Here is a 57,671-nt window from a genome sequence, read left to right on the forward strand (position 1 = left end):
TACATATCGATGAGATCATCTGTGAAAGGGACTGTGCGATCATCTGGCGGAGCGTATCAGTATCGTTGGTATAGCAGCTCATGATATCTCCGTGTGTATGCGTATCAAAATAACGGATTGGCAGGCTCTGCATCTTCTCGAACATCTCATCTCGTATGGTTTTCAGAGTTCCCTGTGCGATCCCTACCATCAGGTAGTTATAAAACCATGTAGAAAATACACCGATCAGGTAAATAACGCCGACCATACAAAGTGCCTTGATCAGCCCGGTATAGACCGGATGATCCATTGCAAGGATCGGGGTGATATAATCATCGATCAGTATCTCGATAAACATTGCCGACGCTACACTTGCAAGTGCACTTAAGATAATACAGATAAATACAACAACCAGCGTCTTCTTATATGCTCCGATATAGGACAGCAGCCGTTTGGCTGTATTTTTATTGACCCTGCTGCCCTGCTCTCTGTCGGGTGCGTCCATCTGTTTCTTCTGTTTACTCATCCTGACCGCCTCCCTTCTGCTGTGATTCATATACTTCTCTGTAGATCGGACTCTTTACGATCAATTCTTCATGCGTACCTACATCCATGATCTTACCATCATCCAATACCACGATCTTATCTGCGTGCTGAACAGAGGAAATTCTCTGCGCAATGATGATCTTGGTCGTGTCCGGCAGGTATTCGGCAAATGCTTTCTGGATCATCGCATCGGTCTTTGTATCAACCGCACTGGTCGAATCATCGAGGATCAATATCTTCGGTTTCTTAAGAAGTGCCCGCGCAATACAAAGACGCTGCTTCTGTCCACCGGAGACATTTGTTCCACCCTGTTCAATGTAGGTATCATATCCATCCGGCATCGCCTCAACGAATTCATCCGCGCAGGCAAGACGGCAGGCTTCTTTTACTTCTTCATCCGTCGCCTGTTCATTTCCCCAGCGGAGGTTCTCTTTTATTGTCCCTGAAAACAGTTCATTCTTCTGAAGAACCATTGCAACTGCATCACGAAGCACCTGCAGGTCATATTTGCGGACATCCACGCCACCGACCATAAGTGTTCCGCCTGTCACATCATACAGACGAGGGATCAACTGGACAAAGGAAGACTTCGATGAACCGGTTCCACCGATAATACCAACGGTCTCACCGGATCGGATCTTAAGATCTGCTCCGTCAATAACTTTCTTATCTGCCCGTTTGCTGTAAGAGAAATCCACATGATCATACACGATCGAACCATCTGCAACAGTCTGAACCGGGTTCTCCGGATTCTGTATCGTAGTTGTCTCCTCAAGCACCTCAACGATACGTTCCGTTGAAGATCTGGATATCATGATCATGACAAATACCATTGATAACATCATAAGTGCCATCAATATCTGCATCGCATATGTGATAAGTGCAGTCAACTTACCGGTCGTAAGTCCAAGTGCTTCATTATTTCCGCTTGCCACAATGGCTTTTGCACCGATCCATGAAATTGCGATCATACATCCATACATGAAGAACTGCATCAAAGGAGAGTTAAATGCCAGGATTCTTTCTGCCTTTACAAAATCCTTATAGATATCACCTGATGCATGTTTGAATTTGCCGATCTCGGCTTCCTGCGAATTAAAGGATTTGACAACCCGCATTCCCTTTACATTTTCCTGAACGATATTATTTAAACCGTCATATTTGTGGAATACCCGTTCGAAGATCGGGTGCACCTTGGTTGCTATAAATATCAGACCGAATCCCATAAACGGAATAACGATCAGGAATATCCATGCCAGCTTTGCATTGATCGTAAAGGAAACGATCACGGAAAAGATCAGCATGATCGGTCCTCTGACTGCAATACGAATGATCATCTGATATGCGTTCTGAATATTCGTTACGTCTGTGGTCAGTCTTGTTACGATAGATGAAGTGGAAAACTTATCTATGTTAGAAAATGAAAATGTCTGGACATTATCATAGATATCCTGTCGCAGATTTGCGGAAAATCCTGCTGACGCTTTCGCACCGAGAACTGCTGCAAGCACACCTGTTAAAAGCTGTAAGGCTGCAAGCACAATCAGCCATGTTCCATCCTTTACGACAATACTCATCTTTCCACCTTCGATACCAAAATCCAACAGATCAGACATACAAAGTGGAATTAAAATCTCAAATACTACTTCAATTACTGCACAGAATATCGTAAGCAGTGTCGGCTTCTTATATTCCCGCAAACTTTTTAATAATTTTCTGATCATACGTCCTCCTTCTTTCTTTATCTGATATTTTCATATAATTTTTCAAGCAGCTTTTTCGCCTGCGCCACCTCATTCTCTGAAAAAGAATGAAGCAGTCTCTGTTCCGCAGCTCTCCTGCCTTCATACATTTTATTGAGCAGTTTTTCAGCTTCACAGGTGCTGCATACCATCTTATTTCGTTTGTTATTCTCATCCAGATGACAGTTCAGATAACCTTTCTTTTCCAGACGGTTCACGATGCCGACAACTGTCGGATGCGCTACATCCAGAAATACCTCGATCTCCTTCTGTGTCACCATTCCACCATTCCAGTACACATATTCAATCACTCTTGCCTGTGAACTGGTCAGATCCACGTCACATAAATATGCGTCAAATCCGGCCTTCAGCTTATCATTGATCCGCTTAATATAATAACCGATGTCCTTCTCCGGACCACACGGCAGCTTTCGATCTGCATCCATATCCTTTTCCTGTTCCATTACGGTTCCTTTCTTTTATTTACAGCTATGTATAATTCCCGGAAAATGCTCTTACATTTAATGTTATATAGCTTGCATATCTTATACATACTATACATCTTTTTTCATGTGTAGCACGCTACATTTTAGTTCAAAAAAAAGAATGTGTCAACACCACTTCCTGTATTTTATATTAAAAAACATAAAATCTTTCTCTTATAGTCAATTATCTAATTATACAAAAAACTCTACAGCACTCGGTCACGGGGATGGTGCTTGTTATAAAATAACATTGCGAGATTTCGTTGTGAACTGCACATTGCCAGTAAATACGAGTGCTTGTCTGAGCCAAAGGCGAGTTAGCACAGGAGTATTTACGAATAGGGCAATGTCCAGAGAACAGAAATCGCAGCACGTTATTTATAACAAGCGCCATCCCCGTGACCGAATGCTGTAGAGTTTCAGAATTCTTTTCTATGAATCACACATCCGGTATCCGACCCCTAATTCATTCGTTATGTAATTCTCCTTACCGGGAACTGCACCGAACTTCTTTCGGATATTCGCCATATTTACCTGCAGCTTCTTCCGGCTTCCCGAATCATTATATCCCCAGATCTCGTTGATGATAAAACTGTAGGTCAGCATCTTACCTGCATGCTCGGATAACAACGCTACAATATTATATTCTGTCTGTGTCAGCTTCACTTCATTTCCGGCGATCGTAACCAGTCTTGCATCATAATTGATAACCAGCTCTCCAACCTCGAATCTTCCACCCGGCCGCAATCCATCCTCTGCCCGATGCGTAGCGATACGGAGTGCTGAACGTACTCTTGCTACCAGTTCATTTGAACTGAATGGCTTGGTTACATAGTCATTTGCGCCCTCATTGAGTGCCTCTACTTTATCCCTCTCATCAGAACGTGCCGATAAAACAATGATCGGTGTAAATGATGATTGCCGCACTTCCCTTAAAAATGTCATTCCATCCCGATCCGGCAATCCCAGATCCAGAATGACCAGATCAGGACGATGGGATGCAAACATCATCTGTCCCCCACGACAGGAATATGCGGAAACAGCCTGATATCCATTTGCTTCCATCAGCGCACTGATCAGATTATTAATATGTTCTTCGTCTTCAATTATCAATATCTTATATCTGTTATTAATCATTCTCAGTTTCCTCCATATCCAGTGTAAATCGCACAACAGCACCGCCATCCTGCAGATTCTCCGCAGAGATCTCACCACCATGTGCTTTTACGATCGTGGTACATACCGCCAACCCGATCCCTGCATTTTTCTTACTGCTGTCAAGTCCTGATTCACCATAAACCAGTTTCCCTGCAAATATATCCTTTACCTTATCAACCGGAATACCACATCCGTTGTCCCGGATCTCAAATACTGCAAAATGCCCACTCGTATATACACGAAGCCCAAGCTTATTCATCCCCTCTGCATGCTGAACTGCATTTTCTAACAGATTCAGGATCAACTGCTCGACTAAGATCGCATCCATCGGAATCATGATCAGTTCATCCGGAATGTCAATCTCAACATTCTGACCTTCATACCGTTTATTGAACTTAACCAGAACAGAATCTAACAGCTCATCCAACGCAATCGGGATCTTAATGATCTTAACATTTTTTCCATCCAGTCTGGTAATCGATAACATATTCTCAACCATTCGCGACAGCCATTGTGCATCCTGTTTGATTCCACGAAGCATGCTTTTTTTCTGCTCCTCCGTAAATTCATTCTTATCATCTAACATTGCAGAGCTTGCACCATAAATCGTTGTAAGCGGTGTCCGAAAATCATGGGATACGGATCGGAGCAGATTGGCCCGCATCTTCTCCTGTTCACTCTCTGCCTTTAACTGTTCCTGACTCTTCAACTTATTTGTAAATCCGCAGGTAATAACTGCAATAGCTATCATGATAACGGCAGAGATCATATTTTCCGGGATCGTAAAATTAATCTTAAAATACGGAAATGTAAATGCATAATTTACCGCCAGAATGCTGATGACAGATGCGACCGCACCATATAAGAAACCATCTGTGATAACGGATACCAGAAATACATCCAACAGAAAAATAGAGGGTATCAAAGTCTGATTTCCCCACTCCTTCTGCATAAACAGGGACAACAAAAATCCACATACCAATATCGCTGCTGTAATTAAAAAATTCTTTGTAAAATTCAGGAATCTGTTCATCATTTTCTCCGCTGTATCTTTTTGTAATCTGTTATAACAATCGTATCCATTTCAACCAATTCTGACAATCATTATTATATATTCATATTCTAAACTGTAACAACATATATTGTAGCACGTTTTATGGTTAAGACATGGTAAAAGGCTAAAAAAAGAAGACCTGATACCTGCGTTTCTCGGTACAACTATCAGATCTTCCTTCATCCGTTCCAATGTATGCTTTTCATATTTTGCAACCATAATCTACTGCACTCATTCTGAGTTTCCACAATCTTGCAGCAAGGAGAGCTGATTGGGCTGAAAAATATATGTCCTCTCTGACATAAATGCATATATTATGAACTTTCCCACTCAATAATATATCGGTTTTCAATATATCTATGAAGTTATTATATCAAAACATTTATCAGATACAATAAACCTGTCGTAATCTGCAATGTTTCCGTCGTAATCGACATATTTCTACAAATTCCGGATACGGTTCTCTGCTTATGCAGTCAGATACAGATGAGATTCTTTCCTGTTATTCCACTGGAATCCCTCATGCCGCTCCATAATAAACTGGATGATCTGCTTATTATTCCGTATCTCCTTTCTGTTGTCTGAATTCATCTCAATGCCCTTCATACGAAGTCCGATACCCTTAAGCACAACCTGAATATTTCCATCTGAGGATTCCGATGGTGCGATCTGAATCCGGAGTGTCCGGGACAATGACTCTGATACGGAATCCTGCTTATTCTCTCCCTGATCTTCATTCAACAAAATAACATTATGTACCATCCGCTCGATCAGATATCCCATGTCCAGTTCTACATTTGTATCAATCTGAATTTCTTCTGCTGCAACTTCCGGATGAATACCTGCACCCTCACAGGCAGATGTAACATTATTTAATACCAGATTCAGGATTGAAAGATTTGTGTATTTTATATACTCCTTCTGTTTTCCCGGTTTCAGATCTTCCTGTAACTGTCTGATCTGCTCCTGTTCCTTCCGGACATCTCCTGCCAGATCAAGTATATGCACATAATTATACAGATCATGCTTGATATCCCGCAGCCTGTTGTAATCCGCCAGAAGCTTCTCATAATCCTCTTTCTGCTGCTTCATCTTTGCTTCCAGAAAACGTATCATTTTTCTTTGATAGCTATTATATACGATCGTATACAGATGATAAGTAGCTATAAAAGCAGATGCCCAGATTCCCAGTGCTATAAACTGTGACATCAGATTAACCTCTTTTACCATAGTCACAAAATACACAACCAACATCATATATCCGGTTCCAACAGCCAGAATCCACACCATGCTTCTGACAAATGATTGTCTCCGGAACTTCCTGTATGGCATATATTTCCGCATAAACCAGACTTCAATGATCGTTCCTATGCCCTCACGCAAGGCTTCTACTCCAAGCCAGACAAGCAATGCTTTTGCACTGTATAATACCGGTGTATCATTATATGCATATCCAAACAGTTCCTCGATCACTGCTGACATCGTCACCGTAACAAGATCAAATGTCATAATACCCACCATAAATGATACCAAATTTATAACCATGCACTCTTTACGGTATAATACAACGCCTACAAGCATCATCACAAATCCAAAAATATAAATGATGGCACGAAGCCATGCAGGTGCATCTAGCTGTATACTTGTATTTATTAAAACGCGGAGGAAAAACATATTTAAAATATTCAAGCCCAGATAGATCCGGTCTCTTCTTCCACGATCCATTCCCATATAAGCACCCAGATAAATATTAAATTGTAATGCCGTGATCAGGGCTGCTCCGAGCACCTGCAGGAATGTCCATATGTTCATTTCTATCTTCTCTCTTTCTTTATACCGTCATCAATATGCGTATATATATTTTGACATTTTTCTTGTTTTATGGCAACCTTTTTATTATAATATTACCAGTTAAGCAAAATGTTTTCTACATTGAAATTACCAATTACAGGGGGGATACCATATATGAAACTCAAACTTCTAATATGTGATGATTCAGATCTACAATTAAAAGAAACAACCAGTTTTGCACATTCCTGTTTGGATGCTTCTGAATCCTTCACTTTCAGAATCGACTCCTACGAGCCAGAGAAATTAAAAAAATTGCTTGAGACCGATACGATTAATTATGATATTGCAATCTTAGATATCGAAATGGGGGACTTCAACGGTATCGATTTTGCTTCCGAGCTTAATCAATGCTGCCCACAGTGTGCAGTTATCTTCCTCACCAGCCATACCGACTATATATCTGAATCTTACGAAGTCCGTCACATATATTATGTTACAAAGGATTCCATACAACAATATCTGCCTAAGGCACTGGATAAAGCGATTCAGCTTGTAATTGAACGAAAAGCACGCTTTCTGGACGTTATCTCCAACCGAAAACGGTACACCCTTTCATGCGGAACGATCACTCATATTGAACGGCTCAGCCGCGAGATTATTATTTATACTGACGATGGGGAAGCCTATAAAGTGTACGAATCCCTTCAGGCTGTAAGCGAACGACTGCCGTCCTATTTCTCGCAATGCCATAGTTCTTTCATGGTCAATCTTGGATATGTAAAAAATTTATCCTCACAGGAAACCGAGCTGACCGGCAGCATCAAACTGCCTGTTGGCAGACGCTATGCCAAACCATTCAAAGCCGACTACCTCAAATATATCTCCGAACATGCTATGTTGTAAATTACAAACACACAAACCATGGCTGTTCTGTATGCCTTTTACAACATGATCGCTACTTCAAAGGCATCACCCTTGTCCGTGAACTCGACCGTTCCATCGTACCTGGCAACAATCTGCCTGATAATACGAACACCTCTGCCGTGGTTTTCTGCATCCGGCTTCGTTGTATGGAACTGATTCTCCATAACGGCAATCTCCGTTCTTTTGGAATTTTTAACAGTGATAAAGAAGTTACTCCCACGATTCAATATCGATACATGTATGAATCTTTTATTTTCCCCATTTGCATCCTGCACCGGCACACACTCGGCTGCTTCGATCGCATTGTCTAACAGATTGGCAAACAGACGAATCTTATCGACATCCTCCATACGAATCTCCGGTAACCCGGTTGGAATATTATAAGTAAATGCAATCTGCTTCTTCCTTGCAAGATCCCGCTTATCTGAGATTGCACAGTCAAGGATTGTGTCATTTGTCACAATCATCTGCCTGATCTCCTCAATCTCCTTCTTCTTTTTTTCTATGTACTCTTCGGTGTCTTTCTGCTCCCGGATCATTTCATTGATCTCGTTTGAAATCTCATATATCTTTTTGCTGGTGTCTTCTATACTCTTCATATGCGTATATGAAGATTGGATACTTTCTACAAACTGTTGTCTTTTTTTCTTCAGATTTCTTGCTGAAATGATATTGTAGATCAGTGATCCTATAAGCACAATAACTACTGCTACTATGATCATCCAGTTTTTCTCGTTCATCTGTGGCATATTTATCCTCTGGTCAAACATATTTTTTCATATATTCTATTATCTGAATTCTCCAAAAAACACTATAAATTTTAGTATATCTATTATTTCTTTCCTGTCAATAATATTTTTATCTCTAGTTTTCTGTTTCAGATAACACCCAGACTGTGTTTTTCTCTTTCTATAAAAATTGTATAAACAGCTTGACTCTTTTTATTTTAAAGCTATAATAGTTCTAAAAAGAACTTAATTAAGAAATGAGGAATATATATGATCCTACAATCACCATCCAATATTTTTGATATGACAAAAAGCCTGATGAAGCTTCAGGAAAAATATCTTGAGAGCATCCGGATAGACTATAAGCTTTCACGGATTGAAGTTATCATCATTACTTTTTTACACAATAATCCGGTACATGATACTGCCAGAGATATCGTAGAGTTTCGTATGCTACAGCGTGGAAATGTATCCACAGCCATTGATTCTCTCGCCGACAAAGGCTATCTGACCAGACATCCGGATACAAATGATAAACGGATCATTCATCTGAAGCTCTCCGATAGATCAATTCCTGTTGTACATGCAATCGAGAAAAAGCAGGACGAACTGATCTCCTGCATCTTTGAAGGTTTTTCAGATGACGAAAAGAAGAATTTTGCATCCTATAACAAGCGTTTGTATGACAATGTGTTATCGCATTTAAAATAATATGATCACAACACTGCTGCCTGAATACCGGGCAGTTCGGACAATACTATATTCAGGCAAGCTCATATCGCAATTAACTTTTATACAATATAAAATATCAATCAAAGGAACGAGGAATATACATGAAGAAACAAACACAAGCCTACAGCATGACCGATTCTTCAAACAACACATCAAAAGCTTCACCACCAACCGGCGGAGAATCCATATCGAAAAACATCAAGAATAATCAACCGAACCAGGTTGCCCACAACACAGGCTCATCCAACCGGGAATTTCTGGCAAAAGAACCGATCGGTAAATTACTGGCAAAGCTCGCACTTCCTACAGTCGCCGCACAGATGATCAATATGCTGTATAACATCGTTGATCGTATTTACATCGGTCATATTCCACAAAACGGTTCACTGGCACTTACCGGTGTCGGTGTCTGTATGCCCCTTATCATGATCATCTCCGCTTTCGCGGCTCTGGTCGGAAATGGCGGTGCTCCACGGGCTACCATCTATATGGGCAAAAATAAAAAAGACGATGCCGAGAAAATCCTCGGTAACTGTTTTACCATGCAGATCATCTTATCCGTTATACTGACTGCTGTTCTTCTGATCTGGAATCGCGACCTGCTTCTGGCATTCGGTGCAAGTAAGAATACCATTAACTATGCAACCTCATATATGAATATATACGCAATCGGCACAATCTTTGTACAGCTCACTCTGGGTATGAATGCATTTATCACTGCACAGGGCTTCGCCAAAGAAGGTATGTTGTCCGTACTGATCGGTGCGATCGCGAATATTATCTTAGACCCGATCTTTATCTTTGCGCTTCATATGGGGGTAAAAGGCGCGGCCCTTGCAACAATCATTTCTCAGGGTTGTTCCTGCATCTGGGTCTTAAGCTTCCTCTTCGGCAAGCGGACAACTCTCCGCATCCGTGTGAAAAACCTCGGTTTGCAGGCCTCCTATACCCTGCCATGTCTGGCACTCGGTTCTGCCGTCTTTATCATGCAGGGAAGTGAAAGTATCATATCCGTGTGCTTCAACTCCTCCCTTCTGAAATATGGCGGAGATATGGCCGTCGGTGCTATGACGATCCTTACCAGCGTCATGCAGTTCGCCATGCTCCCACTTCAGGGACTTGGCCAGGGTGCTCAGCCGATCATCAGTTATAACTATGGTGCAAAAAATGCATCCAGAGTAAAGGATGCATTCAAACTTCTGCTGAAGGTCAGCCTGACATATTCTGTTTTATTATGGCTTTGCATTATGTGTTTCCCTCAGGTTTTTGCATCCATCTTTACCCCGGATACTGCTCTGATCGAGTTTACTAAAGTTGCACTTAGATACTACCTCGCGGTTATGTTCTTATTTGGAGTCCAGATCTCCTGTCAGATGACATTCAATGCCCTCGGTAACGCTCCGGCATCCATCATCGTTGCGATCATGCGTAAATTCGTCCTGCTAATCCCACTGATCTTCATTATGCCACATATCTACACCTCAGATAAGACAATGGCTGTCTACATGGCAGAACCGATCGCAGACCTGATCGCCGTAACCTTCACCGCCATCCTGTTCTTCTTCCAGTTCAGAAAGGCGCTGCGGGAAATCGAGTAAATAATTCTATCAGATAAAATGACCGGATAATCATATCCTGTTCTTACAGGCATTTGACTATCCGGTCGTTTATATTTTTTATCAAGCTTTTTCATGCTTTAATTCAGGCAACACCGTGGCACACATTGTAAAGAAGCTGGCACATCCGCCGATCAGATTCGAGATTGGCTCTGCCCAGAATACACCATCCACTCCAAGATTTCCGATTTTCGGAAGCAGAATGGTAAGTGGCACTACGATAAATGCCTTCCGAAGCAGAGAAAAGAAGGTAGCCTTTTTCGCCTTTCCAAGCGCAAGGAACACACTCTGTCCGGTAAACTGCAATGCCATAAAACAAAATCCGAAGAAATATATATGTAATGCCGGAACCCCTTTTGCGATCAGTTCCGGTGAATGATTAAATATACGGATAAACGGCTCCGGGAACAATCTGAGAGTGCCCCATGCCGCAAAAGTATAGGTTACGCATAATATAGTCAGGAAACGGATGGCTTTCCGTACCTTCTCATATGCCCCTTCTCCATAATTAAAGCTCATGACCGGAGATGCACCATTTGTAATACCCATAACCGGAAGTGTACAGATATCCCGCACGGAATTCAACACTGTCATAACGCCCACATAGATATCCCCGCCATAGACCTGAAGTGTCGCATTACATACAACCTGTACCAGACTGTTTGTAAATGCCATGATAAAGCTGGATACTCCCAGACTGATGATCCGCAAAACCCGCTTCCACTGCAGCCACATACAGCTCCATTTCAAATGAAGCACTGCCCGTTTTCCGGTCAGGAAGACAAGTACCCATACTGCCGAGCAAAACTGGGAAATGATCGTCGCAATAGCCGCGCCTCTTACTCCCAGATTTAAAACAAAGATAAACATAGGATCCAGTATTATATTTAAAACTGCTCCGATCAGAACCGATATCATTCCGGTATTTCCAAAGCCCTGACTGTTGATAAACGGATTCATTCCTACCGATACCATGACAAATACCGTTCCCAGCAGATAGATCCGAATATAGGAGCCTGCATATGGGAATGTATCATCACTTGCGCCAAACAGATAAAGAATCGGCTTATAAAAGATCAGCCCGATAATCGTCAATACAATTCCTGTTCCGATCAATAAAGTAAAAGCATTTCCCATCAGATGCTCCGCTTCCTTATCATTACCCTTGCCGCGTTCCATGGAACAAAGCGGTGCACCTCCATTTCCATACAGATAGGTAAAGGCGGTGATCAGTGAAATGATCGGAAAGCACAGACCTACCCCTGTCAGTGCAGTTGTACCGACTTCCGGGATCCGTCCGATGTAGATCCTGTCAACCACGTTATATAAAAGATTAAGTAGCTGTGCCAGAATCATTGGTACAGCTACTTCTATAATATTTCTATATACATTTCCACTTGAGAAATCTGTCTGATGTGCCTGCAATACCGTCTTCCTCTTTCAAAATAACATACAATATGATCCGTTCTGTTCCGTCAATACTTTCAAAAGCATTCTCTGTCAGAAAATACTTTTCAGAACTGTCTTTTATATTATATTCTTTTTTGAAGTGAAGTCAAATAACACTTATCATCTATGCGTGATAAAGGTTGACCGCCTTTTCGATCAGTGCCAGTTCCTCTGCTTCCATCTCGGTTGTTCTCTGCTTCTCAGCAGCCTTCAGATTACTGAGTATCTGTTCCGGCTTCGATGCACCGATCAAAACGGTTGTAACCTCCGGTTTATTCAGCAGCCATGCAATCGCAAGCTCTGACAAGCTCATATTATAGCCTGCTGCAATATCATTTAACTCTGTCAGAAGCGGACGCATCGATACGACCTGATCCTCATGAAGGAACCGTCCGTCTCTTGCCACCCGGCTGTCCTTTGGAATATTCTGCAGATATTTATCGGTTAACATACCCTGTGCCAGTGGAGAAAAGCAGATCAGTCCTCTTCCGGATGCATATGTCTGCTTCAGTAGTCCGTTCTTCTCAACTGTCCGATCCAGAATACTGTAACAATTCTGATTGATGATAAACGGACAATGCAGTTCATCCAGAATCCGCTCTGCTTTCGCCATCGTCGGGCCGTCATAATTCGACAGACCTACGTATAAAGCCTTACCACTTCTTACAATCTGTGCAAGTGCTTCCATCGTCTCTTCTAACGGTGTGTTCGGATCCATGCGATGATGATAGAAGATATCTACATATGGAAGTCCCATTCTCTTTAAGCTCTGATCCAGACTCGCGATCAGGTATTTGCGGCTGCCCCAGTTGCCATAAGGACCTTCCCACATATCATATCCTGCTTTTGTACTGATCACCATCTCGTCTCTGTAAGCACTCATTTCTTCCCGAAGGATTCTGCCGAAGTTTTCCTCTGCACTTCCATATACCGGTCCGTAATTATTTGCCAGATCAAAATGTGTGATTCCGTGATCGAATGCGGTAAAACACATCTGTTTCATATTTTCATAATTATCTACACTACCAAAATTATGCCAGAGTCCCAGTGCGATTGGAGGAAGCATCAGACCACTTTTACCGCAATGACGGTAAAAATCCGTTCCTTCTGTCTCTGTATATCTGGTCTTTGAAGCTGTATATTCAGCCATATAAACTAACCCCTTTCTATCTTAAACAAACAGGCAATTGTATCTTCTCTATGCCCTGTATTCCGGCACGTTTACAATTGCCTGTCTGTTACTTATTTACTGAATATTTTCATTATGCACCATAGCCATCCGGATTCATGCTCTGCCATCTCCATGAATCTGCGCACATCTCATCAATTCCGTATTCTGCTTCCCAGCCAAGTTCTTTCTTAGCAAGAGTTGCATCAGAATAACAGGTTGCGATATCACCTGCACGACGAGGCTTGATCTCATAAGGAATCTTCTTGCCGCATGCCTTCTCAAATGCCTTAACAACATCTAAAACGCTGTATCCTTTTCCTGTACCCAGATTGTAAATCTTTACACCCGGATTCTCTTTGATCTTATTGATCGCTTTTACATGACCCTTGGCAAGATCTACAACATGGATATAATCTCTGACACCTGTTCCGTCCGGTGTATCATAGTCATCACCGAATACACCAAGACAAGGAAGCTTTCCTACCGCTACCTGTGCTACATAAGGAAGCAGGTTGTTTGGAATACCCTTTGGATCTTCTCCGATTAGTCCGCTCTTATGTGCTCCGATTGGATTGAAGTAACGAAGCAGGATTACATTCCATTCCGGATCTGCTGTGTGGATATCTGTCAGGATCTGCTCAAGCATATGCTTGGTCCAGCCGTAAGGATTTGTGCAGACACCCTTTGGACATTCCTCTGTGATCGGAATAAATGCAGGATTGCCATATACGGTTGCAGATGATGAAAAGATAATGTTCTTGCATCCATTCTCGCGCATTGCCTTGCAAAGTGTTAATGTACCCGCAATGTTATTCTCATAATATTCGAGTGGCTTACGAACAGATTCACCAACTGCCTTTAAGCCTGCAAAATGAATTACTGTATCCGGCTTTTCTTTTGCAAAGATTTCATTCATTGCATCCAGATCACGGATATCCTTCTCATAAAATGTTACGTCTTTTCCTGTTATCTCTTTTATTCTACCAATTACTTTCGGACTCGCATTATACAGATTGTCAACAACTACTACATCATATCCTGCTTCTAATAATTCAACGCAGGTATGACTTCCAATATAACCAGCACCACCTGTTACTAAAATCTTCATATCATAATCCTCCTGTAAAATAAATTCTTAACCTTCGGTTATCACAACATTTATCGGTACCGGATTCTCTGTTACGATAACCACTATCATCATTATACACGAGAATAAAAACTAATCAATAGTTTTTGCTAAATTTTTACTAAAAGTTAGTAAATTTTATTCTTTTTTGTTTACTGCATGAATTCTACCGCATGCTTCCGCTTCCATATCGGCATCAGATTCCGCTGGCAGGTCGGATTCTTCCGCTGTTCAATCCCGATCGTATGAAAGAAGGTCTTCCAGAGTTCGGTATATTCATCCTTCAATAATTCCGTCTGTCGGAGCGTCTTCATTTCCTCATCGGACAACTCCCGCAAATACATCTTCTGAGCCTTTTCCTTCATATATTGGTTCTGTTCTGAAATCTCTCTTTCTCTATCTGCCTGCTGCCCTGAGTAATGTTTTCCCGGATGGATCACCGCATACTTCCGGTTATCATCAAGGATCATAAAATATTCATCCGGCATCCGGTCTGCAAAATGCTCTGCCACCTGATAGATCACATCATGCTTCGGTTCCAGATGACAGACATACACCTTATTATCGATCGAATTGAATCTGGCAAATTCCCGAAAATGATGAATTTCATTTCCAACTGCCCGCCGAATCTCCAGCATCCGGCTGACCGGAGACTCGGCAAGCATCCCGATCACCCTTGGTCCTGCCTGAAATCCGATCCGCAAAAACCGGTAGATATCGTCCAGTACATCTTCTTCCATCAGACAGGCATAATACACATCGATATATGCCTGCATCCCAATCTTATTTCGAACGGAACGCAGAACCTTTTCCGTCTTTTCTGCATCGGCATCCACATGGACATACTCGTCAAATAAAGTTGCCTGCACGATCGGCTCCGTCCGTAACTGCACCTTATCATGTCCGACCCGGAGTGCATAGACCCATGCATCATAGATGCAGGTCATCATATCTTCTAATTGATGTTTACAGGTAAATATCCTCATATTTACATTCTCCCATCTATATCCTCATCTATCTATAAAATCTATCCTGACAATATTTCTTCATACAATCGTCTATTCTTAAATAGGATTTTACATTTATCCACAAATCAATTCGGAACTCCAAATACTCCCTGAGCATCAAAAAAGGATAACTGCTTATATTCTTCTTCCTTATGCTCTACCTGCCAGTTTTCTTTTGCATGCTCGCCTATCAGTTGTCTGGTAATATACTGCTCTTCGATCGGTATCTTATACATCATCCGTCCTCCACAGGTAATAAAATAATGCGCCCGTTTCAACACCACGCCCATCTTCTTCAGATGGTCAAATTCCAGATGTCCGTACCGTCTCGCCTTTACGATCCTGCCTGCTGATTTCGGTCCTATCCCCGGCACCCGAAGCAGCGTATCATAAGAAGCTGTCTGCACTTCGATCGGGAACTGTTCCAGATGCCGAATCGCCCAGTCGCATTTCGGATCCATGCGGACATTAAAATTCGGTCGCTCCTCCGACAACAATTCATCTGCCTGAAATCCATAAAACCGCAGCAGCCAGTCTGCCTGATACAGTCGATGTTCTCTCAGAAGCGGAACCGGAGTCTCAAGCGCCGGAAGTGCCGAATCCTCATTTACCGGAATATATGCGGAATAAAAGACACGTTTCAGATCATAGTTCTGGTATAACTTCTGTGTCGTCTGAACCAGCATATAGTCGCTCTCATCGGATGCTCCAATGATCATCTGTGTACTCTGACCTGCCGGTGCAAATGCCCGCGGCTTCCATGTATCCTGAGTTGCCGGAGCAAAGGAAGCTGCTTTCTTCCAAAGAGAGCCGTCTCCATTACTCTGTGCTCCGGTCAGCCGTAACTGTTCTTTCCCGAATATACTTCCCGGCAGATAACGATTCCCCAGACTGCGTTCCATTCTTGCATCTTTCCCTATCAGGGTTCTTGTCTCTGCGATCGTATCACGCACTTTCCCCATCGGAGTCATGATCGTCTGGAAACTCTTATTCGGAGCAAGCTTCTTTAGGCTCTCCGCAGTCGGCAGCTCCAGATTCACACTGATGCGGTCTGCCAGAAATCCGGCTGCCGCAAGCAGTTCATCCGGCGCACCCGGAATCGTCTTTACATGAATATATCCGTTGAACTTGTATTTTGTACGAAGGAGCTGTAAGGTTATACAGATCTGCTCCATCGTGTATGCCGGATCACGGATCACACCGGAGCTTAAGAACAGCCCTTCTATATAATTCCTTTTATAAAATTCGATCGTCAGTTCACAGATCTCCTCCGGCGTAAAAGTGGCACGCTTGACATCATTCGATACTCGGTTCACGCAATACTTGCAGTCATAAATACAATGATTCGTCATCAGAATCTTGAGCAGAGAGATACAGCGTCCGTCTGATGCAAAGCTGTGACAGATTCCGCAGGATCGTGCATTTCCGAGCATTCCTTCCTTTCCTTTTCGATCCACACCGCTGGATGTACATGCCACATCATACTTCGCCGCATCCGCCAGTATATGTAATTTTTCCTGTATGGTTTTATTTGCTTGTATTTCGAACATATGTTTATTATAAGAACTTACGTTCGATTTTTCAAGTGGAAATTTTTGTTTTTTACATACGAAAAAGGCTTCCTGCCAGTGCCGGTATATATCCTTTATTCCACAGAACACTTGTGTTCTGTTTTTCACGTAGCGGTACTAGGCTCACTGCCTATCGCAGTTCACCAAGGACCGACGTGAAAAAAGGTCTGTTCCATAAAGATATATAGCGAGCACTGGCAGGAAGCCTTTTTCTGTCTTTGTAATAAACTATATACATATTTCCACATTTAAAAATCAAACTGGTAATTGTTTCATATTGTGAAAATGTTACAGAATTGTTACAATCCCATTGTACTCGATCGATACATTTATAAATTACAACAGGAGGATTTTATTATGTGTATTAATTATAACTGTTCAGATCTTTGGAATATGATCTGCAAATATCTAGGTTTAGGCTGTTAATTTGTAAATAAAAACAGCATATCAGAAATGAACAGTTTTTTAATCTGTTCACTTCTGATATGCTATCTTTTTATATCATTTTATTTGCTCCAAGAAATACCTTTGGATTCTGATGTCTTACTCTCAATAACTTTTTTGCCTACAGACTTATATGTTTTTATTCTATATGTATATTTTGTTCTATCTTTTTTTATACTACGGTCTGTATATGAACATACTGAAGGTCTGGTTATTATTTTTACAAGCTTGTATGAACTGTTTCCTGTTTTTCTGTATATTTTATAGCCAGAACATGGTTTTTTATTCCAAGTTAATTTAATACCATTCAAAGTTCTGCTGACTTTTCTAATATTTGTTTTTGGCGGAAGTATTTTAAATTCAGTCTTCATTTTTCCAGAATAATTTCCAATAAACAAAATAGTTACTTTATAAGTTCCAACTTTTTTGCAACCAGAACTATATTTAACTATATAATTAGATTTGTTAATAATTTGTCCATTTGCCCCCCAAATAGTTACCTTTGGTTTCTGTACAGAACCATTATATGTAAATGTCTCTTTTGAAAGAGTTATCATTTCCGGATGATAGATAACACTTTTTATCTTATTTTTTCCACAATAAACACATTCTTCAACTATCTTTCCATTCTTTTCTTTCGTCGCCTTACTTACTGTTTTTTTGTACATATGTCCGATTTTATTTACTATTTCGGAATTTTTTTTGGCTCCACACCTTTTACAGTGAATCGATTTTATTCCAGTCTCTGTACAGGTTGCTTTTTTATCAATGCTATACTCCGTATTCCATAAGTGTCCAAGCATTGTGCCATTTAGATATGTTTCTGTACCTTTTGCAGAACAGGTTTCACATTTATAATAATAAACAGCCGGTTTTGTGCATGTTGCAGATTGCTTTAAATATTCCGATTGCGTTGATTTTTCTGTAAATTTATGTGAAACTTTTGAAATTACCTCTTTATATGTATCTCCACAGGAACATGTATATAACGCTATTCCTGTCTCTTTGCATGTTGGCTGCTTTATAATTTTCTTTGTATACTCATGTCTGTGCTGCTCTATGCTTACCACAAATCGATCCGATATATCTCCGTCTGTATAATAGTTTCCCAATGACGTCTCATTCTCTGAACATAACTTTGCAACATATGTTCCATTGTCTAACGGAATTGTAATTTCGTTTTTCCTGATAGCCCAATGTGACTGAACCGGCTTCTCCAAATCATTTATATTATATATAAACAAATTATAACAGGTACAATTTCTAAAACTGTTCCAGTTAAATGTAGTATTTCCATTTGATTTATTTGTCTTAATACTTGTAATAGATGGTTTTTGTGGGTCATTATTTACAGTAAACTGCGTAGATAAATCTCCATCTGTGTAATAATTTCCATTTGAAGTTTCATTTTCTGAACATAATTTTACTACATATGTTCCATTCGGAATAACGATTCTAAGTGTATTCTTTCGAATTGCCCAGTGTGATTGAACCGGTTCTGACAAATTATTCGTTGCATATAAAAACAAATTATAACATGTAGCATTTTTTACATTGTCCCATGTAAAATTAACATATCCATTTTTTCCTTCGATATTTATTTTTTTAATACTCGGCTTTGCGGGTGTATAGGAATCCGTAACTGTAACGTATACACCTGTACTACAATTAAATCCAACATTATTACGTCCCTCTATTATACAACAATAGGTACCCGCCTCATTAAATTTATAACTGACCGTACCTCTGCTATTATTTACTTCAACGCTTGCATATCTACTTCCATCACGATCGATGCCTACATCCCTGATAGCTGCATCATCTATATTATATGTAAATGTAACCGTATCTCCCACATTTATAGAAGTCTTATCAACAGATATCGTGCAATTTTTAGGTATATTGGAATAACTCACACTGCTTGTATGCAAAATTGCTGCCCATGTAATATTGCCATATTTCCAGGAACATGTTCCGCTCTTATCCGTATAATTCCCATCTAATACATTTGTTGTATGTCCTGTAATCTTTGGAACACCATTTACCTTGCTTGTTATTATCGTTGTATGATTTGCTTCTCCAGTGTATGTAGTATCATAAAACATTACATCTCCCGGTTCTACCTGATCAGCTGATGGATTTTGAATAATTGTAAATCCCATATTCGCCAGTGTATCTTTCAAAGTAGGAACCCACGCAGTATATATATCCAATCCTCCTGCTTTTAAACATTGCGAAACAAAATTTGCACAATCCGAATCATATGTTTTATATGCCGGATTTCTCTTTGATCCTCCCCATGTCATCGCATAATTCACAGCTGCAATTGTATTATATGAAGCAGCTTTTACCGTCTTCATATTACTCTGTTCAATACTCGGAACTGTTATAAATAACAAAACAACTGTTAAAAAAATACTAATTACTTTTTTTGCTTTTCTACCCATATACTTTCACTCCTTCATTATATAAAACATTAGTTTTATACTACTTTATCATATTTCATCCTACTTAACAATATTAAATGCTCCTAAATGATATATTACTATTAAGGTAGGTGATTGAATGAAACCATTGAAAAATAAAGTAAGTATTACTTTGGACGAGGATATAATAAAGCAAATCAAAGAATTGGCAGAAAATGATGATCGATCATTCAGTCAATATATTAATATGGTACTAAAAAATCATATTAACGATACATTGCAAAAATAATATTCATCATGAATACGTTAATTTATATGCAAAAAGGCTTCCTACCAGTGTATGTATATATCATTCACCGGCAGGAAGCCTTTTTATTATTAAATATTTTAACTATTTCTTCTTATTCTTCAAGTCTGTCACCAGAATCATTGCTGCACCGGCTACCATAACGATCGCACCGATCAGCAGGAAGATGGTTCCATAGCCAAGGCTATAGACTATATCGCCATTGGCATTATTCTTGATCTGAACCATTGTATTGACCAGATCGATCATGATCACAGCCAGAGTCAGGATCGCTGTAAGTAACGTCCATTTTCTTGCATTTTTAAATACCATTATAATACTTGTGATCAATGCAAAAAATATAACAAGGATTCCGTCTCCACTCAGGAAATTGACGGATTCTGTTGTTCCATCCACAGTCGCCTGAACGAACGGCTGGAAGTTTGCCCATATCAGAAGCATCGCCATAAGTCCGATCAGAACTCTTCCGATCGCAACAGGTTTCGGTGTCTCCATCTTCTCATTTGCTACATTTGAAAACCGTTTGGAGATTCCTCCATAGGTCTTACTGTAATCCATAATGGATAAATCTTTCTCTCTGTGCTCTCCACTGCCGGAGGTTGTCTGCACAGAATCTTTCTCATTCTGTTCTGCCATAAAAAACTCCTTTAATTACTGCTCCCGGAAAACGATCTTTCCTGTCGCTGTATCCATCCCGTCTACGATCGCCAAAGATTCCAGATGATATCCCAGATTCCGGATGATCTGTCCGCCGGTCTGGAAGCCTTTTTCGATTACGATACCGATTCCCGCAACATTTGCACCGGCTGATGTCACGATAGAGATCAATCCCTGAAGCGCACAGCCATTTGCGAGGAAGTCATCAATGATCAGAACATTGTCATCCGGATTCAAGAATTTCTTTGACACGATAACCTGATTCTTACATTTGTGGGTAAAGGATTCTACCTCTGCCACATATACTTCACCTTCTATATTGATGCTTTTTGATTTCTTCGCAAAGATAACAGGCACATCAAACTGTCGCGCTGCCACACATGCAATCCCGATTCCGGATGCCTCGATCGTGAGAATCTTATTGATCGGCGTTCCTTCAAAACGCTTCTTAAATTCTTCACCGATCTGGTCAAATAACCGGATGTCCATCTGGTGATTCAAAAAGCTGTCAACCTTTAATACATTTCCTTCTTTTACAATTCCGTCTTTTACAATTCTTTCTTCTAAGAAATTCACTGTAGTTCCTCCTTGAGATTGCTTTCGTCCTTAACAAACAATTAGTACAATCATACATCATTTCTCGATGAGATTCTACTGGAAATGTATTTTTTATGATTCAAATTATTTACGCCTACCAGTCTGATCCCATTTTGCTGAGTGCTGATGCAATACTATCAATTCCAAGCACGGTCAGATACAGTCCGATCAGATAACCAAATGCGACAACTGCTGTAATCGGTTCTATCAGAAGCATAACTCCGATCACGATACCGACGATATTTAACAACAGGGATACAAGTCCGAAGCTGTTACCTGCAAAATACCGTACAGTGCTGATATGGGACAGTCTGGATATACTGTGCATAATGATCCAGAGTGCAAAGAGCCAGATTACTAACCGTTGTGCGGCTCCCGGACAGAGGATCAGCATCATACCAAGCAGGGTACTTAAGATGCCGGAGGTCAGGGATACTGTCGGTACAACTCCCATATGCCGCTCCATCTTTACATAGAATATAATATCTGTTATACCGCTGACTGCTGCCACGATTCCGTAACAGATGACAATACTGTTCAACATACTTTCAGGACGGATCATCGTAAAGATACCAAGTATAGTGAGTATGATTCCAAGTATCAGCTCCATCCAGCCAAATTCTGTTCGTTTCCTCATAATTCTCACCTCTTATCCTGTAAAATGCTCATAAATTCGTCTCCTGTGATCGTCTCTTTCTCATATAAAAAGGCTGCCAACTCATCCAGCTTTTCCCGGTTCTCCTCTAAAATCTTACGCGCTTTTTCATGCTGAACCTTCACCAGTTTTACAACCTTGCGGTCAATCTCCCGCTGGGTTTCCGGTGAACAGGTAAGGGATGTATCCCCACCAAGATACTGATTATTTCTCGTCTCCATCGCAACCATATCAAAGTCATCATTCATGCCATACTGGGTGATCATCGCCCGTGCGATCTTCGTTGCCTGCTCGATATCATTCGATGCTCCGGTCGTAACTTCACCGAATATCACTTCCTCTGCTGCACGTCCACCGGTAAAAGTTGCAATCTTATTTTCCAGTTCTTCTTTTGTCAGCAGATATTTGTCTCCCTGTTCCACCTGCATGGTGTAGCCGAGCGCACCTGAGGTTCTCGGAATGATCGTGATCTTCTGTACCGGTGCCGAGTGTGACTGCATGGCCGCTACGAGCGCATGGCCGATCTCATGATAGGCAACCACATGCTTTTCTTTATCTGATAAAACAGCATTCTTCTTCTGATATCCTGCGATAACTACTTCTACGCTTTCTTCAAGATCTGCTTCTGTAACGATCGTTCTGCCTGCCCGTACTGTCCGAAGAGCTGCTTCATTTACGATATTTGCCAGCTCTGCACCGGAAGCTCCTGCTGCCATTCTTGCGATTGTATGGAAATCCACATCATCCGAAACCTTGATCTTTCTGGCATGTACCTGAAGGATCGCTTCCCTTCCTTTCAGATCCGGAAGTTCAACCGGAACTCTACGGTCGAATCGACCCGGACGGGTAAGTGCAGGATCAAGCGATTCCGGTCGGTTTGTTGCCGCCAGGATGATAACGCCGTTGTTTCCTTCAAAACCATCCATCTCAGTCAGGAGCTGGTTCAAGGTCTGTTCTCTTTCATCATTTCCTCCGATCTGTCCGTCACGCTTCTTACCGATCGCATCAATCTCATCGATAAATACTATACATGGTGCTTTTTCCTTTGCCTGCTTGAACAGATCTCTGACCTTGGAGGCACCCATACCTACAAACATTTCTACGAATTCCGAACCGGACATCGAGAAGAACGGTACATTGGACTCTCCCGCAACTGCTTTTGCAAGCATTGTTTTACCGGTTCCCGGAGGACCTACTAACAGGACACCTTTTGGCATCGAAGCACCGACATCCGTATATTTCGCAGGGTTGTGCAGATAATCAACGATTTCTGCCAGATTCTCTTTTGCTTCATCCTCTCCTGCGACATCCGAGAAACGGATACCGTTTGTTGACTGCACATATACCTTGGCATTGCTCTTTCCCATTCCAAAGGACAACGCATTCTTACCGCCCGCCTGTTCGATCAGCTTCTTACTGAAATACTGACCCAGTCCGATGAATATAATGATCGGAAGAAGGAATGTCAACAGGAAATGCCAGACCGGTGATACCGTCTCCTCGACATTCTTTGAAAATACCGCTCCGGCATCGTATAATCGTTCCGTCAGTCCCGGATCATCCATAGCTCCGGTCTTATAGTATGTGTTCTTATCCTTGTCTGTGAAGATGATCTCAGAATCAGCCACCTCTACTTCACCAATATTTTTCTCATTGATCATCTTCATAAATGTTCCGTAATCTACTTCCTTGACCTGTGTCTTCATCAGAAGCGGATAAATGAACATATTAAAAACCAGAAGAATAACCAGCACGATCCCATAATAGAAGATCAATGGCTTCTTGGGTGATTTTACTTCTTTCATATGTCTCCTCTCTTTCCGGCAGGTACCTGTAATTTCTACACATGTGTACTGCCTTTTCCTGTATTATTTCCAAGTTTCGCAAATTATCATAGCAATCATCGCTAACCTGTGTTGACACAGCTTTTGGTATTGCTTATGCAGGAAAAGCTATTAGCACTCGCTATATAAGAGTGCTAAGTTTCTTTTAGAACAATATAGCCAGAAAAAAAGGAAATGTCAATCTCTTTTATAAAGATTTCACACTTCCTTTACAGCTTTTTATTTTATATTATTTTGATACATCAATTATAAATTCCGGCGTTCCCATTGCTCCTGCACCCAGCTCATATTTATTAAAAAATACCACAACCTGATCCTTGTCATTGATATAAAACTGTGTATCTTCATTGATCAGATCTTCCAGATCTAAATCTTCCCATAGATAGAATTTCTTTTCGTCGTCCCAGGTATTGATCTGCTTCTGAACCTCATCGGCTATGATCTTCTTATAATTGCTGCCAAACCATTCTTTTAATGTAATATCCTTTCCTGTATCCAGATCGATGTTATAATAGAACATCTGGTAATAACCGGTTGCCCGGGTCTCATTTTCACTGATCACAAAGGATACATAATGTTCATCCAGACATTTGACCTCATAGTCAATAACGATATCATATGGGATAAAGTTCTTCGGATCTCCCCCGGTTAATATATAAGCGTTATACTCTTCTTCCGCACGCTTCTTACTTGCTTCCACTTCCTGGTTGATCATCTTTGCTATCTCACGATTCACACGCTTTTCCAGTTCGGAATTTCCGGTATTATTCAACTGCGGAACTTTCACATTTACATATTTGGCTTCATCCGCATATTCATATTCCCGGAAGGTAAATACCTGACACACAGGACCGATAAACGGCGTATCTGCTGCTGCCTTTGCAAACGTCGGAGATACATTCAGCAGAACCACAAATATCAAAAACATTGCAGCTACGGCCTCTCCTGCATAACGCAGTATATGTTTCTTCCGTCTCGTATATATATTAACAGGCTTCTGATCCGACATCCCTGTGCTCTCTGTCGTCAGCCCTTCTTCTATCGCATCCTGAACTATGGAATTCAATTGTTCCGGGATTTTTATATTTTCATATTCCTCTTTATTAAACTTCATCATAAACCTCCAAATCCAGCTTTAAGAGTTTCAAAGCCTTATACAACCTTGATTTTACTGTGTTGATATTATCTCCTGTAACCTCTGCGATCTTGTCAAATTGCATATCTTCAAAAAAACGCAAAAGAACGACTGTTTTCAATTTTGCCGGAAGCCGATCCATAGAATGATACAGATCGACATATTCCTCCTGCTTTCCCGTCCTGTCTGTACTGTCTTCAAGTGAATCATCCTCCTGCAGATAGACAACCTTTTTTTGCCTTCGCAAAGCCATCAGACATTCATTGATCAGTATACGATACGCCCATGTTTCAAAGTATTCCGGACTTTTTACCTGGCTCCGGTTCTGCAGTATCTTAACGACCGCATCATGAACCGCATCTAAAGCATCCTGTTCATTCTTCATATAGCCAAATGCCATCCGATAAAACTTCTCCTGATTATCCTCAATAAATCGTATCACCACAGTTGACCGGATTCCCGTATCTTGTGATTCCTGCTTTTTATAACTGGCACGTTCATTCTGATATTTCGTTTTTCTTAAAATACTACGCTCATTCACGTTCTGTTCCCTCTGTTAATATTTTTATTTATCCAGTGTATGTTCCTCCAGATATGTGAGCCATTTTTCACAATATTTCTTATTCAGATGAATTCCATCTGTGGCCGCATCATCCGGCAGAACTCCATCTGTTGATACCGCTTCCTGCACATTCACAAATGTAGCACCTTCATCCGCTGCAAGCTGCTCTAATCGTTTATTATATTCCGCGATCTTATCATTTCTGACATATCCGCCGGAATCCGATACCGCTTTACTTACCGGAAGTACCGACTGAATAAATATCTTTGCAGATGGATTTTGTGCCTTAATATCATCAATGATCTGCTTGTAATCTGAGATAAATATATCATTACTGATCCAGCCTGTCTCATTGATTCCAAACATTAAATATACACGATTATATCTTGTTCTGGCAAGTGCCTCCATCACTGACCGGTCTTCATCGTCCTGATGGATTACTTTTTCGGTATATGCGCTTGCAACAGTTAATCCCTTGTGTACATATGCGGTTGTCTGTATACCGGTTTGTAACACGAAGCCTTCCGTTCTGGAATCTCCGACAAATACCGCATCCGAAAAATCATTTGATTTGTCATCGCTCTTTAAATCCATGTTTTTTACTGATCCTGTTGTTGTATCATCGCCCCGGCCTGTCAGCAATGTCTCTTTCACATTACCGGTTCCGAAACTCTCTGTCGTACTTGTCTCTGTCGTACTTACCTCTGTTGTCACAGGCTCCTGCGTTGATCCTTCTACAATCGGTCTGTCTTTCGCCATATGTATGAACCGAATACTGATGCAGAACGCAAACAGAAGCATTACTGCTGCCGTTCCACGCATAAATATCTGCTGTCTTCTTCTCCTTCTCTTTCTCTTTTGCTGCATTAAGAACATCTTTCTTCTTTTTTGTAATCTGACTCTATTCCTATTCTGACGCATTATCCGTTCCTCCTTATATATCTCAAAAGTATTTCTTACTTTGTTTTCTATTATTTAGATGTTTAAGGATGAGAAAAAGTTGATACAAATTTATATTTTTTGAAAAAATTTTGATTTGACGAAATTTCGATCTGAAGTTCCTTGCTTTATACAATAAAACCTTCCATAAAGTAAAAAAACATCCAATCGGTTAACGACATATTCATATCTGTTATCCGATTAGATGTTTTTTGTTTATCTATTATTTTTATTTATCTGTTATTTTTATTATGCTTCTTCCCTTGCTTCCGGATCAAAATGCTCCCTGACCAGCTTCACAACTACACCGGAAAGCAAGAATACTGCGATCAGGTTTGGTATCGCCATCAGACCATTGAAGGTCTCTGCAATACTCCAGAGTAATCCAAGATCTAAGGTTGCACCAACGATAGCAACCAGTGAATAAACAAACATAAACGGCTTATTTACCTTTGTTCCGAATAAAAACTCAATACACCTCGCACCATATAATCCCCAACCAATAATAGTTGAAAATGCGAAACAGCACATCGCTACAGCTGTAAAAAGTGATACCCAGTTGCCATATGTAGCAGTAAACCCACTGATCGTAAGCTCAGCGCCCGCTGCCTGTCCATATGTGATCGGCACTTCGCTGCAAAGTATAACCAATGCAGTCAGGGTACAGATAACTATAGTATCTACGAATACTTCAAAGATTCCAAAGAATCCCTGTTTTACCGGCTTTCTTGTATCTGCACATGCATGTGCGATTGAACCTGTACCAAGCCCGGCCTCATTTGAAAAGATACCCCTTGATACACCCTTCTTCATGCTCATGAAAAAGCTTCCAACAACACCACCGGTTACTGACGCCGGTGAAAATGCGCCTTCCACAATCTCTTTAAATACTGCCGGCACATGATTGATATTTAAAATTACGACTCCAAGTGCAAGCACCACATAGAACAGCGCCATAAATGGTACCAGCTTCTCTGTTACCTGTCCGATTCTCTTAATCCCGCCAAGCAGAATCAATGCAAGTAGGACTGCGAGCACAATACCGATGACCAGATTTATGTTTGATACGGAATCCTTTGAAATAATTCCATAATTAAATAATGCAGAGTCAATCGCTGTCGTGATCGTGTTTACCTGTGTGGCATTTCCTGTACCGAACACTGTGATCACACCAAATGCCGCAAACAGATATGCAAGCCAGTGCCAGTGCTTCTTCAGACCATTCTTGATGTAATACATCGGTCCGCCGACAAATTCGCCCTTATCATTCTTCTCCCGGAAATGAACGGCGAGTGTTACTTCTGAAAACTTTGTACACATACCAAGAAGTGCAGATATCCACATCCAGAAGACGGCGCCCGGTCCACCGATAGCGATCGCTCCTGCAACACCTGCTATATTTCCTGTACCGACCGTAGCCGCAAGCGCGGTACACACCGCCTGAAACGGTGTCATGGCTCCATCGGCAGCCTGTTTCTTTCGAAACATTCGCCCGATCGTAACTTTCATCGCATATGGGAATTTCCGGATCTGCAGAAACCGGGTTCGGAAGCTTAACACCAGACCGACACCAATAATACAGATCATGGCAGGGACCCCCCATATAAAGTTATTGACTACATTGTTGATTGATTCAATTGTTTCTAACATATTTTACTACTAATTTCCTTTACTATAATCTGGCAAGTTTTTCGAATTCAGGTCGTACGCTCTTAAATATGTCCATACGTTTCGGTGAAAATATTCGAAACCTAAACCTCTTCACGTCCGGTTTTTGCACGAATAAGCATTAGAATTACAAATAACAGCACGATACAAACCGGAAGCGCAAGCCATGAAAGTGCGGCAAGCTTCGCAGCCTGAAGAATTCCGATCAGCAGATATCCAACCATACATACTGCAGCTACAACAATTGCATATGGAAGCTGTGTAGATACATGGTTTACATGCTCACAATGTCCTCCGGCAGATGCCATGATCGTTGTATCTGAGATTGGGGAGCAGTGGTCACCACATACCGCACCTGCAAGACAGGATGCGATAGAGATTACCATCATCTGTCCGGATGGGAATACGCCGATCACGATCGGGATCAGAATACTGAAGGTTCCCCATGACGTTCCGGTGGCAAATGCAAGTAAGGCTGCAACAATGAATATGATCATCGGCAGGAAGCCCTGCATGGAACCGGCAGAACTGGATACCAGATCAGCTACATATACCTTTGCGCCAAGGAGATTCGTCATACCGGAAAGTGTCCACGCCATTGTAAGGATCAGGATCGGTGCGATCATTGATTTGAAACCTTCCGGTATACATTCCGTAAATTCCCGGAAGGATAAGGTATCACGCAGCATGAAATAAATAAACGTAAATACCAGTGTAACAGCACCACCAAGCACCAGACCAACCGATGCGGATGAATTTGCGAATGCATCTACAAATGATGTTCCGCTGAAGAAACCGCCTGTATATACCATTGCAATGATACAGCTTATGATCAGCACAACAACCGGCAGGATCAGATCCAGCACATGTGCATTTTCTTTTAAAATTTCTTCTTCATTATCTTCATATGGTCTTCCCGGAGTTGTGAACAGATCCCCTGCTATCGCATTCATTTCATGTCTCTTCATCGGACCGAAATCAACACGAAGAATGGTTACTCCAAGTACCATGACTAACGTAAGAAGCGCATACAGATTATATGGAATTGTCTGGATAAATACTGCAAATCCGTTAATTCCAGCATCTTCCGGTACGGATGATGTAACAGCTGCAGCCCATGAACTGATCGGTGCTATGATACACACCGGTGCTGCTGTAGCATCAATAATATAAGATAATTTGGCTCTTGATACTTTATGACGATCTGTTACGGGACGAAGGACACTTCCTACAGTCAGACAATTAAAATAATCGTCTACAAAGATCAGGATTCCAAGAACCATAACGGATAATTGTGCGCCAATCCTTGTCTTAATGTGTTTTGATGCCCATTTTCCAAATGCTGCAGAGCCTCCTGCTTTATTTAACAGGGATACCAGAATACCAAGCATAACAAGAAATACCAGAATACCCGTATTTCCTGAATCTGAAAGCTTCGCGATCATACCGCCATTTTCATTAAACAGCATGGTATTGATACCTAACTCCAGATTGAAATTCGAATATAATAATCCACCTGTGATAATACCTGCAAGCAATGAGGTATAAACTTCCTTTGTGATCAGTGCCAGACCGATCGCAATAACCGGTGGAAGCAGAGATAATATCGTTGCATATGTCTTACATTGATAATTCTCCGGATCTGCGATCTCCCCCGGTGTTTTACCGGTTACCACCATGAGTACGATTATGATCGCAATGAATATAAGCATCGCAATCTGTTTTCTTTTGATCTTCAATTTCTCTCCTCCAAAATTTTCTTTTGTTTTTTATGCCCTATGATAAGCATTCTACTACATTCGTTTCCATAAAGGCACACTACTTTTCCAGTATAAAGTGCTATCCCTGAGAAATCAAGTTTTACCTGACATTTTAAAAGGGTATTTTCGGAATTTGTTCCAAAAATACCCTGGTTTCTTATTTTATATCAGTATTGTACCTCTTATAAATCAATTACTTTTAGAAATCAACCTCTGAATCATAATAACAGCACTTTAAGAGTTTCTCCATCTCTTCCTGACTCGGCTGTCTTGGATTTGATCCTGTACATGCATCCAATATTGCATTTGCTGCGATCTCAGGCAACCGCTCTAAGAATACATTCTCAGGTACAAAGCCCTGCTCTGCCGGATAGCTGTCAGCACCATAATGTTTGATACAGTGTGGGATATTCAGATCATCGTTCATCTTACGCAGATAGTTGATCAGAAGTGTTACCTTCTCATCTAATGTATCACCGCCAAGTCCCATAAAGTCTGCGATCACTCCATATCTTTCTTTTGCAGTTTCATCTTTTGCATTAAATGCGATGACCTTCGGCAGATACATTGCATTTGCCGCACCGTGAATGATGTGTGCACCATAATCCGCAAATGCTGCACCTGTTTTATGTGCCATAGAATGAACAATACCCAGAAGCGCATTTGAGAATGCCATACCTGCAAGGCACTGAGCGTTGTGCATTGCATCACGTTTTTCCATATCTCCGTTATAAGAACCAACCAGATCATTCTGGATCATCTTAATAGCATGTAATGCAAGCGGATCTGTGAAATCACAGTTTGCGGTTGATACATATGCCTCGATCGCATGTGTCATTGCATCCATACCGGTATGAGCAACTAACTTCTGCGGCATCGTCTCTGCCAGCTCAGGATCAACGATCGCTACATCCGGTGTAATCTCAAAATCAGCGATCGGGTATTTGATGCCCTTCTGATAATCCGTGATAATTGAAAAGGCCGTTACTTCAGTTGCAGTTCCTGAAGTAGATGAAATTGCACAGAAATGAGCTTTTTTACGAAGGGAAGGAATACCAAATACCTTACACATATCTTCAAATGTAATGTCCGGATATTCATATTTGATCCACATTGCCTTTGCCGCATCAATCGGAGAACCTCCGCCAATTGCTATGATCCAGTCCGGTTCAAACTCCAGCATGGCAGCAGCACCCTTCATAACTGTTTCAACAGACGGATCCGGTTCAATGCCTTCAAATAACTGAACTTCCATTCCTGCCTCTTTCAGATTCTTTTCTACTTTATCCAGAAATCCAAAGCGTTTCATCGAGCCACCGCCAACACAGATCATCGCCCTTTTTCCTTTAAAAGTTTTTAATGCATCTAATGCATCCTTTCCATGATAAATATCTCTAGGTAACGTAAATCTTGCCATCTTTCCATCCTCCTATTACTCTATCTTGTTGGTACGACTAAGGAGCCGCAAACGGCTCTTGCCTATAAAAAACAAAAAGTAGTGTACTACTACACTACTTTCTGATTATATCACAATTCTTTTCATTTCTCATTATATTTTTGTGAAATTTAAACAACTGTTTTTGTGAAAAATTAAATTTTCTAAACTTTTTATATAAAAAATGGCATTTTTCTAATGTTGAGCTACTTTCCTGCAAGAATCAGCTGAAGCAGGCTCTTATCCAGCATTAATGCGCGATTCCAGGGATTCAGAATAATGCCCTCTATATCGTCCGTCATTAAAGCTGCTTCAAAGAGATGGCTGATATCTGCCATAAAGGTTGACATTACGGTTTCACCGCCCTTTATCTCCTCATCAAAGCCGGTAAATGCCATCCACCAGTACCGCTCATCCTCGGTCTGGATCGCCTGGATCTGCAAACTGCTCTCCGCACCCACCGGTGGTATAACAGCAACAATGAACTGTCCATTTGCTCTCGCACGCCGTCTTATCACTGTAAGCGTATGCGCAAGTATTTCTTCTGTCGGTTCCTGCTGTAAAGCAAGGATTGCTTCTTCGATTGTCTCATTTCCCTGTAGACCTTCATCTACAGGCATCTGATCTTCATATTTTTTTGTATCCATATACCGTCTTATCTCCCAAATATCTTCTCATATTTTATCTTGAAAATCTTCTTTATAACAGTCCCTGAATAAGAATGATCAGGATCAGAACAGGAAGTACAAACTGGAAATATGGTTTTAATTTTCTGGACATTTTCAGTCCGGAACCGGTATTTACTTCCTCGATATAATTATCAAAGCCCCAGCCCCATTTCGTAACACAGAACAACAGATAGATCAGCGAACCGAGTGGGAGCAAAAGATTACTTACCAGGAAGTCCTCACTGTCTAATACATCTCTGCCACCGATCAGGTGCAGATCACTCCACACGTTGTATCCCAGAACACAAGGAAGACTTGCGATCAGAATAATAATGCAATTGATGATGGCTGTCTTATTCCTGCTCCATCCGAACATATCCATTGCAAAAGACATAATATTTTCAAATACTGCAATTACAGTCGAAAAACTTGCAAATGTCATAAACAGAAAGAACAGAGAACCCCAGATCCTTCCGCCTGCCATATTTACAAATACATTCGGCAGCGTTACAAATATCAGCTTTGGTCCTGAAGTAACCTCTACGCCATAACTGAAACATGCCGGAAAAATGATCAATCCTGACATAACAGCAACAAATGTATCCAGGGCACAGATTCGCACACCTTCGCCTGCCAACGCATGATCCTTGCTCATATAACTTCCGAAGATCTCCATCGCAGCTACACCAAGACTCAGAGTGAAGAATGCCTGATTCATAGCCGCCGAGATCACATTTCCAATACCAACTTTCTCAACCGTTGACAGATTTGGAATCAGGTAGAACCGTAAACCTTCGCCGGCTCCTGATAAAGTAATACTGTGAACTGCCAGTACCACGATCAGCACCAACAGTGCTGTCATCATGATCTTACTGATCCTTTCCAGACCATTCTGAAGTCCGCGGCTACATACAATAAATCCAACAATAACCGTCAGGACCATCCAGAAGCCCATCTGCTTTGGATCGGCAAGCAGATCCGAGAATACAGATCCGGTCGCATCCACATCCATACCTGCCTTGAATTCGCCTGTTACGAATTTATAAAAATACGATACCATCCAGCCGGATACGGTTGTATAGTACATCATCAGCACATAACATCCAAGGATGGCAAACCAGCCATGGATATGCCATTTGCTCTTTGGTTTCTCAAGCTCCTTATATGCAAGAACCGCACTCTTCCTGCTTCCTCGTCCGACTGCAAGCTCCATGGTCAGAACCGGAAGTCCCATTGCCACAAGGAACAGCAGATAGAACAGTACAAAGATACCACCGCCATTTTCTCCTACTACATATGGAAATCTCCATACATTTCCAATTCCGATCGCACATCCCGCACTTACTAATAAAAAGCCTAAACGGGATTTAAATGATTCTCGTTTCATATTTTCTACTTTTTCTCCTGTATTTCTTGCTTCTCTATGCCGATGCCTTAAGCATCCGATCTCGCATAAGAATTCTTCATCTGATTACTCAGTTCATATAAGACTTTGGAAAGCGTATTACCGGTCTCTTTCCGAAGAATATCTGCCATTTCCTGATTGGCCTGCTCTCGAAGCACACTTCGTTTACCGGCATCCGGTTCTTTTTCTATCTGCTCATCGTATCTGTTGATCACCTCATGCCCTTTCGCAAGCATGGTTTCCTGATACCGTTCGATATGAAACAGCGACTTGCTGTAAGATGCATCTGCCATCGCTGCGATCATTCGGCTGCTCCAGTAGAAATTATCGGTAGATACATCAGCGGTCGTGTTCGCCAGATATTCCGGTGTTGTGTCCACATTTGCATAAAATGGCACCATGACATTAAATGCATTTGAGGCAAATGCCACCCACTCGATCACACGGCTGTCCTCTGTTCCATATGGTCGCATCTGGATCGCAGACATGAAATCAGTCCGGTTAATGCCGATGGAACGATATGCACCTGCCATCTTCTTATCTCCATATGGAAGATATGGGTCATATGTTGTTCCCTGATAATGCGAGGACAACACATATTTGACATCCTCCATCGTCACCTTATGCTCCGGAATCAGACTCCATGGAATGTCGTCCGATACCGGTGTGTAATCTGCATTTTCACCATCCCAGCGGTAGGTCTTCGGATTCAGGTACCGCTCCATAAACCATGCTCTTGGTGTATTGTAGACATGATCCGAATCATCATGACTGCCAAATATCTCTCTTGGATTAATGAATCTGCCAAACGGCAGATCCGCATCTTCGGCCTTACATTCTGTGCTTCTTCTAATAGTCAGATCCAGATGATTCTTCTCGATAAATTCCGCCAGATCCTTTGAGCACATATGTGCGTTCTGATCCGTTAATGCATCCTTCATATCAAATATATCCGTGCCGAACTGATTCGGCATCACAACATAGACATCATCCGGCACTTTCTTCGCGATCCAGTGATGTCCTCCGATCGTCTCCATCCACCAGATCTCATCCTGATCCTGGAATGCGATTCCATTCATCTCGTAGGTTCCGTACGTTTCAAGCAGATTTCCAAGACGTTCTACACCTGCTCTCGCACTTCTTATATATGGAAGTACCAGACAGACGATATCTTCTTCTCCGATTCCGCCCGGTATTTCTTCGTTTCCGTTCTCTGCCGGCTGATACTCGACCAGAGGATCTGCACCGAGCACTCTCGAATTCGATGTAATGGTTTCGGTCGCTGTCATTGCAACATGGGCTGCATTTACACCACTTGCCGCCCAGATGCCCTCACCATCGACTGCATTTGGCATCGAGGTATAGCGCATCGCTTCTTCCGGAAGCGGAATTTCCAGATGTGCCAGAACCGAACGGTAGATCTTCGGCTGTTCTCCCGGTTCTACGACTACAAATTTCTTCGGCATATAATGACCGGATCCTGAATCATCGTTTCTGGCAATGATCGTTGATCCATCATAGGATGCCTTCTTTCCAACTAATATCGTTGTACATGCCATCAGGCTTCACTCCTTTTTCAATCACAACTACTGTCTGAGTTTATTTTAACAACTGCTCCTTTAACACCTTGATCACACCCTGATTGCGCATCGTATCTGCTACATGGGCTGCTGCCTGCTTTACCTCATCTCTGGCACTTCCGATCGCATAGCTTTCCTTTGCGCAGGCAAGCATACCAAGGTCATTGATATTATCACCAAATACCATAACTTCATCCGGTTTGATCTCATATTTATCAAGCAGAAACTGCAATGCACTTCCCTTGTTGATCGATGGTTCCGAACAGTCTACCCAGTAAACTCCGGCAGGTGCCAGCAGAACGGTATCCTTCCATTTGTCATAAAACCAGTCTTTTACGATCCGCTCTGCATCCTCCGGGTGGAATATCGAGATCTTCACGATATCATCATCAATATCGGTAAGATCCGACACTGCCTTGATCTCATAGCGGTATGCTTCCCGCATCCAGTTATACAGTCGTCCATCCTCGCTTCCAACATATGCGTAGTCCCTTCCACAGAGCATCAGCTCTACATCCGGCAGCTTCTCTGCATCCTCCACAATCGCACGGATCAAGTCTTTCTCCATCGGACGTTTGAGCCATGTTTCGCCCTTGCTTCCTCTGACAAATCCGCCATTATCCGGGATATATAAGATCCGGTCTGCAACCGGTGCAAATAACTTCTTAAGGCTCGCATACTGTCTGCCGCTTGCTGCCACAAAGGTAATACCCTTTTCTTTCAGTTTCTTTATCACATCATAGATCTCAGGATCGATCTCAAATGTTCCGTCTGGAACAAGAGTTCCATCCACATCACTTGCAACTAATTTTATCATTTCTACTTATGCTCCATTTTCATTTAACTAAAAACAGCCGTCCGGTAACATTCCTACAGGAAATCTCCTACAGGAATAAATGTCTTACGCCTTCCGCATCAAATGTCACCTGTGGTACATGATCTACCTCGATCCGGTAAAGTGCATTTGCTGCCAGATGCTCGGCTGCCTGCTCCAGATCACGGATACCGGATGTATTTTTGAATTCTTCAATGACCGCATCCAGCCCATCCTCTGTAATGATGCATTCATTTTCTTTCAGACCGATCCGCTTCAATACCTTTGGCAATGCAAATTTACTGAAGATGATCTTCTTTTCTTCAAAGGTATAATCCGGTATGTCGATAACCGCAAAACGTGACATCAATGGCGCACTGATATCTTCTTTATTATTTGCCGTTGCGATCGGATATACGCCAACGGTCGGGATCATACACTCCATATAGTTATCTGTAAATCCAAGGTTATCAAGCAATGTCAGAAGTACATCCGCGGGATTTCCATTTCCCTTTCCGGATGCAGCCTTATCAAGCTCATTGATAATAAATACCAGATTGGATTCTCCTGCGATCGAGAATGCTTCCATGATGATACCCGGCTTTGCATTTGCATAGATTCTGGAGCTTCCTGTAAGCTGCTCCGGATCATTGATCGAACTCATATCAAGGGTTGTCCATGGTAGTTTCAGAATACGGGCAACCGCATACGCGATCTGTGATTTTCCGGTACCGGCAGGTCCTACCAACAGAAGTCCATAAGCAGGAAGGGTATGAGTTCGGTTGATCTGGATAACCGTCTCCATAATTCTCTGCTTTACACGTTCCATTCCATATAATTCTTCATCCAGGATCCGTCTTGCTTCAACCGGATCGATTGCTTCAAAATAATTGCTCTTCCACTGAATATTCATCATGATCGAGAGTGCTCTCTGTGCATGACGACGCTCCTCCGGTGACACCTCGTTTGATCTGGCAACAGCAAGATTTCTTCTCGCCCAGAGACGGATATTATCCGGCATCGTTCTGCCCGCACATGTCATAAAATCGGAAATGCTCTGAAGACTGGTCAGCTTCATATCGTCGCCTTCCTCGTCTGCATCGTCATCCTCCTCGACTTCCTCTGATGCTGTACTTGCAAGCAGTCGTTCGATCATAAACTGTAAAAATCCATCTGCCGCAGATAACTTGGTTCCGCCACCAAATGCTGTCTCGCGAATTCTGTATACTGCATATCCATCTTCCAGATTTTTACCGGACAGACGTACACTGATATGATTTTCTCCTAACCATTTGATCAGACTGACAAATCTGGAATCAATCTTTAAAATATCTGCTGAAAATGTCTCCCCATTTTCCTTGAATTCAAAAGCAGTACGCTTTGCCGGATTTATAAAAACGCCCAGCGCATGATGGATCCACTGTCTCTCACTGTTATCTAACACCAGAATCGGTTCCTCCGGTGTCTTTTCTTTTGCATTTGACTGAAATGCCGTATAGGTACAAACCGTATCCTCATTCTTTACCGGTTTATCACTGAAATCAAAAACTGGCATATATAATTTCTCCTTTTATCATTTTTTCTATTCTTCTACACCCGCAAGTGCTGTAATCTTTACTTTCGCCTGTTAGTATGCATTTATTCTTATAAATGGCACCGTTACAGGTCAATATCAAGTTCTACCGGACAATGATCGGAACCCAACACCTCTGTATGGATCTTTGCATCCACTAATCTGGATTCCAGAGCCTTTGAGGTCAAAAAATAGTCGATCCGCCATCCGGCATTCTTCTCTCTTGCCTTAAAACGGTAAGACCACCAGGAATAAATGCCTTCTGCGTCCGGATTAAAAAAACGAAACGTATCAATAAATCCACTGTCAAGCAGGGTACTAAATTTTTCTCTTTCCTCATCTGTAAATCCGGCGTTCTTACGATTGGTCTTTGGATTTTTCAGATCGATCTCTGTATGTGCCACATTCATATCCCCACATACTACCACCGGCTTTGTCTGTTCCAACTGCTTCAGATACTCTCTGAAATCATCCTCCCACTTCATACGATAGTCCAGTCTGGCAAGCTCATTCTGTGAATTTGGCGTATATACAGTGACCATATAAAAATTATCATATTCGAGTGTGATGACTCGTCCCTCATGGTCGTGTTCTTCTATACCGATTCCATATGCCACTGACAACGGCTCTTTCTTTGCGAAAATAGCAGTTCCGGAATATCCCTTTTTCTCTGCATAATTCCAATATTGATAATAACCCGGAAGCTCCAGTTGAAGCTGTCCTTCCTGCATTTTTGATTCCTGAATACAAAAAATATCTGCATCTGCCTCTTTAAAGAAATCCATAAAATTCTTTCCAACACATGCGCGAATTCCGTTTACATTCCACGATATCATCTTCATTGTAGTGCTTCCTCCTGTCTGATCTATATACATAAAAAGACCATCCGCTACCTTCTGAAAGCTCCGCTCTGCCTACGCAATAGAAAAAAGAGTCATGGGTAATACGGCAAATGCCGCACTTATTTCTAAACGAATGGTCATGTTTATTATACTACATGTGGTTTATCCGTCAAATAGATTCATTGCATTGTCGGTATTTCAGATTACTATTTCTATAACCGGTATCAGAATTTATCTGTTCATCGGAATCTCAATATCGAACTTTTCTATATCGATTATCGCATTTCCATCACAGAAAAACGAAATGCCATCTGCTGTCTGCGGCGTATAAATTGCTGTACTCATTGACAACTCTCCGTCATTCACAAACAGTTCTACCGAATTGCGGTCAAGAATAAACCGTAATGTTATCCGTTCTGCTTCCGATTCTACCTCTGCCCGCCTGATGCAGACTACATCCCGGTTCATTCCGGCAAATGTCCGGTCAACTTCGATCTCCCGCTTTCTTCTGTTATATGTAATTCTGGTATAATGCTCTGCATCTTTTGCTACATCAATATAAAACTCCTGAAATTCACCGGATTTTATTGTTACTGTCATATCCAGCGTTCTTCCCTTTATCCCATCAAAGTTCTGCCCGCCTTCTACCTTTTCATTCGAATATGAAACCGGCCGAACCCGATATTGCTCCAGTTCTTTCACAGGCTTCTGGATGATCCTGCCATCTGACAGATATAATTCTCTTGGAATTGTCATCATGCCCTGCCACTCCTGTCCATCCGGGATAAATGAATTATGCCATGACTGCATCCATGCGATCAGGATTCTCCTTCCATCCGGAAGTTCTGTCGTCTGTGATGCATAAAAATCCAGACCTTTATCAAGTGTATGTGGCTGCCCCATTTGAAACTGCTTTTTTGCATGATCATATGTTCCAACAACATAGATCGCATTATTACCATTATGCAGTTCATTTCCCTGCGCCTGTACATCAGGTGGTGAAAACAACAGCACATCTTTTCCGTCCAACCTGAAATAATCCGGACATTCCCATACGCTTCCTAACCGTTCCATGTGCTCTGCAAATACACCTTCATATTTCCAACAACCTGCTGCTTTCTCAAAGGCTTCTGTCTCCTGTTCGGTAAGCTCTGTTTTTTCCAGATATTGATGTATTTCAGAATTTGAAAATAACGCGATCATTCCTTTATTCTGAGCATCCCGGCTGCAGGTCAGCATATAGTAAATACCATCTTCTTCCCATACCTTCGGATCTCTGAAATCAATATAGCTGAATCCCTCCGGCATCACCGCTCCTGTGAGAACAGGATTGTTCTTCAGCTTCTTATATCCTACACCATCTCCAACTGCCATACACTGATTCTGAAGATTGCAGCCACCATTCTTATCTTTACTGACTCCTGTATAAAACAACACATGTCCAAGATTTGTCATAACTGCCGAACCGGAAAAGCATCCTTCCTCATCGTATTCCTTATCCGGTGCAAGCGCCGTCGGATACTGCTTCCAACTTATCATATCTTCACTTACCTGATGCCCCCAATGCATCGGTCCCCATACATTGCTATATGGATGATATTGATAAAACAAATGGATTTGTCCCTTATATACTGAAAATCCATTGGGATCATTCATCCAACCGATCGGTGGTGTCACATGAAATAACGGTCTTTTATCAGCATCAACTTCATATTCTTTTTCATATTTTCTGGCTGCTTCTAATGTATGCATATTCTTTCTCCTTATCCAAGCTCCAACGCTGTCTTTGCAATTGCCTCCGGGATACCCTTTCCCAGTTTACACGTCATCTCGTGCCACTGTTCGCCGCCCCACGAAGAAACCGACATGCCGTTATCCTCATATCCCATCTTCCGGTACATGGCAACCTTGGATTCCAGACAGGTAAGGATCAGTCGCTTTCGTCCATTCTGTCTTTCCCTGTTCTTATAACATTCCATCATCTCGGAAGCCAGCCCAATCCTGCGATATTCCGGCAAAACATCAACACCAAGGATCATTACATTTTCTCCGGCAGGATCATACAGATCTGCATTCTGAAAAAATTCATCACGCAAAACCGTTTCATTTGTAGACAGACCATTAATAAATCCGGCAATCTTACCTGTTGCTTTATCTACCGCAACCAGAAACATTTCCGGCACTTTCTCCACACGCAAATGCATCATCTCCGGAGTACAGGCCTCATTCGGAGGAAAACAGATCCGTTCGATCTCTGCTGTTTGCTCTGTTTCATTCTTTTTAATATTTCGGAACTCAAATCTTACTAAATTTTCCTGTGTCACAGTTAAACTCCTTTTTGCTATTTGTTATGAACTCTGTATTATAGATAATATAGGAACTATTTTTTCAGGAGGAACTATTATGGATATTAAAGGCATCGATATAAACAAAGACAGGGTTACACTCGGCGATCATATTGAAAATATGAAAGAAAATCAATATATCTTTGGAATCTCCGCATCCTGCGGAATTCCATATTTTTTCCGGAAGACTTTCAGATCTTCTTTTCCACGGATCAACATGATATCTTCAAATATCCCGTTATGAATATCCTGAAAACCAGCGACCTGTTCACCGGTGCAGATGCTGCATTTGATGACCGGTCGTTTACTCTGACTATCATATGATGCCTGCTCTTTCTTTTTTCGAAATAATCCCATATTAAACTTCCTTTACATTTCAATTTTTAATTCGCCAGTTGATATTCTTTTAACTGCTTCCGTCTCGCTCTATAGTCCGGGCAATACCGCGCTACCTCTGACCAGAATTCTTTGGAATGATTCATATGTCGTCTGTGCGCCAGCTCATGCACTACCACATAGTCAAGTAATTCATCCGGCAGATAATATAACTGATAATTAAAATTCACATTTCCGGCACTGCTGCAGCTTCCCCATCTGGTCTTCTGGTTGCGGATCGTGATGCGCCCAACTGTCACCTGCATAACCGCACAATAATACTTTACCCGATCTGCTATCTTATCCTTGATCTTCTGAATCTCTGCATCTGATAACGCATCCACAGATGGAACCTTAATTTTCGTTCGTGCATCCGCACGCTTTTTTACCTGATCCACCTTCTTTAAGATCCAATCCTGTTGTTGCTCTATAAATGCTTTTAATTCCCGGTCAGATAATCTCGCCGGAATCCTTGCAAGTACCGTTCCATCCGGTCGCACCTCCAGACCAAGACTTTTTCTCCCAGATCTTATAACCTGTACCCGGATATTTTCATTTGTCACTTTGTCATTCAGTATTATCTCTGTCAGCATATTTATAGCCGTCTATATTCCCATCCGATTATAGACAGTCTTCACCTCATGATTATAAATTTATTTCTTTATTACAGTGTCAACACACTGTACTCTTCCAGATTCCACACCTTTGTCACAATATCCGAATAGAACTCCGGCTCATGGCAGACTAACAAAACCGAACCGTGATAGTCTTTCAATGCCCGCTTCAATTCGTCCTTTGCATCCACATCCAGATGGTTTGTCGGCTCATCGAGGATCAACAGATTCGTCTCCTGATTGATCAGTTTACACAGGCGTACCTTTGCCTGCTCTCCACCGCTTAATACCTTTACCTTACTCTCGATATGCTTGGTTGTCAGTCCGCATTTGGCAAGTGCCGATCGCACCTCATACTGTGAAAATCCCGGAAATTCCTGCCAGATTTCTTCCAGACAGGTATTTTCTGTCCCAGCCATTTCCTGTTCAAAATAGCCTTTATACAGATAATCACCCAGATGTACCGTACCGGATATCGGCTTGATGATTCCAAGCAGGCTCTTAAGCAGAGTACTCTTTCCTATACCATTTGTACCAACGATCGCAATCTTTTCTCCACGCTCCATCCGAAGATTGATCGGTTTGGAAAGCGGTGCCTGTTTGTCATATCCGATCACCAGATCCTCAGTTTCAAATAACATCTTGCCCGGTGTTCTCGCTTCCTTAAAGTAAAATTCCGGCTTCGGGCGCTCCCTCGCAAGTTCTATCACATCCATCTTGTCCAGCTTCTTCTGTCTAGACATCGCCATATTTCTTGTGGCAACACGCGCTTTATTTCTGGCAACGAAATCCTTCAGCTCGCTGATCTCCTGCTGCTGTTTCCGGTAAGCAGCCTCCTGCTGTGCCTTTCTCGCCTCGTATACTTCCAAGAATTTGTCATAGTTGCCGACATAGCGGTTCAATTCCTGATTCTCCATATGATAGATGATATTTACGACATCATTTAAAAATGGAATATCATGGCTGATCAGGATGAATGCGTTCTCATACTCCTGCAGATACCGCTTCAACCATTCGATATGTTCTGCATCCAGATAGTTTGTCGGCTCATCAAGCAACAGAATCTCCGGCTTCTCAAGTAACAGCTTTGCAAGCAAAACCTTGGTACGCTGACCACCGCTCAGATCTGTTACGTCATGATCCAGTCCAAGTTCCAGAAGCCCCAGCGCTCTCGCTACCTGTTCCGTCTTGGCATCGATCATATAGAAATCATGATTTGTCAGAAGATCCTGCAGCGTGCCGACTTCCTCCATCATTTCCATGATCTCATCATCCGTTGCATCCGCCATGCTGTCATAAATCTGGTTGATCTTCTCCTCCATCTCAAACAGATAAGAAAATGCTGACTTCAGCACAGATTCGATCGTCATTCCCTTTTCCAGCACCGCATGCTGATCCAGATAGCCAACACGCACATGCTTGTTCCATTCCACCTTGCCCTCATCCGGTGCAAGTGTGCCTGTTACAATATTCATAAAGGTACTTTTACCTTCACCATTTGCTCCAACCAGTCCGATATGTTCACCGGCAAGCAGCCGGAAAGATACATTATTGAAAATGGCTCTGTCTCCAAAACCATGTGTCAAATTTTCTACATTTAAAATCATTCGTCTTACCCTTTTCCGTTTATTTCGTGATAAGGTTACTATACCTTATGGATGGGATTCAGACAAGATAACTTTTTCCCATTCCTTCGATTTTCTTTTTCCCCCACCTATGCTAGAATGTGATTGCAGATGGTATTCGTGGGAATATTCTAACCTATATGTTATTTGTGTATCTTAACTTGCCAATACAGGGGCATTTGAGGTCGCCGGTACTTGATGGCACATAAGTGGCATCTTAGTACCGCTGCAGACCGAAACGAGCGGAAGCGTCCCCTGATTGGTAATGTTAAGGATACACAAATATAGCAGTAGATGAATGCTCCCACGAATATCATCTGCAAATACAGCAAGAGGTGATTTTTATGATTCAGATAGATTTGATCACCGGATTCTTAGGTTCCGGTAAAACTACATTTATAAGGAAATATACCAAATACCTGATCGATCAGGGCTTAAACATCGGTATTCTTGAAAACGATTTTGGTGCAGTCAATGTCGATGCCATGCTGTTACAGGATATTCTCGGTGATAACTGTACACTGGAAATGGTTGCCGGCGGTTGTGATGCCGACTGTCACCGCAGACGATTCAAAACCAAGCTGATTGCAATGGGAATGTGTGGCTATGACCGCGTTCTGGTAGAGCCATCCGGCATCTTCGATATGGATGAATTCTTCGATGCCCTGCACGAAGATCCGCTTGACCGTTGGTACACGATTGGAAATGTTATCACGATCATTGATGCCACACTGGAGCAGAATCTCTCCGAAGCTTCCCGTTATCTTCTGGCTTCTCAGGTGGCACAAGCTGGCACTGTCTTATACAGCCACTCACAAGAAGTCACACCGGAACAGTTAGCCTCTACCAAAGATTATGTAAAACAGTCATTTGACATTCTGCACTCTAAGTCCACGCCAAAGCAGATAGTTCTGGAAAAGGACTGGAAAGATCTGACCGATGAAGACTATAAAGCGATCCTCTCATCCGGCTATCAGGATGCCAATTATACGAAACTCTGGTTTGATGACAAACAGACCTATGACAGTCTGTACTTCATGAATATGGATTTTACAGAAGATTTCTTAAAAGAAAGCTGCCAGAAGATCCTGCACGATCCTGCCTGTGGTAAGGTTTTCCGGATTAAAGGATTCCAGAAGCTCGCTGATGGAAGCTGGATATCCATCAACGTCACACACCAGAAGACCGAGATTGAGCCGATCCCAAATGGACAGGCAATCCTGATCGTCATTGGCGAAGGGTTGAATCAGGAAGCTATAGAAGGATATTGGGGAAAATCGAAACCTTGAGTAAATTTTCTCTATATTTTCTCCCCTCTCTGTGGTATTCTCTTATAGGGCACTTCATTTTCTTAAGTGTCCACCGTATATTGATTAATTTACGAAGGAGAATTTCAAAAAATGAAACGCATTGGCTTCGACAATGACAAGTACCTGTCTATGCAGTCCGCACACATCAGGGAACGTATCGAACAATTTGGAGATAAACTGTATCTGGAATTTGGCGGCAAATTATTTGACGACTATCATGCCTCCCGCGTACTTCCGGGATTTGCACCGGACAGCAAATTACAGATGCTCTTACAGCTTGCAGATCAGGCAGAAATGATCATCTCGATCAACGCCGCTGATATCGAGCGCAATAAGATCCGTCACGATCTGGGAATCACATACGATCAGGATGTTATCCGTCTGATCGATGTATATAAAAAGAAAGGGCTGTATGTCAGCAGCGTGGTTATCACACGATATGCCGGACAGCCATCCGCCGATATTTTCCAGAAGAAACTGGAAGCGATCGGCATCAAGGTCTACCATCACTATTCCATCGAGGGTTATCCGAATAACATTGACTATATCGTAAGTGATGAGGGCTATGGAAAAAATGATTATGTAGAGACAACCCGTCCGCTTGTCATTGTTACCGCACCGGGTCCGGGAAGCGGCAAGATGGCGACCTGTCTGTCACAGCTGTACCATGAGAACAAGCGTGGCATCAAGGCCGGCTATGCCAAATTTGAAACTTTCCCGATTTGGAATATCCCACTTAAGCATCCGGTCAATCTGGCTTATGAAGCCGCTACCGCAGACTTAAATGATGTCAACATGATCGATCCTTTCCATCTGGAAGCTTATGGTGAAACAACCGTCAACTACAACCGTGATATCGAGATCTATCCGGTTCTGGCTTCCATGTTCGAAGGAATCTATGGATACTGTCCATACAAATCTCCAACCGATATGGGTGTAAATATGGCGGGAAACTGCATCATTGACGACGAAGCCTGCAGAGAAGCGTCCAAGCAGGAAATTATCAGACGATATTACCAGTCTCTGAACCGTTTCGTCAAAGACGAAGCGACCAAAGACGAAGTATACAAACAGGAACTTATCATGAAGCAGGCAAAGATCACTGTCAATGATCGTGCTGTTGTTCCGGTTGCAAATAACCTTGCGCAGGAAAATGGTTCCGCCGCCGCAGCCTTAGAACTGCCGGACGGAACGATCGTTACCGGTTCCACTTCCGATCTGCTCGGTCCTGCATCTGCTGTATTATTAAATGCAATTAAGGTACTTGGAAATATTGATAAAAATACACATCTGATCTCACGTACCTTTATAGAACCGATCCAGCACTTAAAGACCGGATACCTCGGCAGCAAGAATCCTCGTCTTCATACCGACGAAGTTCTGATTGCATTATCCATGTGTGCTGTATCCGATCCAAATGCAAAGCTTGCATTGGAACAGCTTCCAAAGCTGTCCGGCTGCCAGCTCCATGTATCATCGATCCTGTCTGCAGTCGACATGACAACCTTTAAGAAGCTCGGCATCGAACTTACAAACGAAGCCGTATACGAAGGTGCTGCTACGCAGGAGAATGCATAAAGAATCATAAAAAAGCCAGATAAACACAATAGCTAATGTTTATCTGGCTTTTTTATCTTATAACGCTCTTTTTATAACCGCATATTTAACAATATCCTGCATGTCCTGATAACTATCCAACACCATATCACGGACACCCCTACTTCTTCAGAAAATGCTCCCGGTTCGGAAATTCCTGTCGAAAGGCCTCAAGTGCAGCCTGCCGGAATACCGCAAACTCCTTATCCATATGAAGCATGTGCGGCGTGGCAAATGCGATCGTGCTGATCTGATCTGCGATCTTCTTTGCTACACTTTCATCGGATAACTGCCCCATGCCAAATACGACAGAAGTAAATCCACGACCGTTCTTGCTGACCCCGATCAGCTTCAGAAAAGCATTTTTTATCTCATAGAATACCATCTCCTGCTTCTCGATATCCAGATTGTCATAGCTTCCGAGGAATAAACCTGTCAGAACTTCCGCAGCCTGCTTTCTTTTCTGTGCGCCAAGGCTCATGCCACCACCTTCTGCGATATATTTCATCTGCATCAGATAGCCCACAAATGCATCATTCTTTGGTTTTCGTTTGCCATACCGGGCAATCCAGAGTTTCTCTCGGAATTCATCCAATTCATCCTTCGGATCTCCTGTATGTTCCTTTAGAAATGCCTGTCGTTTCTCAGCATCAATTTCATTATAAAAAGATTCAATCCACATATCCTGCATTTATGCTAACCTCCTGCTACATAGTTATTTTTTCAAAAACTCATCCACATTATTGACATCGACCTTACGGTACTGTGCCATATAATACCGTTCATCCTCAAGTCCTAATACGCTCACATCATTTCCACGGAACAAGGCTACTGCAATCAGTGCAATCTTTCTCGCCTGAGCTTCTCTGTCATTATAGACAGTTCCTTGCATAGTGCCAAGCCGAACAGCTTCCAACGCATCATCTAATCCATCGATACCGAAGATAACAGGATAATCACTCTGCATATATCCGACATTCTTATAAGCCTCGACTGCACCGAGTGCCATCTCATCATTATTGGAAATAACCATCTCTATCTGATCCCCATATTGACTGATCAACTGGCTCATTCGGTTCTCTGCCTGCGCGCGGTTCCAGTCTGCAAACTGATAGGTCAGTTTCTCAAGCTTCACACCATTTTCAAGAATGGTCTTTACCGAACAGTCTGTCCGGCTGATCGCATCCTGATGTCCGGCTTCACCTTCTAAGAGTACATACTGGATCTTACCATCCTGATTGCGATCCACCTCCGGATGATTCTTTATATATTCCGCAGCAATCTCACCCTGCATCTCGCCGGACTGTGCTGCATCACATCCAACATAATACAGCCTATCCCATTGCAGCAGATCCTCTCTTACCGGCTCTCTGTTAAAGAAAATCACCGGAATATTATTCTGTCTTGCGAGTCTTATAATATTTGACGGAGCAGTTCGATCAACCAGATTTACACAAAGTACATCGCATCCGGCATCGATCATTTCCTCCACCACTTCATCCTGTTCCTGCTGACTGTTATCTCCGCTTCTGACTGATACGATAACCTTCATATCACTTGCTTCTAATGCTTTCAGATCCTCCTTCAATATATCTGTCATTGCGTTGATAAACGGATCATCCGGCGTATATGTAACAACGCCGACCCGCAGAGTTCTGTCTTTCTGATTTTTCCTGCTGTCGCAGGATACCAGAGACATCATAACTGCCAATATGCATATACAGGCTATTATTTTTCTTGTTTTCTTTCTATTCATACGAATATAAAAACCTTTCTGTCTCTTCCGAAAACAGGTCATCCTTATAGATTACCCGTATCGCTTCTTCATGACTTTTTAATGTATATAATGGTCGTCCAAGTTCCTTTGCGATCTCATTTACACTCTCATAACCGATGCTGTACCCATCCGGTACAACAAGGCATTTAATCTTGTTGTAACCAAGCAGGGCAACGGACTTCATGCTTGTACCTACCCCATATATCTCTGCCCCTTTATAATACCCATTTTCAGCATTTTCACCGAGTGTATCAAGAGCTTCTGTATCCATAGCTGCTATATAATCAACCGCTTCCAGGGAATCAACCGCCTTACAGGTATCTTTACCGCTATTCTGATTATACGTCCAGACAAGCTCACAGTTATATCCTGCAAGTGCATCGGTAAGTCCCTTTACACGGCTGACACTTGCCTCAGTCTCTGCCCGTCCGACAATCACTCCGACCTTCTTGCCTGCCTGATTATCTGTATCATTTTTTATGATCTGCCTGCCGAGAGTATAGCCGATCTGATAGTTATCCGGCTTTATCGTTACAAATCCGATCGATTCTGTGTCATCTGCCATATATGCATCCTCCGTTATCAGAACAAAGGTCTCTTTCTCCGCCTGCAAAGACGCAAGCATATCTTTTGTATCTGTTCCGGGAGCAGGACAGATGATAAATGCATCCACGTCATTTTCAAGCTGTTCATCAATCAGCTCTTTTTCATCATCTGCACTTACGATCTCATCTGTATTACAGATGATCAAATGAATGTTATTTACCTGCGCAGACTGCTTCAGTCCATTAACCAGGCCTTCCCATCTGGTATTACCGGAGTCCGGAAGAATAACTGCCACACGTTTCTGCGGATTATCTTCCCGAAAAATCCGGTTGATAAATATACCGGCAATGGCAATCAGGATCAGCTCTGCTATGAGGAAAGTAATTCTATTTCTCTTCATCTGTCACTCTCCCCTTTCCATAATTTTGTGTTTCAAGCTGTTCCCGATTCTCCTCTGTATATGGAATAGCCGGTATGTGGATCACAATCCTCGTACCCTCGTCCGGCTCACTGTAAACCTCCAGACCATATTCATTTCCAAACATCAACTGAATTCTTGAATGAACATTGATCAGACCGACACCTGAACCATGTTTTGGTACTTTGTTATTATCTTTTAATATATTCTCTACAATGTCCTCATTCATTCCCATACCATTATCTTCTACGGAAATATATATATCGTCGTCCTTTTTCTCTCCCCGGATCGTGATTTTGCCGCCGTCATCCTCATCCATATTCCCTACACCATAATAAATGGCATTTTCAAGAATCGGCTGAACGATCAGCTTTACTGTACAGTACTCATTAATCTCTTCATCAATATCAAATTCGATCTGAAAACGCTCCTTATATCGAACTTTTTGAATATTCATATAACTTCTGCTATGTTGGATCTCATCCGATATTCTGATCACCGTTCTGCCCTTTGACAGACTGATACGAAGCAGCTTTGCAAGCTCTGAGATCATAAACACCGCATCCAGGTTCTTCTTTGCTTCTACCATCCATGTGATGGATTCCAGGGTATTGTAGAGGAAATGCGGATTGATCTGGCTCTGCAGCGCATCCATCTCACTCTTTCTTCGTTCCGTCTGTTCCCGTATGATCTCCTGCATCAAAGCTTCGATCTGTTCATAGGATTTCTGAACGGAATATCCCAGATGACGGATCTCGGACGATCCACCGATGTAGATATCTGTCGGACCACCTGCCTCATATGCTTTGACTGATTCATTTAACTTCAGAATCGGCCTGGATATCTTCTTCGAAATAATACGGTTCACCCCTAAAAGCATCATCATAAGAATGATAACCGTTGTAATAATATAATACCGGAACCGGTTGATGCTCGCGATCTGTACACTTTCCGGAACTACACCGACCACCTTCCATCCGGTATAAGCAACACTATTTACGATCACATTGCTTGTCCTGCCATTGACCGTAAGTTCATATGTTCCATCCTCATAGGTTGCTGCATCCCTATATTCTTCTTTAAAATATCCTCTGTCCATATCGGTTCCGCGCGGATGATAGATCATCTGACCATTACGGCTGCACAGGTAATAATAGATGCCATTTGACGCATCGTTGATCCGTGCCAATGTATCCTCTATCACCGAATATTTCATATCGACCAGAAGGACACCACTTCCCGGCTGCTCACCATCGTTGATATCAACTGAACGGCTGAGAGATACAACCCAGTAATATCGATATGTGCCATCGACAAACAGATTCTGGATATGCGGTATAGAGAAATGAATATTCTCGATATCTGCCTCTGCATCCTGATACCAGTCCTGCTCCGACGGTTCCACAGCATCCTTCTGTACCGTGACCGGTTCTGCCGTAAGAAGATTCCCTTTATCATCATATAGCGCCATACTCTGGATCTTATCGGCATTGATCTCATATAACAGACTGAACTGCCGGTTAAAATCCCGGCTGGAAATATCATATTCCTGAATAATATTATAATTCACCGCATTCGTGATCTGACGCACATTTAACAGATCTGCATCCAGCTTTTCAACAGTATTTTCCACCATATTTTCCGTATTCGTGACTGCAGTCTGCTTAATCGCCATCTTAAAACGATTATACAACAGCAGCCCCATGATAACTGTTGTAATGATCGTCAGGGCAGTAAGCACCGTCATAATGATCGACTGAATATCAAAACCTATAAATCTGCCGTGATAAAACCACCCCCGAAGACGTCCGATAATAGAACTTTCATTTTTCTTCTTTTTATTCTTTCTTATATTCTTCAACACGCTTCCCCTTATTTATCCTTTATTTTTTCAGATGCTCCGTTCTGTATTTGGATGGCGAAACCCCAAAACGCTTCTTAAATACATAACTGAAATAATTTGCATCAAGATAACCGACCCGCTCTGCAATCTGATAACTTTTCTCATTCGTTTCGAGAATCAGTTCTGCCGCATGATCCATCCGGTAATCGGTCAGATATGTTACAAATGCTTTTCCTGTCTCTTTTTTAAATACACTGGAAAAATAAGAATTCGATACTCCAAGTGCCGAGCACACGGTATCCAAGGAGAGATTCGGCTCCATATACCTGTCATGCACCAGATTCTGCGCATCTGTAACCATACGTCTCGATGTACTGTTTCTGGCATTTTTCAGCTCCTCACTGATGGCTTTTGCCGAATCGATCATCCACGCGGTTAATGTGCTTTCATCCATCTCCGGTACACGTTCGTATGGATTTCCGACATTACCGCAAAACTCATTAAAATCTATAAAATTATTAGCACAGAATCGATAAAATGCTCCCACCATCTCCATGATCGCAAGGTTATACTGGTTCACGGTCTGCGCATTATTATGAAGCTTCTCCACTTCCTTCCGCACCGACTGTTCAAGTGTCTCCGGTACTCCCAGATGAATAGCCTTGAACAGATCATGCATCTTTGTATCCTCCGGCTGGATCAGGATCTCCTGCTCCTTCGGTGCAATCTCACCAATATTGATCGCACGGCTCGTTCCATATAATACACGATAAGAAACTGCTTCTCTTGCTCCATCATAAGAAGAATTAACGCTGATCAGATTATCACAGACTCTTCCGATTCCCGCAGTCACAACAGCTCCCATAACACGATATGCCCATTTGCAGAATCGGTCACAGGCATCTGTAAATGCAACTACCATTTCTTCCGTTTCCAGTTCTATGATCATAAGTGCATTTCCCAGATATGTGAACATATGATTCTTCCATTCCGGTGCTAAACGATCCTTGATCTCATGCTCGACTGACATGGCAAGCAGCAATGGATTCATACCATCCGGAACATGATGCTCCGAGGTATGAAAGATCGCGCAGCAATAATACGGTCCTTTCATATCAATCTGATACGCTTTCAAAAACTTCTCGCAATATTCTTCATTTACACGACCCTCGATCAACGAAACAAACAGATTCGTCTGAAGCACCGGAAGGGAATCCTTCAGATAATTCTCAAGCTTTGTTACATTCAGACGTTCTTCTCTCTCCTTATCCAGAGTCTTTTTCAACCGTTTCATACATTCCGTAAGCTCCAGAGCATTGATCGGCTTCAGCATATATTCCTCTACTTCCAGATGAACAGCTTCCTTCGCATATTCAAACTCATCAAATCCTGTAAAAATGATGATATGGATATTCTGATATTCTTTATTCAATCTTCTGGCAAGCTCCAGTCCATCCATATATGGCATCTTGATATCGGTTATCACGACATCCGGCTGCTGCTTCTCCACAAGCTCCAGAGCTTTCACGCCGTTTGTCGCACTTCCAACAACTTCAAATCCTAATATATCCCAATGAATCCTCTGTTCGATCGCATCGATTACTTCCACCTCATCATCGACGAGTACCACTTTATAATTATCCATATCTCATTCCTCTTCTATTCTTTCTATCTGTTCCTTATTATAACAAATCCACGTTCAGAATGAACCCCAAAATCCCGTTTTACCATATATATATCCAAATAAAATAACAGCGTACTCCTGATATTTTAAAAGCCGCTCCGTTCAGTCTGGAACTTGCATCTGTCAGCCTGACAGAAAGCACATCAAAGACGAACGGAGCGGCTTTTGATTTATATCGTTTTTTTGTGAGCGATTATTACATTTCCTTACTTCTTCTGTACATACTTGAGACAGTCAAGAGTTACAGCCGCAAGGATGATGATACCTTCGAAAATGAACTGAAGGTTTGTATCAATACCAAGGATTGTAAGTGAGTATGTTAATGATGTGAAGATAAGTACACCAGTTACAACGCCGGAGATCTTACCGATACCACCTGTAAATGATACACCACCAACTACACAGGCTGCAATGGCATCCATATCCCAGCCCTGTCCATAAGCGGCACTACCGGAACCTACCATTCTGTTACATTCAAGCCATGAACCGAATCCGTAAAGGATACCTGCAAGGATGAATGCGCCAAGTGTTACTTTGAATACTGAGATACCTGAAACTGCTGCTGCTTCCGGGTTTCCACCTACAGCGTACAGATTCTTACCAAATGTTGTCTTGTTCCAGATGAACCATACAACAATGATTGCTACGATCGCCCAAAGAATAATCGATGGGAAGCTGCCAAATGTAGGGATGAACATGGTAGGGATTGAAGAATCAATCGCACCGAATGATACACCCTTTGTTGCGTATGTTACTAAACCAAAGATAATCAGCATGTTAGCCATGGTTGAGATGAATGGATGCATCTTGTACTTCGCCATGAAGAAACCTGCGATACTTGCAAATACTGTTGTAAGAATTACACAGGCTACCAGTGCAAAAATTGCTCTAGGAGCGGCCGGAATATTTGAGAAATCAAAGATATGTCCGAATACGCCACCTGTGTTAGGGCCGTTATGCATGATGATAGTTGCTGTAACCATACCCATACCTACCATACGTCCGATGGAAAGGTCAGTACCTGTAAGTAAGATCAAACCGGCAACACCGAGTGCAAGGAACATTCGAGGAGATGCCTGCTGTAAGATATTCAGGATATTGGTAACGGTTAATAACTGTGTATTCTTAACGATTGGTGTGATAATACAAAGTGCAATGAAGATCAGGATGATTACGATATACAGACCGTTCTTATAAAGGAACTGGGATGTATTAAATGTGTATTTGTAATTCTCGATCTTCTGAGCCTGCTTCTGACCAAATGTGTATTTGGACATCCGTAAGAGGTCGATCAGATGGAACTTATGTGCAAATGCATCATGCTTTCTGTCCTTGATCTCCTGTAATCTGGATTCGTGAGACATCTGTGCATCAAATAATCTGTTCTTATATACATATTTCTCATCTTTGATCTCGTCTGCAGCGGACAGCTTGGCAAGTGTCTGTTCGTGCTCTGTCTTGATCGTTGCACGAACCTTCTCATAAGCTTCATTTTCTGCTGCTTTTTCTGCCTCGCAGCTTGCAACTACTTTATCATAATATTTGCTGTTATAATTCTCGGAAAGGTACTTTTCTGCTTCTGCGATCAACTTGGATACCTTATCCTTGTTTGCTGCTTCCACGCTCTTTGCCTTTTCAAGTCCAGACTTTGCTGCTGCAACTGCTTTTGCTCTCTCATCCTTTGATAAGTTCTTGTCTTCCTTCGCAATTGCAATCTGGTTCTTATAGCTCTGAACCTTGTCAGATCCGTCTACACGGAGTGCATCGATCTGTGACTGTATTTTTCCTACATATTCATCAATCGGCTTCAAAAGCGCTGCTTCTGCATCGGCCGAAAGGATCTTACTTTTATCTGCCATAACCAAAACTCCTCTCTATTACAAATATTTCGCACTAAGTCTTAATAATTCTTCCTGGTTGGTCTCTTTTGTATTTACGATTCCTGCAAGATGACCGTTCGACATAACACCGATACGGTTTGTGATACCAAGGATCTCAGGCATCTCTGAGGATACAACGATAATCGTTTTACCTTGCTTTGCCATATTGATGATCAGTTCATAGATCTCGTACTTGGCCCCTACATCGATACCTCTTGTAGGATCATCCATCATAAATACATTAGGAGAACGCTCCAGCCATTTACCGAAGATAACCTTCTGCTGGTTACCACCGGAGAGGTTTGCGATCATATCATCCGGTCCCATACATTTTGTATGCATGACCTTGATCTCCTCTGCGGTTGCACGAACCATATCGTCATGGCTAAGTGCGATTCCGCTCTTATAGTGATTCATATTTGCAATTGTTGTATTAAATGTGATATCTGCTTTCAGGAAAAGTCCGTTTGCTTTTCTTTCCTCTGTGATCAGGGCAAAACCATGATCCATGGCATCCTTTGGTGATGAGAAGTTCATCATCTTGCCGTTATAAAGTACATTTCCTGCTGCTCTTGTACGCATACCGAATATGGTTTCAAGGAGCTCTGTACGACCTGCACCTACCAGACCATACAGTCCGAAAATCTCACCCTTCTTAACATCAAATGTGATGTTCTGGAGCTTTGGTGCATACTTTGTTGACAGGTTCTGTACGGAGAGAACTGTCTCACCGGGCTCATTGTCTACAGGTGGAAATCTATTGTCAAGAGAACGACCAACCATTGCGGAGATCAGTTCGTTCATGTTTGTGTCCTTACTGTCTTTTGTCATTACCAGACTACCATCTCGAAGAACGGATATCTGGTCACAGATCTCGAAGATCTCATCCATTTTATGTGATATATAAATCAGGGAAATTCCCTGCTCTTTTAACTGTCTCATCATCTTGAACAGCTTTGCAACCTCAGGTGCTGTCAGTGAGGATGTAGGCTCATCAAGTACAATTACTTTTGAGTTGTAAGAAATAGCCTTTGCGATCTCACACATCTGACGCTGCGATACTGACATTTTCTTCATCGGCTGTGTCAGATTTACGGTAATACCGAGCTTTCTGAACAAATCCGAAGCTTCTTTTTTCATTCTGCCCTCATCGATCACACCGAGGGAATTCTTTGGGTAACGTCCCAGGAACAGGTTGTCCACAACGCTTCTTTCAAGACACTGGTTAAGCTCCTGATGAACCATTGCAACTCCGTTTTCAAGGGCATCCTTTGGACCTGAGAAGTTTACTTCTTTACCATCTAATATTATAGTTCCTTCGTCCTTCTGATAGGTTCCGAAGAGACATTTCATCATTGTCGATTTTCCGGCACCGTTCTCACCCATAAGACCCATGATCGAGCCCGGTTTCACATTCAGGTTAATGTGATCCAGAACCTTGTTTCTACCGAATGACTTGCTCATGCCCTGAATCGATAAGATGTATTTATTCTTATCTTCTGCCATATCTCTACTTCCCTTTCTTAGTAAAAGAAGGGTATCAAATCTTGTATCTGACACCCCTCTGAGTTAAATCATTATTGCCTGCCGATCCGTTATCTTATTTGTTAAGAAGTGTTGTGTATGATGCTGCATTATCTGTCTTAACCATGTTGATCGCAAATGCGTCATATTCGCCCGGGTTACCAAGACGGTTTGTAATGTTGGACTCTGTCTGACCATCACCACCGATGTAATCTACTTTCAGGTTGAGCAGATCATCGTAATTCTCAAGAAGTGGCTGGTATGTTGAGCTTAAGAAGTTATCTGAAGCGTTGTAGATATCAAGCCATACTTTCTTTGTTGGGCTCTTGCTTGAATCAAGCTGTTTTGAAACCTTGTCATAAACCTTTGTTGAATCTGTGAAATCCTGATAGTTTTCAGCAGTTACTGCTACATTTAATGCGTAGTATGATCTTTCTTCTTCGCTGTATCTGTAATCTTCACCTTCTGTTAAGCAGTTACCAGCTTCATCTGCTGTGCCAATACCTGTATCAACGTCTACACCATCAAGTGCGTTACGAAGAACTCTGAGTGTTAAGTAAGCCTGAACATCTGCATGCTGTGAAATTGTTCCGCCGTAACCTTCTGCAATAGCTGCTACTGCATCGCTGTTAGCATCGTATCCAAATGTAGGAACCTTGTTATCCTTTGCCCATGCATTGAACATTGACATTCCCATACCATCGTTATTTGAAACAACTACATCAATCTGATCACCGAATGAAGCTGTCCATGTTCCGATAGCGTTTCCTGCTGTTGCTGCATCCCATGTAGCACCTGCTGAGTTCTTCATTTCCTGTGAAGCAAGCTCACGGATTGTATATGTCTTACCATCTACATCAAGCTTTGCATCCTGAACAACTTTTGCTGATCCGTCTACGTTTGTACCTGCAGGTGTTGAATCAACTGCACCATTTGCATCAACTCCTGTGCCAAGTGCTGAACGAACACCACGAGTACGAGCGATTGAGTCATTGTGTCCGATATCACCGATTGCTAAAACGTATCCGATAACGCCATCACCGTTACGGTCGATTGTTGCTGCATTTGCTTTGATATAATCAAGTACCATCTGGCCCTGAAGCTCAGCACCCTGATTAGCATCGAAGCCTACATAATAAGTATCTTTGTTGAAGCTTAATGCTTCCTTATCAAGTTCTCCTGTTGAGCTGTTGGATGGCTGACGGTTGAACCAGCAAAGTGGCTTATCCTTGTTTGCAACTCCGCTTGAGCTACTTCCGCCTGATCCGCCTGATCCGCCTGATCCACATCCTACCATTGATAATGCAAGTGTTGCTGCTGCAACGACAGCTATAATTTTTTTCTTTCTCATATTTCATTCCTCCTGTTTGTACATTTTGTTTATTTTTCGCTCTGTCTCATTGACTAAATTCATTATAATGTGACAAGTAGAAAGAAAGAATAGAATATTTTTGGATTTATTATCAATTTTTTTGGATTTATTAATATTTTAATGTTTATTTTGACGAACAGGTTTGTCTGTTCTAATAATAATTCATATATTAGTTTACTTTTCTTTGTAATATAACTGACAATGGCAGTATCCCTCAAACTCCGGATCATTGATCTGATCCCGGAATTCCTTACAGATACATTTATTCTCCGGTATTTTTTCAAGCCTGCACGGACAATATCCATCCTTCCTTTTTAGTCCTTCTTTTACAGCTGCAACTATTTCTGTATTATCATTGAATCGTACTTTTCC

49 protein-coding genes (2 of these 49 only partly in view) are annotated in these 57,671 nt (G+C 42.0%); 6 read left to right on the forward strand and 43 right to left on the reverse strand.

Annotated features, from left to right (window positions below; genetic code table 11):
• From WKT03_RS09155 to WKT03_RS09180, 6 genes are all read right to left on the reverse strand, one after another.
• Nucleotides 1-505, reverse strand: partial view of an ABC transporter ATP-binding protein gene (locus WKT03_RS09155; RefSeq protein WP_021944503.1) — the start only. 1,421 nt of this gene lie to the left of the window's left edge; 505 of the gene's 1,926 nt are visible here — the first part of the coding sequence; it begins with the start codon at nt 503-505; the stop codon falls past the left edge of the window.
• Complete coding sequence (locus tag WKT03_RS09160) at nt 498-2,249, reverse strand: ABC transporter ATP-binding protein (RefSeq protein ID WP_117822997.1); 1,752 nt, start codon at nt 2,247-2,249, stop codon at nt 498-500. The genes WKT03_RS09155 and WKT03_RS09160 overlap by 8 nt, the downstream gene beginning before the upstream one ends.
• Nucleotides 2,250-2,266: 17 nt before the next feature.
• Complete coding sequence (locus WKT03_RS09165) at nt 2,267-2,731, reverse strand: MarR family winged helix-turn-helix transcriptional regulator (RefSeq protein WP_008402340.1); 465 nt, start codon at nt 2,729-2,731, stop codon at nt 2,267-2,269.
• Nucleotides 2,732-3,184: 453 nt separating this feature from the next.
• Nucleotides 3,185-3,889, reverse strand: coding sequence for a response regulator transcription factor (locus WKT03_RS09170; RefSeq protein ID WP_008402338.1), 705 nt, complete (start codon nt 3,887-3,889; stop codon nt 3,185-3,187).
• Nucleotides 3,882-4,943, reverse strand: coding sequence for a sensor histidine kinase (locus tag WKT03_RS09175; RefSeq protein WP_021944505.1), 1,062 nt, complete (start codon nt 4,941-4,943; stop codon nt 3,882-3,884). The genes WKT03_RS09170 and WKT03_RS09175 overlap by 8 nt, the downstream gene beginning before the upstream one ends.
• Nucleotides 4,944-5,432: 489 nt before the next feature.
• Nucleotides 5,433-6,776, reverse strand: coding sequence for a hypothetical protein (locus tag WKT03_RS09180; RefSeq protein ID WP_021944506.1), 1,344 nt, complete (start codon nt 6,774-6,776; stop codon nt 5,433-5,435).
• A 153-nt stretch (nt 6,777-6,929) separates the two neighbouring features.
• Here WKT03_RS09180 and WKT03_RS09185 point away from each other — a divergent pair, with 153 nt between their 5' ends.
• Complete coding sequence (locus tag WKT03_RS09185) at nt 6,930-7,658, forward strand: LytR/AlgR family response regulator transcription factor (RefSeq protein WP_021944507.1); 729 nt, start codon at nt 6,930-6,932, stop codon at nt 7,656-7,658.
• A 38-nt stretch (nt 7,659-7,696) separates the two neighbouring features.
• On the opposite strand, the gene WKT03_RS09190 is transcribed toward WKT03_RS09185, so the two are convergent.
• Nucleotides 7,697-8,428: an ATP-binding protein gene (locus WKT03_RS09190; RefSeq protein WP_340391649.1), complete on the reverse strand. Its 732-nt coding sequence runs from the start codon at nt 8,426-8,428 to the stop codon at nt 7,697-7,699.
• Between the two features lie 249 nt (nt 8,429-8,677).
• Between WKT03_RS09190 and WKT03_RS09195 the strand changes: the two genes are divergently transcribed.
• Both WKT03_RS09195 and WKT03_RS09200 read left to right on the forward strand, forming a co-directional pair.
• Entirely contained in the window at nt 8,678-9,118 is a 441-nt protein-coding gene (locus tag WKT03_RS09195) for a MarR family winged helix-turn-helix transcriptional regulator (RefSeq protein WP_021944509.1), read from the forward strand.
• A 122-nt stretch (nt 9,119-9,240) separates the two neighbouring features.
• Nucleotides 9,241-10,737, forward strand: a complete 1,497-nt coding sequence (locus WKT03_RS09200) for an MATE family efflux transporter (RefSeq protein ID WP_021944510.1) — start codon at nt 9,241-9,243, stop codon at nt 10,735-10,737.
• A gap of 81 nt (nt 10,738-10,818) precedes the next feature.
• On the opposite strand, the gene WKT03_RS09205 is transcribed toward WKT03_RS09200, so the two are convergent.
• The 6 genes from WKT03_RS09205 to WKT03_RS09230 form a co-directional block, all read right to left on the reverse strand.
• Nucleotides 10,819-12,180, reverse strand: coding sequence for an MATE family efflux transporter (locus WKT03_RS09205; protein ID WP_021944511.1), 1,362 nt, complete (start codon nt 12,178-12,180; stop codon nt 10,819-10,821).
• 148 nt (nt 12,181-12,328) lie between these two features.
• A complete protein-coding gene (locus WKT03_RS09210; RefSeq protein ID WP_021944512.1) occupies nt 12,329-13,354 on the reverse strand; it encodes an aldo/keto reductase in 1,026 nt (341 codons plus the stop codon).
• 112 nt (nt 13,355-13,466) lie between these two features.
• Entirely contained in the window at nt 13,467-14,483 is a 1,017-nt protein-coding gene (gene galE, locus WKT03_RS09215) for a UDP-glucose 4-epimerase GalE (RefSeq protein ID WP_008402329.1), read from the reverse strand.
• 170 nt (nt 14,484-14,653) lie between these two features.
• Nucleotides 14,654-15,487: a TIGR03915 family putative DNA repair protein gene (locus tag WKT03_RS09220; RefSeq protein WP_117785259.1), complete on the reverse strand. Its 834-nt coding sequence runs from the start codon at nt 15,485-15,487 to the stop codon at nt 14,654-14,656.
• 107 nt (nt 15,488-15,594) lie between these two features.
• The gene (locus tag WKT03_RS09225; protein WP_340391652.1) at nt 15,595-17,058 is read right to left on the reverse strand and encodes a putative DNA modification/repair radical SAM protein; all 1,464 of its coding nucleotides are present in this window, start codon (nt 17,056-17,058) and stop codon (nt 15,595-15,597) included.
• A gap of 527 nt (nt 17,059-17,585) precedes the next feature.
• Complete coding sequence (locus WKT03_RS09230) at nt 17,586-19,970, reverse strand: amidase domain-containing protein (RefSeq protein WP_340391654.1); 2,385 nt, start codon at nt 19,968-19,970, stop codon at nt 17,586-17,588.
• A 118-nt stretch (nt 19,971-20,088) separates the two neighbouring features.
• Between WKT03_RS09230 and WKT03_RS09235 the strand changes: the two genes are divergently transcribed.
• Entirely contained in the window at nt 20,089-20,238 is a 150-nt protein-coding gene (locus WKT03_RS09235) for a DUF6364 family protein (protein WP_118483429.1), read from the forward strand.
• Between the two features lie 102 nt (nt 20,239-20,340).
• Here WKT03_RS09235 and WKT03_RS09240 read toward each other — a convergent pair whose 3' ends face one another.
• From WKT03_RS09240 to WKT03_RS09340, 21 genes are all read right to left on the reverse strand, one after another.
• A complete protein-coding gene (locus WKT03_RS09240; protein WP_021944515.1) occupies nt 20,341-20,892 on the reverse strand; it encodes a DUF5336 domain-containing protein in 552 nt (183 codons plus the stop codon).
• A gap of 15 nt (nt 20,893-20,907) precedes the next feature.
• Complete coding sequence (locus WKT03_RS09245; protein ID WP_021944516.1) at nt 20,908-21,489, reverse strand: xanthine phosphoribosyltransferase; 582 nt, start codon at nt 21,487-21,489, stop codon at nt 20,908-20,910.
• A 115-nt stretch (nt 21,490-21,604) separates the two neighbouring features.
• Nucleotides 21,605-22,147 (reverse strand): HdeD family acid-resistance protein, encoded by a 543-nt coding sequence (locus WKT03_RS09250; protein ID WP_021944517.1) that lies wholly within the window; start codon nt 22,145-22,147, stop codon nt 21,605-21,607.
• A gap of 5 nt (nt 22,148-22,152) precedes the next feature.
• On the reverse strand, nt 22,153-23,970 hold the full coding sequence (gene ftsH / locus WKT03_RS09255) for an ATP-dependent zinc metalloprotease FtsH (protein WP_021944518.1): 1,818 nt from the start codon (nt 23,968-23,970) through the stop codon (nt 22,153-22,155).
• Nucleotides 23,971-24,238: 268 nt separating this feature from the next.
• Complete coding sequence (locus tag WKT03_RS09260) at nt 24,239-25,123, reverse strand: DUF3298 and DUF4163 domain-containing protein (RefSeq protein ID WP_021944519.1); 885 nt, start codon at nt 25,121-25,123, stop codon at nt 24,239-24,241.
• On the reverse strand, nt 25,113-25,685 hold the full coding sequence (locus tag WKT03_RS09265) for a sigma-70 family RNA polymerase sigma factor (protein WP_021944520.1): 573 nt from the start codon (nt 25,683-25,685) through the stop codon (nt 25,113-25,115). Before WKT03_RS09265 ends, WKT03_RS09260 begins: the two co-directional genes overlap by 11 nt.
• A gap of 24 nt (nt 25,686-25,709) precedes the next feature.
• Nucleotides 25,710-26,627 (reverse strand): GDSL-type esterase/lipase family protein, encoded by a 918-nt coding sequence (locus WKT03_RS09270; RefSeq protein ID WP_340391657.1) that lies wholly within the window; start codon nt 26,625-26,627, stop codon nt 25,710-25,712.
• 267 nt (nt 26,628-26,894) lie between these two features.
• Complete coding sequence (locus WKT03_RS09275) at nt 26,895-28,295, reverse strand: alanine/glycine:cation symporter family protein (RefSeq protein WP_021944522.1); 1,401 nt, start codon at nt 28,293-28,295, stop codon at nt 26,895-26,897.
• Between the two features lie 101 nt (nt 28,296-28,396).
• Nucleotides 28,397-30,046 carry a Na+/H+ antiporter NhaC family protein gene (locus tag WKT03_RS09280; protein WP_117785373.1) on the reverse strand — a complete coding sequence of 550 codons (1,650 nt, stop codon included), beginning with the start codon at nt 30,044-30,046 and terminating at the stop codon, nt 28,397-28,399.
• Between the two features lie 226 nt (nt 30,047-30,272).
• Nucleotides 30,273-31,490 (reverse strand): iron-containing alcohol dehydrogenase, encoded by a 1,218-nt coding sequence (locus tag WKT03_RS09285; RefSeq protein WP_119962553.1) that lies wholly within the window; start codon nt 31,488-31,490, stop codon nt 30,273-30,275.
• Between the two features lie 224 nt (nt 31,491-31,714).
• Entirely contained in the window at nt 31,715-32,155 is a 441-nt protein-coding gene (locus WKT03_RS09290) for an SseB family protein (RefSeq protein WP_262530149.1), read from the reverse strand.
• A 52-nt stretch (nt 32,156-32,207) separates the two neighbouring features.
• Complete coding sequence (locus WKT03_RS09295; RefSeq protein ID WP_340391658.1) at nt 32,208-33,563, reverse strand: sodium-dependent transporter; 1,356 nt, start codon at nt 33,561-33,563, stop codon at nt 32,208-32,210.
• Nucleotides 33,564-33,610: 47 nt separating this feature from the next.
• On the reverse strand, nt 33,611-35,140 hold the full coding sequence (locus tag WKT03_RS09300) for a C69 family dipeptidase (RefSeq protein ID WP_340391659.1): 1,530 nt from the start codon (nt 35,138-35,140) through the stop codon (nt 33,611-33,613).
• 40 nt (nt 35,141-35,180) lie between these two features.
• A complete protein-coding gene (locus tag WKT03_RS09305; protein ID WP_117785251.1) occupies nt 35,181-35,978 on the reverse strand; it encodes a Cof-type HAD-IIB family hydrolase in 798 nt (265 codons plus the stop codon).
• A gap of 67 nt (nt 35,979-36,045) precedes the next feature.
• A complete protein-coding gene (locus WKT03_RS09310) occupies nt 36,046-37,530 on the reverse strand; it encodes an AAA family ATPase (RefSeq protein WP_021944529.1) in 1,485 nt (494 codons plus the stop codon).
• A gap of 104 nt (nt 37,531-37,634) precedes the next feature.
• On the reverse strand, nt 37,635-38,390 hold the full coding sequence (locus WKT03_RS09315) for an exodeoxyribonuclease III (RefSeq protein ID WP_161116825.1): 756 nt from the start codon (nt 38,388-38,390) through the stop codon (nt 37,635-37,637).
• Nucleotides 38,391-38,621: 231 nt separating this feature from the next.
• Nucleotides 38,622-40,142, reverse strand: coding sequence for a glycoside hydrolase family 32 protein (locus tag WKT03_RS09320; RefSeq protein WP_340391662.1), 1,521 nt, complete (start codon nt 40,140-40,142; stop codon nt 38,622-38,624).
• Nucleotides 40,143-40,153: 11 nt separating this feature from the next.
• Nucleotides 40,154-40,714: a GNAT family N-acetyltransferase gene (locus WKT03_RS09325; RefSeq protein ID WP_340391663.1), complete on the reverse strand. Its 561-nt coding sequence runs from the start codon at nt 40,712-40,714 to the stop codon at nt 40,154-40,156.
• A 153-nt stretch (nt 40,715-40,867) separates the two neighbouring features.
• Nucleotides 40,868-41,092 (reverse strand): aspartate dehydrogenase, encoded by a 225-nt coding sequence (locus WKT03_RS09330; protein WP_117823027.1) that lies wholly within the window; start codon nt 41,090-41,092, stop codon nt 40,868-40,870.
• Between the two features lie 26 nt (nt 41,093-41,118).
• Complete coding sequence (locus WKT03_RS09335) at nt 41,119-41,703, reverse strand: M48 family metallopeptidase (RefSeq protein WP_340391664.1); 585 nt, start codon at nt 41,701-41,703, stop codon at nt 41,119-41,121.
• Nucleotides 41,704-41,774: 71 nt separating this feature from the next.
• Nucleotides 41,775-43,331 carry an ABC-F family ATP-binding cassette domain-containing protein gene (locus WKT03_RS09340; protein ID WP_008402300.1) on the reverse strand — a complete coding sequence of 519 codons (1,557 nt, stop codon included), beginning with the start codon at nt 43,329-43,331 and terminating at the stop codon, nt 41,775-41,777.
• A gap of 362 nt (nt 43,332-43,693) precedes the next feature.
• On the opposite strand from WKT03_RS09340, the gene WKT03_RS09345 reads away from it, so the two are divergent.
• Both WKT03_RS09345 and WKT03_RS09350 read left to right on the forward strand, forming a co-directional pair.
• Nucleotides 43,694-44,638 carry a GTP-binding protein gene (locus WKT03_RS09345; RefSeq protein WP_117785246.1) on the forward strand — a complete coding sequence of 315 codons (945 nt, stop codon included), beginning with the start codon at nt 43,694-43,696 and terminating at the stop codon, nt 44,636-44,638.
• Nucleotides 44,639-44,749: 111 nt separating this feature from the next.
• Nucleotides 44,750-46,237, forward strand: a complete 1,488-nt coding sequence (locus WKT03_RS09350) for a DUF1846 domain-containing protein (RefSeq protein WP_340391665.1) — start codon at nt 44,750-44,752, stop codon at nt 46,235-46,237.
• A 139-nt stretch (nt 46,238-46,376) separates the two neighbouring features.
• On the opposite strand, the gene WKT03_RS09355 is transcribed toward WKT03_RS09350, so the two are convergent.
• The 9 genes from WKT03_RS09355 to WKT03_RS09395 form a co-directional block, all read right to left on the reverse strand.
• Complete coding sequence (locus WKT03_RS09355; protein WP_340391667.1) at nt 46,377-46,946, reverse strand: DUF6553 family protein; 570 nt, start codon at nt 46,944-46,946, stop codon at nt 46,377-46,379.
• 24 nt (nt 46,947-46,970) lie between these two features.
• Nucleotides 46,971-48,011: a galactose ABC transporter substrate-binding protein gene (locus WKT03_RS09360; RefSeq protein ID WP_021944539.1), complete on the reverse strand. Its 1,041-nt coding sequence runs from the start codon at nt 48,009-48,011 to the stop codon at nt 46,971-46,973.
• On the reverse strand, nt 48,004-48,978 hold the full coding sequence (locus WKT03_RS09365) for a sugar ABC transporter substrate-binding protein (protein ID WP_340391669.1): 975 nt from the start codon (nt 48,976-48,978) through the stop codon (nt 48,004-48,006). The genes WKT03_RS09360 and WKT03_RS09365 overlap by 8 nt, the downstream gene beginning before the upstream one ends.
• Nucleotides 48,965-50,743 carry a sensor histidine kinase gene (locus WKT03_RS09370; RefSeq protein WP_243863416.1) on the reverse strand — a complete coding sequence of 593 codons (1,779 nt, stop codon included), beginning with the start codon at nt 50,741-50,743 and terminating at the stop codon, nt 48,965-48,967. The genes WKT03_RS09365 and WKT03_RS09370 overlap by 14 nt, the downstream gene beginning before the upstream one ends.
• Before the next feature lie 136 nt (nt 50,744-50,879).
• Nucleotides 50,880-52,484: a response regulator gene (locus tag WKT03_RS09375; protein WP_021944542.1), complete on the reverse strand. Its 1,605-nt coding sequence runs from the start codon at nt 52,482-52,484 to the stop codon at nt 50,880-50,882.
• Between the two features lie 245 nt (nt 52,485-52,729).
• A complete protein-coding gene (locus WKT03_RS09380) occupies nt 52,730-54,382 on the reverse strand; it encodes a galactose/methyl galactoside ABC transporter permease MglC (RefSeq protein ID WP_340391670.1) in 1,653 nt (550 codons plus the stop codon).
• A gap of 18 nt (nt 54,383-54,400) precedes the next feature.
• Complete coding sequence (locus WKT03_RS09385; protein ID WP_008402285.1) at nt 54,401-55,909, reverse strand: sugar ABC transporter ATP-binding protein; 1,509 nt, start codon at nt 55,907-55,909, stop codon at nt 54,401-54,403.
• Nucleotides 55,910-56,003: 94 nt separating this feature from the next.
• The gene (locus tag WKT03_RS09390) at nt 56,004-57,278 is read right to left on the reverse strand and encodes a substrate-binding domain-containing protein (protein ID WP_118675499.1); all 1,275 of its coding nucleotides are present in this window, start codon (nt 57,276-57,278) and stop codon (nt 56,004-56,006) included.
• Nucleotides 57,279-57,473: 195 nt separating this feature from the next.
• Nucleotides 57,474-57,671, reverse strand: the 3' portion of a protein-coding gene (locus WKT03_RS09395; protein ID WP_021944545.1) for a Ferredoxin thioredoxin reductase subunit beta. 3 nt of this gene lie beyond the right edge of the window; the window shows 198 of its 201 coding nt (coding positions 4-201); the start codon falls outside the window, past its right edge; it ends in the stop codon at nt 57,474-57,476.

The organism is Coprococcus sp. HCN-4056 (assembly GCF_037892645.1).
Lineage (GTDB): Bacteria > Bacillota > Clostridia > Lachnospirales > Lachnospiraceae > Coprococcus > Coprococcus ammoniilyticus.

What these genes read in the sequence shown, in the direction of transcription:
- WKT03_RS09160 (WP_117822997.1), bottom strand. Translation starts at nt 2,249, where the DNA reads ATGATCAGAAAATTATTAAAAAGTTTGCGGGAATATAAGAAGCCGACA.
- WKT03_RS09165 (WP_008402340.1), bottom strand. Translation starts at nt 2,731, where the DNA reads ATGGAACAGGAAAAGGATATGGATGCAGATCGAAAGCTGCCGTGTGGT.
- WKT03_RS09170 (WP_008402338.1), bottom strand. Translation starts at nt 3,889, where the DNA reads ATGATTAATAACAGATATAAGATATTGATAATTGAAGACGAAGAACAT.
- WKT03_RS09175 (WP_021944505.1), bottom strand. Translation starts at nt 4,943, where the DNA reads ATGAACAGATTCCTGAATTTTACAAAGAATTTTTTAATTACAGCAGCG.
- WKT03_RS09180 (WP_021944506.1), bottom strand. Translation starts at nt 6,776, where the DNA reads ATGAACATATGGACATTCCTGCAGGTGCTCGGAGCAGCCCTGATCACG.
- WKT03_RS09185 (WP_021944507.1), top strand. Translation starts at nt 6,930, where the DNA reads ATGAAACTCAAACTTCTAATATGTGATGATTCAGATCTACAATTAAAA.
- WKT03_RS09190 (WP_340391649.1), bottom strand. Translation starts at nt 8,428, where the DNA reads ATGCCACAGATGAACGAGAAAAACTGGATGATCATAGTAGCAGTAGTT.
- WKT03_RS09195 (WP_021944509.1), top strand. Translation starts at nt 8,678, where the DNA reads ATGATCCTACAATCACCATCCAATATTTTTGATATGACAAAAAGCCTG.
- WKT03_RS09200 (WP_021944510.1), top strand. Translation starts at nt 9,241, where the DNA reads ATGAAGAAACAAACACAAGCCTACAGCATGACCGATTCTTCAAACAAC.
- WKT03_RS09210 (WP_021944512.1), bottom strand. Translation starts at nt 13,354, where the DNA reads ATGGCTGAATATACAGCTTCAAAGACCAGATATACAGAGACAGAAGGA.
- galE (WP_008402329.1), bottom strand. Translation starts at nt 14,483, where the DNA reads ATGAAGATTTTAGTAACAGGTGGTGCTGGTTATATTGGAAGTCATACC.
- WKT03_RS09220 (WP_117785259.1), bottom strand. Translation starts at nt 15,487, where the DNA reads ATGAGGATATTTACCTGTAAACATCAATTAGAAGATATGATGACCTGC.
- WKT03_RS09225 (WP_340391652.1), bottom strand. Translation starts at nt 17,058, where the DNA reads ATGTTCGAAATACAAGCAAATAAAACCATACAGGAAAAATTACATATA.
- WKT03_RS09230 (WP_340391654.1), bottom strand. Translation starts at nt 19,970, where the DNA reads ATGGGTAGAAAAGCAAAAAAAGTAATTAGTATTTTTTTAACAGTTGTT.
- WKT03_RS09235 (WP_118483429.1), top strand. Translation starts at nt 20,089, where the DNA reads ATGAAACCATTGAAAAATAAAGTAAGTATTACTTTGGACGAGGATATA.
- WKT03_RS09240 (WP_021944515.1), bottom strand. Translation starts at nt 20,892, where the DNA reads ATGGCAGAACAGAATGAGAAAGATTCTGTGCAGACAACCTCCGGCAGT.
- WKT03_RS09250 (WP_021944517.1), bottom strand. Translation starts at nt 22,147, where the DNA reads ATGAGGAAACGAACAGAATTTGGCTGGATGGAGCTGATACTTGGAATC.
- ftsH (WP_021944518.1), bottom strand. Translation starts at nt 23,970, where the DNA reads ATGAAAGAAGTAAAATCACCCAAGAAGCCATTGATCTTCTATTATGGG.
- WKT03_RS09260 (WP_021944519.1), bottom strand. Translation starts at nt 25,123, where the DNA reads ATGAAGTTTAATAAAGAGGAATATGAAAATATAAAAATCCCGGAACAA.
- WKT03_RS09270 (WP_340391657.1), bottom strand. Translation starts at nt 26,627, where the DNA reads ATGCGTCAGAATAGGAATAGAGTCAGATTACAAAAAAGAAGAAAGATG.
- WKT03_RS09275 (WP_021944522.1), bottom strand. Translation starts at nt 28,295, where the DNA reads ATGTTAGAAACAATTGAATCAATCAACAATGTAGTCAATAACTTTATA.
- WKT03_RS09285 (WP_119962553.1), bottom strand. Translation starts at nt 31,490, where the DNA reads ATGGCAAGATTTACGTTACCTAGAGATATTTATCATGGAAAGGATGCA.
- WKT03_RS09290 (WP_262530149.1), bottom strand. Translation starts at nt 32,155, where the DNA reads ATGGATACAAAAAAATATGAAGATCAGATGCCTGTAGATGAAGGTCTA.
- WKT03_RS09295 (WP_340391658.1), bottom strand. Translation starts at nt 33,563, where the DNA reads ATGAAACGAGAATCATTTAAATCCCGTTTAGGCTTTTTATTAGTAAGT.
- WKT03_RS09300 (WP_340391659.1), bottom strand. Translation starts at nt 35,140, where the DNA reads ATGGCATGTACAACGATATTAGTTGGAAAGAAGGCATCCTATGATGGA.
- WKT03_RS09305 (WP_117785251.1), bottom strand. Translation starts at nt 35,978, where the DNA reads ATGATAAAATTAGTTGCAAGTGATGTGGATGGAACTCTTGTTCCAGAC.
- WKT03_RS09310 (WP_021944529.1), bottom strand. Translation starts at nt 37,530, where the DNA reads ATGCCAGTTTTTGATTTCAGTGATAAACCGGTAAAGAATGAGGATACG.
- WKT03_RS09315 (WP_161116825.1), bottom strand. Translation starts at nt 38,390, where the DNA reads ATGAAGATGATATCGTGGAATGTAAACGGAATTCGCGCATGTGTTGGA.
- WKT03_RS09320 (WP_340391662.1), bottom strand. Translation starts at nt 40,142, where the DNA reads ATGCATACATTAGAAGCAGCCAGAAAATATGAAAAAGAATATGAAGTT.
- WKT03_RS09330 (WP_117823027.1), bottom strand. Translation starts at nt 41,092, where the DNA reads ATGGGATTATTTCGAAAAAAGAAAGAGCAGGCATCATATGATAGTCAG.
- WKT03_RS09335 (WP_340391664.1), bottom strand. Translation starts at nt 41,703, where the DNA reads ATGCTGACAGAGATAATACTGAATGACAAAGTGACAAATGAAAATATC.
- WKT03_RS09340 (WP_008402300.1), bottom strand. Translation starts at nt 43,331, where the DNA reads ATGATTTTAAATGTAGAAAATTTGACACATGGTTTTGGAGACAGAGCC.
- WKT03_RS09345 (WP_117785246.1), top strand. Translation starts at nt 43,694, where the DNA reads ATGATTCAGATAGATTTGATCACCGGATTCTTAGGTTCCGGTAAAACT.
- WKT03_RS09350 (WP_340391665.1), top strand. Translation starts at nt 44,750, where the DNA reads ATGAAACGCATTGGCTTCGACAATGACAAGTACCTGTCTATGCAGTCC.
- WKT03_RS09355 (WP_340391667.1), bottom strand. Translation starts at nt 46,946, where the DNA reads ATGCAGGATATGTGGATTGAATCTTTTTATAATGAAATTGATGCTGAG.
- WKT03_RS09360 (WP_021944539.1), bottom strand. Translation starts at nt 48,011, where the DNA reads ATGAATAGAAAGAAAACAAGAAAAATAATAGCCTGTATATGCATATTG.
- WKT03_RS09365 (WP_340391669.1), bottom strand. Translation starts at nt 48,978, where the DNA reads ATGAAGAGAAATAGAATTACTTTCCTCATAGCAGAGCTGATCCTGATT.
- WKT03_RS09370 (WP_243863416.1), bottom strand. Translation starts at nt 50,743, where the DNA reads ATGACGGTGCTTACTGCCCTGACGATCATTACAACAGTTATCATGGGG.
- WKT03_RS09375 (WP_021944542.1), bottom strand. Translation starts at nt 52,484, where the DNA reads ATGGATAATTATAAAGTGGTACTCGTCGATGATGAGGTGGAAGTAATC.
- WKT03_RS09380 (WP_340391670.1), bottom strand. Translation starts at nt 54,382, where the DNA reads ATGGCAGATAAAAGTAAGATCCTTTCGGCCGATGCAGAAGCAGCGCTT.
- WKT03_RS09385 (WP_008402285.1), bottom strand. Translation starts at nt 55,909, where the DNA reads ATGGCAGAAGATAAGAATAAATACATCTTATCGATTCAGGGCATGAGC.
- WKT03_RS09390 (WP_118675499.1), bottom strand. Translation starts at nt 57,278, where the DNA reads ATGAGAAAGAAAAAAATTATAGCTGTCGTTGCAGCAGCAACACTTGCA.